General features: G+C 68.0%; 49 protein-coding genes and 1 tRNA gene. 18 read left to right on the forward strand and 32 right to left on the reverse strand.

Annotation, left to right across the window (positions count from 1 at the left end):
• Positions 1-244: hypothetical protein (locus tag EII35_RS15895; protein WP_185744237.1), on the forward strand; the 244-nt coding region annotated here is incomplete at its 5' end.
• Positions 241-1491 carry a hypothetical protein gene (locus EII35_RS08175; RefSeq protein ID WP_125227977.1) on the forward strand — a complete coding sequence of 417 codons (1251 nt, stop codon included), beginning with the start codon at positions 241-243 and terminating at the stop codon, positions 1489-1491. The genes EII35_RS15895 and EII35_RS08175, both read left to right, overlap by 4 nt.
• A 163-nt stretch (positions 1492-1654) precedes the next feature.
• Here the strand turns inward: EII35_RS08175 and EII35_RS08180 are convergent, their stop codons facing one another.
• Entirely contained in the window at positions 1655-2620 is a 966-nt protein-coding gene (locus EII35_RS08180) for a hypothetical protein (RefSeq protein WP_125227978.1), read from the reverse strand.
• A gap of 235 nt (positions 2621-2855) precedes the next feature.
• Positions 2856-4271, reverse strand: coding sequence for a mycothione reductase (locus EII35_RS08185; protein WP_125227979.1), 1416 nt, complete (start codon positions 4269-4271; stop codon positions 2856-2858).
• Positions 4272-4309: 38 nt separating this feature from the next.
• Here EII35_RS08185 and EII35_RS08190 point away from each other — a divergent pair, with 38 nt between their 5' ends.
• On the forward strand, positions 4310-5068 hold the full coding sequence (locus EII35_RS08190; protein ID WP_125227980.1) for an SDR family NAD(P)-dependent oxidoreductase: 759 nt from the start codon (positions 4310-4312) through the stop codon (positions 5066-5068).
• A gap of 12 nt (positions 5069-5080) precedes the next feature.
• On the opposite strand, the gene EII35_RS08195 is transcribed toward EII35_RS08190, so the two are convergent.
• From EII35_RS08195 to EII35_RS08230, 8 genes are all read right to left on the reverse strand, one after another.
• A complete protein-coding gene (locus EII35_RS08195; RefSeq protein WP_125227981.1) occupies positions 5081-6520 on the reverse strand; it encodes a GerMN domain-containing protein in 1440 nt (479 codons plus the stop codon).
• Between the two features lie 189 nt (positions 6521-6709).
• A complete protein-coding gene (locus EII35_RS08200) occupies positions 6710-7366 on the reverse strand; it encodes a histidine phosphatase family protein (RefSeq protein ID WP_125227982.1) in 657 nt (218 codons plus the stop codon).
• Positions 7366-8934, reverse strand: coding sequence for a bifunctional uroporphyrinogen-III C-methyltransferase/uroporphyrinogen-III synthase (locus EII35_RS08205; protein ID WP_125227983.1), 1569 nt, complete (start codon positions 8932-8934; stop codon positions 7366-7368). The genes EII35_RS08200 and EII35_RS08205 overlap by 1 nt, the downstream gene beginning before the upstream one ends.
• 48 nt (positions 8935-8982) lie before the next feature.
• Positions 8983-9084 (reverse strand): 30S ribosomal protein bS22, encoded by a 102-nt coding sequence (locus tag EII35_RS08210; RefSeq protein WP_042842924.1) that lies wholly within the window; start codon positions 9082-9084, stop codon positions 8983-8985.
• A gap of 107 nt (positions 9085-9191) precedes the next feature.
• Positions 9192-9899: a DUF1707 SHOCT-like domain-containing protein gene (locus tag EII35_RS08215; protein ID WP_185744238.1), complete on the reverse strand. Its 708-nt coding sequence runs from the start codon at positions 9897-9899 to the stop codon at positions 9192-9194.
• Between the two features lie 45 nt (positions 9900-9944).
• Positions 9945-10604 carry a DUF1707 SHOCT-like domain-containing protein gene (locus EII35_RS08220; RefSeq protein WP_125227985.1) on the reverse strand — a complete coding sequence of 220 codons (660 nt, stop codon included), beginning with the start codon at positions 10602-10604 and terminating at the stop codon, positions 9945-9947.
• Positions 10605-10622: 18 nt separating this feature from the next.
• Entirely contained in the window at positions 10623-11405 is a 783-nt protein-coding gene (proC, locus tag EII35_RS08225; RefSeq protein ID WP_125227986.1) for a pyrroline-5-carboxylate reductase, read from the reverse strand.
• Entirely contained in the window at positions 11402-12421 is a 1020-nt protein-coding gene (locus EII35_RS08230) for an aspartate-semialdehyde dehydrogenase (RefSeq protein ID WP_125227987.1), read from the reverse strand. Before EII35_RS08230 ends, proC begins: the two co-directional genes overlap by 4 nt.
• 75 nt (positions 12422-12496) lie before the next feature.
• Between EII35_RS08230 and EII35_RS08235 the strand changes: the two genes are divergently transcribed.
• On the forward strand, positions 12497-12898 hold the full coding sequence (locus EII35_RS08235) for a hypothetical protein (RefSeq protein ID WP_260465071.1): 402 nt from the start codon (positions 12497-12499) through the stop codon (positions 12896-12898).
• Here the strand turns inward: EII35_RS08235 and EII35_RS08240 are convergent.
• From EII35_RS08240 to EII35_RS08250, 3 genes are read right to left on the reverse strand one after another with little or no spacing between them, the layout of a single operon-like run.
• The gene (locus EII35_RS08240; protein WP_260465072.1) at positions 12880-13647 is read right to left on the reverse strand and encodes a CPBP family intramembrane glutamic endopeptidase; all 768 of its coding nucleotides are present in this window, start codon (positions 13645-13647) and stop codon (positions 12880-12882) included. The two genes, EII35_RS08235 and EII35_RS08240, sit on opposite strands and share 19 nt — an antisense overlap.
• Positions 13648-13655: 8 nt before the next feature.
• Positions 13656-14228, reverse strand: a complete 573-nt coding sequence (gene pth / locus EII35_RS08245) for an aminoacyl-tRNA hydrolase (RefSeq protein ID WP_125227988.1) — start codon at positions 14226-14228, stop codon at positions 13656-13658.
• A complete protein-coding gene (locus EII35_RS08250; RefSeq protein WP_125227989.1) occupies positions 14225-14833 on the reverse strand; it encodes a 50S ribosomal protein L25/general stress protein Ctc in 609 nt (202 codons plus the stop codon). The genes pth and EII35_RS08250 overlap by 4 nt, the downstream gene beginning before the upstream one ends.
• A 141-nt stretch (positions 14834-14974) precedes the next feature.
• Here EII35_RS08250 and EII35_RS08255 point away from each other — a divergent pair, with 141 nt between their 5' ends.
• Positions 14975-15601: a DNA-3-methyladenine glycosylase gene (locus tag EII35_RS08255; RefSeq protein ID WP_185744239.1), complete on the forward strand. Its 627-nt coding sequence runs from the start codon at positions 14975-14977 to the stop codon at positions 15599-15601.
• A gap of 4 nt (positions 15602-15605) precedes the next feature.
• On the opposite strand, the gene EII35_RS08260 is transcribed toward EII35_RS08255, so the two are convergent.
• From EII35_RS08260 to EII35_RS08295, 8 genes are all read right to left on the reverse strand, one after another.
• On the reverse strand, positions 15606-17432 hold the full coding sequence (locus EII35_RS08260; protein WP_185744240.1) for a GDSL-type esterase/lipase family protein: 1827 nt from the start codon (positions 17430-17432) through the stop codon (positions 15606-15608).
• 350 nt (positions 17433-17782) lie between these two features.
• Positions 17783-18412 carry a histidine phosphatase family protein gene (locus EII35_RS08265; RefSeq protein WP_125227991.1) on the reverse strand — a complete coding sequence of 210 codons (630 nt, stop codon included), beginning with the start codon at positions 18410-18412 and terminating at the stop codon, positions 17783-17785.
• 170 nt (positions 18413-18582) lie between these two features.
• Positions 18583-19230 carry a hypothetical protein gene (locus tag EII35_RS08270; RefSeq protein WP_125227992.1) on the reverse strand — a complete coding sequence of 216 codons (648 nt, stop codon included), beginning with the start codon at positions 19228-19230 and terminating at the stop codon, positions 18583-18585.
• Positions 19227-19847, reverse strand: coding sequence for a hypothetical protein (locus EII35_RS08275; RefSeq protein ID WP_125227993.1), 621 nt, complete (start codon positions 19845-19847; stop codon positions 19227-19229). Before EII35_RS08275 ends, EII35_RS08270 begins: the two co-directional genes overlap by 4 nt.
• On the reverse strand, positions 19840-20673 hold the full coding sequence (locus EII35_RS08280) for an ATP-binding cassette domain-containing protein (protein ID WP_125227994.1): 834 nt from the start codon (positions 20671-20673) through the stop codon (positions 19840-19842). Before EII35_RS08280 ends, EII35_RS08275 begins: the two co-directional genes overlap by 8 nt.
• The gene (locus tag EII35_RS08285; protein ID WP_221739714.1) at positions 20670-21053 is read right to left on the reverse strand and encodes a GntR family transcriptional regulator; all 384 of its coding nucleotides are present in this window, start codon (positions 21051-21053) and stop codon (positions 20670-20672) included. The genes EII35_RS08280 and EII35_RS08285 overlap by 4 nt, the downstream gene beginning before the upstream one ends.
• Positions 21054-21635: 582 nt before the next feature.
• Positions 21636-24053: an ABC transporter permease gene (locus EII35_RS08290; protein ID WP_125227996.1), complete on the reverse strand. Its 2418-nt coding sequence runs from the start codon at positions 24051-24053 to the stop codon at positions 21636-21638.
• Positions 24050-24802 (reverse strand): ABC transporter ATP-binding protein, encoded by a 753-nt coding sequence (locus tag EII35_RS08295; RefSeq protein WP_125227997.1) that lies wholly within the window; start codon positions 24800-24802, stop codon positions 24050-24052. Before EII35_RS08295 ends, EII35_RS08290 begins: the two co-directional genes overlap by 4 nt.
• A gap of 218 nt (positions 24803-25020) precedes the next feature.
• Between EII35_RS08295 and EII35_RS08300 the strand changes: the two genes are divergently transcribed.
• Positions 25021-25734: a Crp/Fnr family transcriptional regulator gene (locus EII35_RS08300; protein ID WP_125227998.1), complete on the forward strand. Its 714-nt coding sequence runs from the start codon at positions 25021-25023 to the stop codon at positions 25732-25734.
• 60 nt (positions 25735-25794) lie between these two features.
• Here EII35_RS08300 and EII35_RS08305 read toward each other — a convergent pair whose 3' ends face one another.
• From EII35_RS08305 to EII35_RS15900, 5 genes are all read right to left on the reverse strand, one after another.
• Entirely contained in the window at positions 25795-29685 is a 3891-nt protein-coding gene (locus EII35_RS08305) for an SdrD B-like domain-containing protein (RefSeq protein WP_125227999.1), read from the reverse strand.
• 187 nt (positions 29686-29872) lie between these two features.
• Positions 29873-30823, reverse strand: a complete 951-nt coding sequence (locus tag EII35_RS08310) for an L-lactate dehydrogenase (RefSeq protein ID WP_125228000.1) — start codon at positions 30821-30823, stop codon at positions 29873-29875.
• 1 nt (position 30824) lies between these two features.
• The gene (locus EII35_RS08315) at positions 30825-31799 is read right to left on the reverse strand and encodes a ribose-phosphate diphosphokinase (RefSeq protein ID WP_125228001.1); all 975 of its coding nucleotides are present in this window, start codon (positions 31797-31799) and stop codon (positions 30825-30827) included.
• A gap of 7 nt (positions 31800-31806) precedes the next feature.
• The gene (gene glmU, locus EII35_RS08320; protein WP_260465073.1) at positions 31807-33291 is read right to left on the reverse strand and encodes a bifunctional UDP-N-acetylglucosamine diphosphorylase/glucosamine-1-phosphate N-acetyltransferase GlmU; all 1485 of its coding nucleotides are present in this window, start codon (positions 33289-33291) and stop codon (positions 31807-31809) included.
• A 65-nt stretch (positions 33292-33356) separates the two neighbouring features.
• Positions 33357-33438 (reverse strand) — tRNA-Gln (locus EII35_RS15900).
• Between the two features lie 133 nt (positions 33439-33571).
• Between EII35_RS15900 and EII35_RS08325 the strand changes: the two genes are divergently transcribed.
• Together EII35_RS08325 and EII35_RS08330 are read left to right on the forward strand one after the other, a co-directional pair.
• Positions 33572-34225 (forward strand): DNA-3-methyladenine glycosylase I, encoded by a 654-nt coding sequence (locus EII35_RS08325; RefSeq protein ID WP_260465074.1) that lies wholly within the window; start codon positions 33572-33574, stop codon positions 34223-34225.
• Positions 34183-34875 (forward strand): TetR/AcrR family transcriptional regulator, encoded by a 693-nt coding sequence (locus tag EII35_RS08330; RefSeq protein WP_125228002.1) that lies wholly within the window; start codon positions 34183-34185, stop codon positions 34873-34875. The genes EII35_RS08325 and EII35_RS08330 overlap by 43 nt, the downstream gene beginning before the upstream one ends.
• A gap of 8 nt (positions 34876-34883) precedes the next feature.
• Here EII35_RS08330 and EII35_RS08335 read toward each other — a convergent pair whose 3' ends face one another.
• The 5 genes from EII35_RS08335 to rsmI all read right to left on the reverse strand — a co-directional run bounded on the left by EII35_RS08335 (position 34884) and on the right by rsmI (position 39040).
• Positions 34884-35369, reverse strand: a complete 486-nt coding sequence (locus EII35_RS08335; RefSeq protein WP_260465075.1) for a MarR family winged helix-turn-helix transcriptional regulator — start codon at positions 35367-35369, stop codon at positions 34884-34886.
• A 21-nt stretch (positions 35370-35390) separates the two neighbouring features.
• On the reverse strand, positions 35391-36278 hold the full coding sequence (locus EII35_RS08340; RefSeq protein ID WP_125228003.1) for a 4-(cytidine 5'-diphospho)-2-C-methyl-D-erythritol kinase: 888 nt from the start codon (positions 36276-36278) through the stop codon (positions 35391-35393).
• A 200-nt stretch (positions 36279-36478) separates the two neighbouring features.
• The gene (gene rsmA / locus EII35_RS08345) at positions 36479-37330 is read right to left on the reverse strand and encodes a 16S rRNA (adenine(1518)-N(6)/adenine(1519)-N(6))-dimethyltransferase RsmA (protein ID WP_125228004.1); all 852 of its coding nucleotides are present in this window, start codon (positions 37328-37330) and stop codon (positions 36479-36481) included.
• Complete coding sequence (locus EII35_RS08350) at positions 37323-38186, reverse strand: TatD family hydrolase (protein WP_125228005.1); 864 nt, start codon at positions 38184-38186, stop codon at positions 37323-37325. Before EII35_RS08350 ends, rsmA begins: the two co-directional genes overlap by 8 nt.
• Positions 38183-39040: a 16S rRNA (cytidine(1402)-2'-O)-methyltransferase gene (gene rsmI, locus EII35_RS08355; RefSeq protein ID WP_125228006.1), complete on the reverse strand. Its 858-nt coding sequence runs from the start codon at positions 39038-39040 to the stop codon at positions 38183-38185. Before rsmI ends, EII35_RS08350 begins: the two co-directional genes overlap by 4 nt.
• 270 nt (positions 39041-39310) lie before the next feature.
• Between rsmI and EII35_RS08360 the strand changes: the two genes are divergently transcribed.
• Positions 39311-41023: a dolichyl-phosphate-mannose--protein mannosyltransferase gene (locus EII35_RS08360; RefSeq protein WP_125228007.1), complete on the forward strand. Its 1713-nt coding sequence runs from the start codon at positions 39311-39313 to the stop codon at positions 41021-41023.
• A gap of 18 nt (positions 41024-41041) precedes the next feature.
• Here EII35_RS08360 and EII35_RS08365 read toward each other — a convergent pair whose 3' ends face one another.
• Positions 41042-42130, reverse strand: coding sequence for an FAD-dependent oxidoreductase (locus EII35_RS08365; RefSeq protein WP_125228008.1), 1089 nt, complete (start codon positions 42128-42130; stop codon positions 41042-41044).
• Between the two features lie 106 nt (positions 42131-42236).
• Between EII35_RS08365 and EII35_RS08370 the strand changes: the two genes are divergently transcribed.
• The 9 genes from EII35_RS08370 to EII35_RS08410 form a co-directional block, all read left to right on the forward strand.
• Complete coding sequence (locus tag EII35_RS08370) at positions 42237-43682, forward strand: uracil-xanthine permease family protein (RefSeq protein WP_125228009.1); 1446 nt, start codon at positions 42237-42239, stop codon at positions 43680-43682.
• A gap of 10 nt (positions 43683-43692) precedes the next feature.
• Positions 43693-44889 carry a tryptophan synthase subunit beta gene (trpB, locus tag EII35_RS08375; protein WP_125228010.1) on the forward strand — a complete coding sequence of 399 codons (1197 nt, stop codon included), beginning with the start codon at positions 43693-43695 and terminating at the stop codon, positions 44887-44889.
• Between the two features lie 2 nt (positions 44890-44891).
• Positions 44892-45959 carry an AAA family ATPase gene (locus EII35_RS08380; protein WP_125228011.1) on the forward strand — a complete coding sequence of 356 codons (1068 nt, stop codon included), beginning with the start codon at positions 44892-44894 and terminating at the stop codon, positions 45957-45959.
• On the forward strand, positions 45956-47767 hold the full coding sequence (locus EII35_RS08385) for a vWA domain-containing protein (RefSeq protein WP_125228012.1): 1812 nt from the start codon (positions 45956-45958) through the stop codon (positions 47765-47767). The genes EII35_RS08380 and EII35_RS08385 overlap by 4 nt, the downstream gene beginning before the upstream one ends.
• 1887 nt (positions 47768-49654) lie before the next feature.
• A complete protein-coding gene (locus EII35_RS15905) occupies positions 49655-49876 on the forward strand; it encodes a hypothetical protein (protein WP_125228013.1) in 222 nt (73 codons plus the stop codon).
• A 144-nt stretch (positions 49877-50020) separates the two neighbouring features.
• A complete protein-coding gene (locus EII35_RS08395) occupies positions 50021-51277 on the forward strand; it encodes a hypothetical protein (protein WP_125228014.1) in 1257 nt (418 codons plus the stop codon).
• Positions 51274-51492 carry a hypothetical protein gene (locus EII35_RS08400; RefSeq protein WP_125228015.1) on the forward strand — a complete coding sequence of 73 codons (219 nt, stop codon included), beginning with the start codon at positions 51274-51276 and terminating at the stop codon, positions 51490-51492. Before EII35_RS08395 ends, EII35_RS08400 begins: the two co-directional genes overlap by 4 nt.
• Before the next feature lie 231 nt (positions 51493-51723).
• Positions 51724-52587: a hypothetical protein gene (locus tag EII35_RS08405; protein WP_125228016.1), complete on the forward strand. Its 864-nt coding sequence runs from the start codon at positions 51724-51726 to the stop codon at positions 52585-52587.
• A 257-nt stretch (positions 52588-52844) separates the two neighbouring features.
• A partial coding sequence (locus tag EII35_RS08410) for a hypothetical protein (RefSeq protein ID WP_148098937.1) occupies positions 52845-53040 on the forward strand: 196 nt, incomplete at its 3' end.

The following is a 53040-nucleotide window of genomic DNA, read 5'->3' on the forward strand; positions in this document are numbered from 1 at the left end:
GAAGGCCGGTGTCCCACGCCACGACCCCCTCGCCATGGGCGCCTTCAAGGCCCTCCCGATCAGCGAACAGCGCCAGTTGGTGAGCTTCACCACCCGAGCCGAACATCAACCCCCACCCATCACCACGACCTCACCCACCACACAGATACCGATCACCGATGCCACCACGGCCACGGCCTCACTCACCGCCCTCCCCGGCCTCTCGGCCGGAATCACCGCAGGCCTGAACAAGGAACGCCCATGAGAATCCACGGCAACGCCTTCGAGTGCACGCTGCCGGAGCACTGGTCAGAACTGGCCGCCCCGGACCGTGTTCATGCAGCCAGCCCCTTCCCGGTCAAGGGGGTCGCCCCCCAGATGATCATGCGCGAGTTCCGGGTGACGCCCGGCCCCGAAATCATGGCGGCAGCCGCCCAGTCGGCGCTTCGCGTCGTCGACGATTCCCTGGTCATCCAGGTCGAACCGATCACCCGCCATGGGGCGGAGCGCCGCCGCATCTGGGCACTCACCCCCGTCGCCTCCGAGGAGGACGGTCACACCGTCACGGCCCTGACCGTCCGGGATCTCGCGGTGATGGAGGGACTGCTGGCCGACGTGACCCTCACCCTGCCCCTGGCTCACTGGAAACCACAGGACAGCCACCTCGCGATTCTTGACAGCCTTCGGCTCCGTCCCGTCGCGGAACGACTCACTCCCAACGGCACGGCCTCCTTCGCCACACCCACGCTCGACGACGTGGCGACGCGACGTGACGGCGTTCCCCGCGAGGACCTCTCGGTCGTGCCCCGGCCCGCCCCCGCGCTCCCTCATGGCCCCGCGGAACTCAGCTCCGCCGCCGCCGCGGTCCTCGTCAACAACATCCAGGTCCGGGGTGACCATGTCCCTGCCGGTGAGGTCGGTGACGAACTCGTCGCGGCCCACCTCCTGAGAGCCGACCGTCACCTTTCCGTCACCGGACACCACTACGCCCACCATGTGCTCAACGGGACGGACTGGCGCATCTCCATGCATCCGGGGGATCGTCAGATCCGCTTCTGGACCACCGAGGACACCACGGCCCTGCTCGTCCCCCATCCCGACGAGGAGGGCAGGAGTCTGCTGGGTTGGTGTACCACCGACGACCTGTTCCGGCTGCTGCTCACCTGGGTCGCTCCCGCACCCGCCTGGCCACGCGACCTCACTCTGAGACTGGGACGACGACGCCTCAGGGCCAAGGTCGAGCAGGGCCGCAACCCCGGCCGGAACCACGCCGGGGACACAGCCGAGTTCCTCCGACACGACTGGACGTCGCTGTCCCTCACCGACATGTGGGCAGCCCCCGTGCTGGAGTGGATCAACAGCACTGGGGGCGGCAGCGCCGTCGTCCACATCGATCGGCCGCTACGTCGCGTCAGTCTGCGGCAGGACCCCGAGGAGCCACTGTGGCAGCAGTTGCTCACGACCCTCCGCACCCACAAGCCAACCCATCTCCGGAGCAGGAGGGCGCGCTGATAGGAGAACCCGGTGGGGCAACCGACGTCTCGGTCGCCCCACCGGGCACTGGTGTCATGTCAGCCCTGCGCGGTCACTGCTCGAAGCCGTGTTCACCCTGATCCCAGGCCACGGGAACAGCAGGAACGCCTCTCAGCGCATCCGGCAGGTTCGTTGTGATGGATCAGAACGGCGGCGGATTCTTGCGGAACTCCTCAACGTTCAGGCTACCGCTCGGATCGATGCTGTTTCCGGGTTCCTGCACACCCACATTGAGCGTCGTGAAGCTCGTCAGGCGCTGCTCGCTGGTGACTTGCACCGCCCGGCTCAGGCCGATGCCGGGGAACCACTGGCCGCCTCCGGCCATCTGCAGATCGGGGTCAGTGACTCGCGAGTCTGCGTACGGGTAGTAGTCGCCACCCACTTGGAGGGTGTACTTGGCCAGGTGCCGATCATCAGGACCGTAAGGGTTGTCCTTGACCAGACGCGTGAAGACCCGGATGTGGACGGCCTTGATGTCCGCAGGGTCCTTCAACGTCATTGGCGTGCCCCAGCCGTGGTAGATCTGCCTGGAACTGGCGGACGGCGGCTTGATGAGCGCGTAGTCACCGTTGTGACGCTCATCGGGTCGCACGTTGTCCAGGTGGGCGTAGGACTCGTTGAAGATGCCACCGGTGATCCGCTGATCCTCGAACAGCTCCCACTTGTTGGTCTTCTTGCTGAGGATGTAGGCCCGGATCGAGCTGACCTCCACCCGGGTGTTGGTCGCTCTGTTGTCCGGCAGTGCGAACACGGCCATCCAGGGCTGGAGCGCCGTCCAGTAGGCGTCGCCCGTCCACCTGTTGCTCGTCACGGCATTGCGCCAGTAATCAGGGGCGTTCGACCCCTTCGGGATGGCTCCCATGACGACATGGGCACGCCTGGCCCAACCAGCACCACTACCGAAGTAGGGGTTGGCACCGTTGTTGGTGCCGTCGTTGTACAGACTCATGTCGTTGATCATGTTCTGCACGTGCCACGGGCTCACCGGCCTGTACGCGGGCGCTTCCGCCACACCGGCCGGGACCTCCGCCTGCGCGGGACTCACCGTCATCACCAGTGATGCGGCAGCCATGGCCGCAATCGCGGCCTTCACTCGAAACTTACCCATCTCAGCTCCTTTGTTGGTGGTTGTGAGATGCGAACCCAAAGCAGGGCATGGAAGCGCTCTCATGCTCCGTGCCACATTCCCCGGGACTGGCTTGGGGATCGCAACAACGACGTTAAGAGCGCTCTCACTTGACCTACAAGTAGGCCTTTCAGCCAATGGTAAAAGATTGAATAACTTTCGTCACTCAGCGGGTGCGACAAGGGGCTTTCTTCACCCCAAGGACGATGATCCTCCGTCAGGAACCGTCCTCGATCTCCTTGACGTCGTGGTTGGCGAGGAGTCCCAGCAACGCGTTCTCGACAACCTCCGTCAGAGCCGGATGGATCCAGTACTGTCCCCTCGCCATCTCGGGCACGGTCAACCCGAATGTCATCGCCTGGATGAGCGGCTGAATCAGCACTGACGCCTGCGGACCGATGATGTGGGCACCGAGCAGGTGCCAGGTCCTGGGATCGGCCATGAGCTTCACGAAGTGTTCGCCCTCGTCCTCCTGCGCCCACCCGTAGGCCACATCCGCATAACGCTGCCGGGAAACCACATAGGTCGCCCCCCAGTCGCGGAGCTGCTCCTCCGTCGCTCCAACGGTGGCGATCTGCGGGTCCGTGAACACCGCGTTCGGGACGTAACGGTGATCGGATGAGGCCAGTTCCCCCTCACCGCGCAACAGGTTCTCGGCCACCGTCCGGGCCTCCGCATTCGCGACGTGCTTGAGCAGATGGTTCGACGAGACATCCCCCAGCGCCCAGATGTGGGGCTGCGACGTCCGCTGATGGGCGTCCACCCGGATCTGGCCGCTGGCGTCGGCCTCAACCCCCGCCGCCTCGAGGTTGAGATCCGAGTTGCGGATCCGCCCCGTCGCCACGAGGACAGCATCGGCCGGGTACTCGTACTCGATGCCGTTGCGGTCCACGGTGACGACGATCACTCCCCCGCCCGGGCCCTCGACGATCTCCGAGACCCGCTGGTTCAGGATGAGGTTGACGCGGCGGGCATGCTCGACGGCGAAGGCCTGGGAGATCTCCCGGTCCTGTCCCCGCAGCAGCACCTCCGACCGATTGATCTGGGTGACCAGGGAGCCCAGCCCGGCGAAGATCTGCGCGAACTCACAGGCGACGAAGCCACCCCCCAGCACGACGAGCCGACGAGGCAGCTCCGGCAGTCGCATGACGTCATCGGAGGTGTGGATGAACTCCTGCAGCTCCGGGGCAACGTCGATGTCGAGCGGACGGGGACGCGAACCGGTCGCGATGACGATCCGGTCCGCACTGATCCGGACATCACCGATGCGCAGGGTGTGGGGGTCCTCGAACTCGGCCCGCCCCTCGAACAGGGTCACGCCGGGATCCCGGCGACGCCAGTCCTTCCCTCCTTCCGAGAAGGGATCGATCCGCCCGAAGATCCGGTCGCGGATCTGCGGCCACGACGCGCCCTTGAGCTCGAGGTCGACGCCGAGACGCTTGGCATGCCCGGGCGCGCCGGCGGCCTCCGAGGCCGCCACGAACATCTTGGTCGGGATGCAGCCACGGTTGAGGCAGGTCCCCCCGAACACGGGGTTCTGCTCGATGAGGGCCACCTCGAGATGGGCGAAACGCTCATCAATCATCATGTTGCCCGACCCGGAGCCGATCACGGCGATGTCGAAGTGCTGCATGACTCCATGATGTCATGGGCTCCCCTATGCTCCTGTCCATGACAGGTTGGGCAGTTGTGACAGGAGCCTCCGGTGGGCTCGGCGAGGGATACGCGACGGAGCTGGCGAGGCAGGGAGCGAACATCGTCCTCGTCGCCCGCAGCGCCGACCGACTGGAGGCCCTCGCCGAGAGGCTCCGCACGCTCCACCACGTGCAGGTCCGAGCGCTCCCCTGCGATCTCACCGACCGCGACAGCCGGGCCGGGCTCATCGACGAGCTGCGCGCAACGCAGGTCCACACGTTGGTCAACAACGCCGGCTTCGGCACCCTCGGCAACTTCGTCGACATCCCGGCCCAGCGGCTCAGCGACGAGGTCGAACTCAACGTCGTGGCCCTCACGGAATTGCTGCACACCTTCCTCCCCGGCATGCGGGACCGGGGGCGAGGCGCCGTGATCAACATCGCCAGCACCGCAGCCTTCCAGCCGATCCCGACCTTCGCCACCTACGCCGCGACAAAGGCCTACGTCCTGCGTCTGTCGGTGGCCCTGTGGGCCGAGCTGCGCGACACGGATGTCAGGGTGCTGGCGGTCTGCCCCGGCCCCACCGACACCTCCTTCTTCGACGCCGCCGGGAACGACGGGGTGATGTCGAGACGACGCAGCGTCGACCAGGTGGTGGCGACCTCCTTCCGCGCCCTACGTCGTCGACAGCCCTACGTCGTCGACGGGGTGGTCAACTCCGCCCTCGCCGAGGCGACGCGGTTCGTCCCGACCGGTCTCGCCACCCGGATGGCCTCCTGGGTCGCGGCGCACTGAGCCAGCCGTGCGTCAGCTGACGGTGATCGTGCGGTTCTGCTGCAACAGCTGGGGAACCGTCTCCCCGTAGGACCCCTCGGCCACGATCTGGTACTCGCCGGGCCCGAGGTCCAGGGTCACGCTCCACGCGCGCCAACCGTCTCCATCCGGATCGATGTCGATCTGCGCGAAGAGGCTGGTCAACAGCACGCCCTCGGAGTTCGACACGAGGATGCGCGGCGCCGTCGGCGACTCCTGGGTCAGCCCGGAGATGTTGATCTTCCCGGCGGGCAGCTTGGCCGTGTTCCCCGGGGAGTTGATCCACAGCTTCCCCAGGGGAGTGAGCCCATCCCGACGGTGCTCGCCCCGGAACGGGGCCGGCGGCTCCGCCCCGTCGGCGAGGAACCGCACCACCAGATCCGGCTCGCCGAGGATGTCCGAGGCGGTGTAGACCATCTGATCCACGGCCCGGCCGGCATCCGCCTCCGACCCGAACTCCAGGTAGGAGTCCGCGCTGAGATCGATGGTGAGCACCCCTGCCTCGACGGTGGCGGAGACGACGCGCCCCGGCGTCCACTCCGAGTCGTAGTCGGGGTCGAGGGGAGCCAGGGACAGGATGGCATTCGCCGCGGTCTGCACGAGGCTGCCGGAGACCGGCAGGTCGCGGAGTTCCCGGTAGAGGAGGCTGTCGGCACGACCCACGTAGTAGACCGGCACGGACTGCACCTGCGACGGCCGGGAGCGCGCCGCGGCCCCCGCCGGGTTCGTCGTCATGACCGGGGAGGGCGACGGGACCGGTTCCGAACGCCCCGTGGTGGCCCAGGCCAGGGTGCCGCCCACGGCAAGGGCCCCGGCGACGAACAGCGTCGACACCCACAGCGGGACGCCGTCCCGACGCGCACGCAGCGCCCTGAGCTCCAGCTCGAGGGTTTCCGTGCCGGGGGCCTGGACGAGCCTGGCCGCCGCCCGCAGCGCCGCGGTCAGTTCCTCCGACAGCGATTCGACCACACCCGGCTGGCTTCCCGGGACAGGGTCCCCGACGGTGGCGCGCACCTGCTCGACGGCCTCGGCGAGCCGCTGGTTGCTGCCCTTGACCGTCATGCGCATGACCCCGGCCAGGGCGGCACCGAAGATGGACAGATAGTGACTGACGAGGAGGATCTCCCCGAGCCGCACCGGCATCGCGGCGACGGCCTGGCAGATCTCGTTCTGCCTCGGGTCCGCCACCTCCTGCAGCTGCAGCTGACCCAGGGAGCCCCGCGCGGAACGGGCCTGGTGCACGACGTGCTCGATGAGGTACTCGACGCGCTCCGCCGGGTCGACGATGCGTCGTTCACGTCGGGACAGGCCCAACAGCGCGGTGCGGATGATGTGCCCCGACTGGGTCTCGGCGCCGAGCATCACGGCGAGACGGTGCAGCGTCGGCCCCTGTTCCTCGAACAGCTCGGCGAGCCAGGCCTCGTCCTCAACCATGCCGAACTCCACTTCGGCTCGTCGTTGAGCCAGGGAGGGTGGCTGGAAGGTTGGGGTTCTTCACCCGCCCTATTGTGCCCCCAAAAGTCATGTGACGAAAGTGAGTCGAGCCAACTCCCTCCCAGCCGTCCGAACGGACGAACCAGAGTTTGGCAGGACCGCCGTCGCCGACGGGTGGGGCGAGGAACATCAGGTGCCGACCCTGAACTTGATCCCCTTCTTGGGCGGAAGGAGATCGGCGGCGGGCTCGCACTGGTCGACGGCCGTCACCACCCCGTCGCGCAGGCGCAGGGAGGTGACGGAGACGAGGGTGCAGCGACGACGACGCGGGTCGTGGAAGAACCTCATCCCGAGCGCGTCACGACGTGCGATCTCAATGGGCAGCTGGTGACTGACCACGAGCACCTGACCGCCGGGACCGGCCGCGAGGGCGGCGTCGCGCACCGCGTCGCGCATCCTCGCGGCGATGTCGACGTAGGGTTCCCCCCAGCTGGGGCGGAACGGGTTGAGGACGTGACGCAGCATCCGGGGGTCACGCAGCGCCTTGTTGTCCGCGCCGAAGACCTTGCCCTCGAACGCGTTGGCCGCCTCGATGACCCGCTCGTCGGTGACGACCTCCAGGTGCGGAAACAGCGCCGCTGTCGGGGCGAGGGTCTCCCGGGCCCGCTGCAGCGGGGAGCACACCAGGTGCGTCAGCGGCACGTCCCGCCAGTGCTCCGCCATGCGCTGGGCCATGGCGTGGCCGAGCTCGGAGAGCCCGAAGCCGGGGAGCCTGCCATAGAGGACCCCGTCGGGGTTGTGGACCTGCCCGTGCCTCATGAGATGGACGATCGTCGGCTCAGTCATCACGCCTCCTTGCGGCGGGCGTCCTTGCGTCGACGCCGTCGCTGGGACGGTTTGGTGTCGGGGAGGCCCTGGGCCAGCCGGTCGGATCGACGGTGGTCGGCGAAGCGGGCGAGCCCGGCGGCCAGCGCCTCGAAGCTGGGGGCCTCGGCCAGGACGTCGACGCGCAGGCCGTGCATGCGGCAGGCCTCGGCGGTCGCCGGGCCGATCGCGGCGATGATGGAGGCGGTGTGCGGCTTGCCGGCGATGCCGATCATGTTGCGAACCGCCGACGAGGACGTGAACACCACCGCGTCGAACAGACCCGTCTTGATACTCTCCCGCACCTCCGCTGGCGGGGGCGAGGCCCGGACCGTCCGGTAGGCGGTGACCTCCTCGACCTCCCAGCCGAGGTTCCCGAGCCCCTCGACCAGTTCGGTCACGGCCACGTCGGCGGTGGGGACGAGCACCCGGTTCATGGGGTCGATGAGGTCGTCGAAGGCGGGAAACTCCAGCGCCAGGTCCCGGACGGTCGCCCCCTCCTGGGGCACGAGATCCGGTTTGATCCCCACCCGGCCGAGGGCCTCGACGGTGCCGCGACCGACCGCCGCCAGCTGGATCCCGGCGAGGGCGCGCGAGTCGAGTCCGTACTCGGCCAGCCGCTCGACGATGGCGACGACGGAGTGGGGTGAGGTGAAGACGAGCCACAGGAATCGTCCATCGACGAGTCCCCGCACGGCCTTCTCCATCCCCGCCTCCGTGCGTGGCGGCTCGATGGACATGGTCGCCACGATCTCGGTGGTGGCACCGTAGCGGGCGAGCTGGTCGGTGAGTTCCCGCAGCTCGTCCTTGGTGCGGGGCACCAGCACCCGCCAGTCGAACAGCGGCTTCGACTCGAACCAGTCCAGCCGGTCACAGGCCACGTCGCTCACCCCGGAGCCGACGAGCAGGAACCGGTCGCCGCCGACCGCAGCGACGTCGAGGCCCTGCCACGTGGTCAGTCGGCTCTGCTGGGAGGTGGTGCCCAGCGCCCGCAGCTCCAGGACCTCGGCATGCGGCCCGTACCGCAGGATGCCCTCGTCGACGACCCCGGCGATGCTCTCGTCGGAGACGCGGATCACCACGACCCGGGCCTCCGGCCAGTCCGCGGGGAGCCCCGCGGTGGCGTCGCACGAGGTCATGACCTCGACGGGGGTGATGCCGCCATAGCTGAGGGCCGCGGTCCACGGGCTGACACCCGGGATGATGTGGGTCCGCACCCGCTTGTCCGCGAGGATGCGACTGAGGGTGGCACGGTGCCGGGTGTCGCTGAAGAAGTCACCTCCGGCGAGCCTCACGACCCTGAGCCCACCCTCGGCGACGTCGAGCAGCTGCTGGACCTCGTCCTCGGCCACCTCGAGCACCTGGCCGGTGGGTTCAACCCCGACCAGGGCCAGTTCGTCGATCATGGTGAGGGAGTCGACGACCAGGACATCCGACGAGAGCAGTTCACGCGCCCCCGCGTGGCTGATGAGCCCCGGGTCACCCGGACCGTAGGCGACGAAGGTCACGGAACCGACAGCTGTGGTCGATTCCGGATCGAACTGGCTCACGGACAGGCTCCTGCGGGTTGGCCCCGCCGTTCACGGGCGGGGGTCAGCTCACTTGCCGGCGCGACGGCGCTGAATGCGGGTGCGCTTCAGCAGCTTGCGGTGCTTCTTCTTGGCCATGCGCTTGCGGCGCTTCTTGATGACGGAGCCCACTGTTTGCCTTTCACTATCCGTCCCCGCGTTTCGGAAACGGTGGAGTGCCGGGACGACCCCGGCGGAGTCCATATGCTAACTCGCATCCCCGTCGGGGTGCCAATTGCTCAGGAAGCGGGAAGCGCGGCCCTGCGTCGCTGGTGCTTGGCGAGTCTCCGCCGGTCCCACCAGTTCGGTTCCCGAGCGATGAGGCCCTGCTGGAAGGTGCCCCGCAGAAGAAGGAGCGGCTGCCCCGGTTCGGGTCGGGTGGGGACCCTCGAGCGAACGGTCATCCCCCACGACGTCCCCGTGGTCACCCGCCCGTTGTTGACCTGAGTCACCGGCTCAGGGGTCACCGTCGTGGCCCGGAGGTCGACCCCCCAGCCCCGGGGAACGACGAGGTAGGGCCGGATGGTCCCCGTGAAGACGATGTCGATGACCGGGGCGAGGGGGCGGGCCTCGACGAAGTTGAGGTACAGCCCACCGCCACCGGAGACGAACTCCATGAAGGGAGGCACGTCCCACGCGCCGATGAGTTCCAGCCCCTTGAAGGACACCCGATGGATGAGGGGATGCTCCCAGGTCATGCCGGGGGTGGTGGGATCCCCGTTCCCGCTCTGGAAGAGGGATTCGAACCCCTCCCCGGGGATGAGGTCCCGCAACACCCGGTGCAGGTCGCCCCGGGTCACGGCGTTCAGCGCGGCGGGGAGCCTGGCGTCGAACTCCTCCAGGGTCAGCCTGCCATCCGCCATCGCGTCACGCAGCTGGGCCGCCGCCTTCTCCCGTTCGGTGTGGGTGACGCGAAGATCAAGGTCCGACCACGTGGATTCCGACATGGCCTCCATTGTGCCCGGCGGATCAAGGGTGGACCCCCCGCTCCATCAGACCGAGGGCAGGGCGGCGTGCCTGCCCCGTATCTTCGCCAGTTTGCGCTCGTCGAACCAGTTGGGCTCCCGCACCTTCAATCCGTGCTTCGCGATGCCCCGGACCAGGACGCGGGGCTTCCCCTTCGCTGGCCGGGTCGGCACCTCGGAGTTGATGCTCTCCCCCAGGTCACTCATCGTCGAGCCCATCTGGTGCAGGTCGACCCCCCAGCCGGGCGGCACAATGATCTTGGCGGAGAGGCTTCCCGTCAGCACGATGTCGAGCACGGGGGCCAGCGGTGTCGCATCCACGAAGTTCAGGTAGAGGGTCCCCCAGTCCTTGCCGATGAACTCCATGAACGGCGGCACCCGCCAGGGGCCGACGAGGGAAAGACCCTGCCATCCGAATCGTTGCAGCCACGGGTTCTCCCACGACATCCCCAGCGCCTCGGTCTCGCCGCTGCTGATGCCGAAGAGTCGGCCCATCTCCTCACTCGGGACCAGGTCCCGGAGCACCTCGTGGATGTCGGCACGGGTCATCGCCCCCAGAGCCCTGGGCAGTCTGCTCTCCAGCTCGTCGAAACTGAGCCGTCCGTCCGCGGTGGCGTCCCTGAGGTGGGCCGCCGCGCTCTCCCGCTCGGCGGTGGTGACCCGGAGTTGCAGATCGGTGTCAGACATGACGTCCAGTATGACCGATCAGAGCTCAGCACTGCGACGGGCGCACGCCTCGACGGCCGCGAGGAAGGCGGCGCGCACGCCACGCTCGTCGAGGACCCTGAGGGCCGCGGCCGTGGTGCCGGCCGGTGAGGTGACCCGCTCCCGCAGCACCGTCGCCGATTCCCCGGAGCGTTCCAGCATGGCGGCGGCCCCCGCGAAGGTGCCGTTGACCAGGGTGGTGGCATCGGCGCGGCTCAGCCCCTGATGGACCCCCGCCTCAATCATCGCCTCGGCGACGGCGAACAGATAGGCCGGGCCGGAGCCCGACAGGGCGGTGAGCGCGTCGAGCTGCGACTCCGGCACGACGACGCTGATCCCGACGGCGTCCATGAGATCCGTGACCCTGTCGATGTCGGAGTCGGCCACCCCCGGCCCGGGCGCGATCCCCGCGACCCCCTTCCCGACGAGGGCAGGGGTGTTCGGCATGACCCGGACGACGGGCTGCCCCTTCGGCAGCGGGGCGGCGAGCCGTTCGAGACCAACCCCGGCCGCGATGGAGACCACGAGCGTGCCGGGGCGCAGATCGGGAGCGAGTTCCGTCAGCACTCCCTCGACATGGTGGGGTTTCACCGCCACCACCAGCACGTCGACCCGCGCGGCCTCTGCCAGGCTGGCGGACGCCACCCGGTGGACGTCGCAGAAGTGCTTCAGGCGCGTCTCATCACGGTCGACGACGACGATGTCCTCCGGCGCGGTACCCGCCGCGATCCATCCCGCGACGAGGGCCTCCCCCATCGCCCCGGCCCCCACGACGCCGATCATCGGACCAGCAGCTCCGCGATCTGGATGGCGTTGAGGGCGGCCCCCTTGCGGAGGTTGTCGTTGCTGAGGAACAGCACGAGGCCGGTGCCACCGGGCACCGACTGGTCCTGCCGGATCCGGCCGACCAGGCTCGGGTCCTTGCCCGCCGCATCCCGCGGCGTCGGCACGTCCGTCAGCGCGACCCCGGGGGCGTCGGCGAGGATCGTGCGCGCCTCGTCGGGGGTGATGGGGCGCGAGAATCGGGCGTGGATGCTCAGGCTGTGCCCGGTGAAGACGGGGATCCTGACACACGTCCCGGCGACGAGGAGGTCGGGAAGGTGGAGGATCTTGCGGGACTCGTTGCGGAGCTTCTTCTCCTCGTCCGTCTCCCCCTCACCGTCGTCGACGAGGGCTCCCGCGAGCGGCACCGCGTTGAAGGCGATGGGCGCGACATAGGGCCCGAGCTCAGCGGGGGCGGCGATGGTGCCGTCATGGGTGAGGCCCCTCGGGTCGCCGGTCTGCTCCACCTGGGAGGCGAGGGTCTCCACCCCGGCCAGCCCGGAGCCGGAGACCGCCTGGAACGTGGTGACCTGCAGCGCCTCGAGCCCGGCGGCATCGCTCAGGGGCTTCAGAACGGGCATCGCGGCCATCGTGGTGCAGTTCGGGTTGGCGATGATGCCGATCTCCGCCCTCGCCACGTCCTCCGGGTTGACCTCGGCGACGATGAGCGGCACGGAATCGTGCATGCGCCAGGCCGAGGAGTTGTCGATGACGGTGGCCCCCGCCTCGGCGACCCTCGGCGCCCACTGCTTGGAGGTGCCGCCGCCGGCGGAGAAGAGGGCGACGTCCAGGCCGGAGAAGTCGGCCGTGGCGAGGTCCTCGACGACGACGTCGTGGCCCTGCCAGTCGAGGGTGCGCCCCGCCGACCGCTCCGAGGCGAAGAACCGAATCCCGTCGACGGGGAAGTTCCGCTCCGCCAACAACCTCCGCATCACGCCACCGACCTGGCCGGTGGCACCAAACACTCCAACACGCATGCGGCAATCCTAGGGCCGCTCCCCGACCGGGGGGCCATGTCCCTCATAGACTGGAATGACCCGATGGAAGGATGGATGATGGCCTTCAATGAACCCCACCTCCTCAAGGCGGGGGCCAATCACATCGACGCCCCGGCCACCGGTCTCGAGAAGGTGCTCGCCTGGAACCCCCTCATGTTGCTGTCCGGGCAGTTCGGACGGATCGCCCGCGGCGGGTTCCTCTACGTCACCCGCACCCACCTGGTCTTCGACCCCCACAGCATGAACGACGCCGTCGAGAGGAGCCGGTTGCGGATCCCGTTGTGGGAGATCAGGAGCACCCGCACCCGACAGAAGGGGCTGTCAGCGATCCTCACCGTCTCGACGGTGCGGGGCGTGGAACTCGATTTCCTCTGCTGGAGCCGTGCCAAGGTCATCGCCGCGATCGAGCAGGCCCAGCAGCAGCTGGGCGGCCCGGGTCACAGCCAGCCGATGTGAGGCTTGAGGAGCGCGTATCCGACGAAGGCGGCGATGTCGAGCAGGGAGTGGACGATCACCAGCGGCATGACCCGACGGGTCCGCAGGTAGAGCCAGCCGAGCAGCAGCCCCATCACGAGATTGCCGATGAACCCGCCGAAGCCCTGGTACAGGTGGTAGCCGCCCCTGATCACGGCTGAGATGATGAGGATGGCGACGACACCTCCCCCGGCCTGGCGCCAACGGGTGAAGAGGTAGCCCACCATGACGACCTCCTCGAGGAGGCCGTTCATGATGGCGCGGAGGATGAGGATGGGGACGGTCCACCAGGCCGCAGCGAGGTCGGAGGCGACGATGGAGGTGTTGATGCCGAGCGCCCGGGCGGCGAAGTAGAACGCCAGCCCGGCGATCCCGATCGCAGCGAAGACCCCGAAGCCGACAGCGAGGTCGAAGCGGGGGCGACGCAGGTCCAGCCCCATCGCGAGGAAGGGGCCGCCCGTCGGCCGCACGTGCACCCACATCAGGTACAGCACCAACGCCACCGGCATGAGGGGGAGGATCACCCCGACCACCTGGTAGGCGAGGTCGAGCCATGGCCGCTCCGGGGTGGCGGAACTGTTGATGCTGGTGCGCTGCTGGGCGAGGGGGACGTCGCGGGTGAGTTTCTCGATGATCGACAGGACCGCGTAGACCATCGACTTGCCGAGGGACAGCCCCAGCACGATGAGCATCTCGACGCGGAGCTGTCGGGTCCTGAGGGTGTCGGTCACGGGAGTTCTCAGTTGTTGAAGGCGTTCTGGGTGGCGACGAGACCGTCGGTGACGAGCTTCAGGGCGGCATCGGCCGCGACGGCGGCGTCGAGTCGCATCGCGTCGAGGTCGGCGGGGCGCATCCTGGCCAGGACGTGGTCGGCGGCGGGCTGCCGACCGGGGGGCCGACCGATCCCGACCCTCACGCGCAGGAAGTCCCCGGTCCCGAGATGGGCGCGGATGGATTTCAACCCGTTGTGCCCGTTGTCGCCTCCGCCGAGTTTGATCCTCAACCGGCCGGGGTCGAGGTCCAGCTCGTCGTGGATGACGATGACCTCAGCGGGCGGGATCTTGTGGAATCGCGCGACGGCGGCGACGGCGACACCGGATTCGTTCATGTAGGTGGTGGGCTTGACGAGGATCACCTTGGTGTCGGCGGCGACGACACCGGAGGCGACCTCGGCACGTTGCCCCTTGGCGAGGGAGAACCTCGCCCCCAGGCGATCGGCGAGATCGTCGACCGCCCAGAACCCGACGTTGTGCCGGGTGGGGGCATAGGTCGGGCCCGGGTTTCCGAGCCCGACCACGAGGTGGGTGCTCACTCGGCCGCAGCGTCCTCGGCGGCTTCGCCCTCAGCGGCCTCGGCATCCTCGACCGGCTCGGCGTCGGCGATGTTGATGCTGACGACGAGGTGCTCGGGATCGACGTTGGCCTCGACGCCTTCGGGCAGGGTGAGGTCGCTGACGAGGATCTGGGCGCCGACCTCGAGGCCGTCGACGGAGACCTCGATCTCGCTCGGGATCTGGGTGGCGGGGGCCAGGACGGGCAGGGCCATGAGCTCGTGGTTGACGAGCGAGTCCTTGCCGGCGGGCTCACCGATGAAGTTGATCGGGACGTCGACGGCGACCTTCTCGCTGGCCTTCACCAGCAGCAGGTCGACGTGCTCGAGGAACCCGGTGATGGGGTCGCGCTGCACCTGCTTGGGGAGAGCGAGGACGGGCTTCTTGGCGTCGTCGATGGCGATCTCGAGCAGGACGTTGGCGTTGCGGAGCGCCAGGAAGGTCTCCTTGTTGGGCAGCGACACGTGGACGGGGTCGGTGCCGTGGCCGTAGATGACGGCGGGGATCTGCTCGGCGCGGCGGAGCTTGCGGGCAGCGCCCTTGCCGAACTCGGTGCGGGTGGCGGCAGCCAGCTTGACGTTGGCCATGTTTCCTCCTTCAGGGGTTGAGAGTGTGCACGCCTGAAGGGGTTGCTAGTCGATCACGGACGTCTCGTCCCTCGCCAGGCAGCCTGCTCAGGGTACCTCCCGCCGGGGAAGTGCCCCAAATTGCGGGGTACGCTCCAGGGCATGGAGGGGATGTCACGCGCCGGCCGCGACTGGTTCGACGGTGATGTGCTGGCGGTGGCACCGCGGCTGCTGGGCGGAGTGCTGCGCCGGAGCACGCCGGAGGGGACGGTGGCGATCCGGGTCACGGAGGTCGAGGCGTATGCCGGGTCCGGCGATCCCGGCTCCCACACCTTCCGCGGCCGCACTGAGCGCAACGCGACGATGTTCGGCCCTCCCGGTCGCCTGTACTGCTATCTCAGCTACGGGATGCACTTCAACCTCAACGTGGTGTGTGACGGCGAGGGGGTCGGGAGTGCGTGTCTGCTCAGGGCGGGTGAGGTCATCGAAGGGGCGGAGCTGGCGCGGCGGCGACGCTCCGCCCGACCCCGTCGCTCTCCCCTGCCGGAGCATCACCTGGCGCGCGGCCCCGGCAACCTGGGACAGGCGATCGGGTCGTCGCGGGAGTGCGACGGCGCGGACCTCATGGGCGAGGAGTGGTCGTGGTGGCTGCCCAAGGCCCCGCCCACCGTATGGCGGACGGGGCCCAGGGTCGGGGTCTCCGGCGAGGGAGGCGACGGGAACCGGTTCCCGTGGCGGTTCTGGCTACCGGCTGAACCGTCGGTCTCCCCCTACCGGCGATCGGGCTGACCGGTCACGTCCCCGTCCTCGGCAGCCCGGGGCGAGGCGACGGCGGCTGGGGCCGAGCCGGGGTGGATGCCGTGGGTGTCGGTTGCACCGGTCCACTGGTCCAGGTGGGCGTCGGACCGGGCCTCGGCGCCCCCGAGATCGTCCCTGACGGGGCCGGTTTCGAAGGCCCACTCGTCCACGTGGGCGTCGGCTGCGGGGCGGACGGCACCATGGATGGTGTCCCCGTTGGCTGAGGCGGCGCCGGGGACGTCGGCTCGGGATCGGTCGGCTCCACCGTCGGGATCACTGTGGGAAGCACGGTCGGGGTGGCTGTCGGCTCCACGGTTGGCGGCGCGGGAGGCTGGGACGGATTGAGTCGATCGTTGTCGAACACGCCTTCCATGTCGGTGGTGGGAACGCCCGACTCGGGGTCACACTCATCACCGATGCCGTCAGCATCCCAGTCACCTTGGCCATGGTTGTCGGCCTCAGGACAGTTGTCCTCGGCAGCCGGGATGCCATCACCGTCAACCGAGACATCCACTGGCGTGCTGAAGAAACTCGACTTGCCCTTGGCATCCGTGACCCGGACGGTCACGGAGCCGTTGAATTCCTGATTCCATGTGTGGGTCAGGACCGGCCCCGCGTCCTGGAAGTCGAAGTCCATGTCGCCGTTCAGGTCCCAGTCGTAACGGGTGATGGGCGCCGTCACCCCGTAGGAGCCGCGGGCGTCAAGACTCACCTCCTCGCCGATGGCCAGGACGTACGGGCCCTGGATCCAGGCCCTTGGACCGCCATGAGGATCAGGGGGATCGACATCATCGGAGCGCTCCTCGCCGCTGACGCTTCGCTTGTCGGCTGCCTTCGGAACACCCACTTCCTCCGCCAGTGCGGCAGCAATTTCTCGCTGGCCGATCAGATTGGGGTGATACCACTCCTCCTTCTGCCCCGTCGTGGGGTAGCCTTCCTCCGACATACCCGACTGGGTTTTTCCATCTGGCCCCACATCACCTTTCGTCTCGAGGAACTCGTTGAGCCAGCGGTGGTCATTGCGCCGATCTGCGCGGGGGTCCGGCTCATGCTTGGAGAACCTGCTCCGAATGGAGCCGATGAAGCGGACCTTCTTCCCAGCACCAAGGTTCCACGCCTTGACAACCTGCTCTTGCACCGTGGCCGCCTCATCGGCGAGGGAACGCACCTCAGTGGCAACCGGATAGTCGAAGGTTTCGAGGCATCGACCTCTACCGACTATCACGCACTGGCGCAGTAGATGATCAGGAAGATCCAGGCTGAGATGCGGATATCCCACGAGAACGATCTCCGCGTCCTTCTTCAGGAGTCGCTTGTCCAGCGCCGCGAGCACCTTCGCGGTCTGTTCGGCCAGGTTGCCTTCCCGCACGTAGCGACGCGACGCCTCGACCGTGTTGCGGCAGCCCTCCGGCCTCCTGACCCCGACCACGAAGCACTGGATGATGACATCAGCAAAGCCTCCGTCGTTACCACCCGCGATGAACATGGCCAGGTCCGCCTGAGGATCAAGCTCAGGCACCTGCTGCGCGATCACCTGCTCAGCGGTGTGACCGGACCAGGCCAGCACATTCAACCTCGTGGCAACCCCTTGCGAATTCAGCCACTCAACATACTTGTGCCCCCAGCTGTTACTGCTTCGGAACGACCCCTCCGGGCCGTAATAGTCCCCAGCCCCGTTACCAGCAGCAAAGGAGTCACCGAGCACCACGACGTGCAGGTTCTTCTCCGCCTGTACCTGATCCGCCTGAGCTGCCGGGACAACTCCCAGCAACACCGTCAACGCGATCCACAGGGCCAGTATGGCACTTCGCCGACGAAACATGTTCACCATCCCCTCCAGAGCTCATGTCAATTCTTGAGAAGTGATGAACTTGGGACCTCCTCGAAACGGAGCGGAGACCCAAGCTCACACCGCCTCGACTCAGAGGGCGTGCGGTGAAGAGTCAACCCCTGCGGTTGCCTCGACGCCACTTACTCCACACCTTGGACAAAGTCGAGGACAGTGGCCATGCTGCAACACATCCACCGTCGACTCAAGAGGGTCCGGGCCCGTCACCCCCGCGGAGCGCCACGCAACTGCGGGATGGTCAGGAGTAACACCCACGGCGTCATCCCTTTGGCCGAAATCAACGACGAGGGCGATTCAGAGGGTGCGCCTGTCCGCGCGCCCTCTCAGTGCACGGTCTGCCGGACCCCGATGTCGTTGACGAACTCGACCAGCGGCCCCTGCCAGCTGTTGACGAACGAGGTCATGGAGGTTGCCGCGAGGTTGATCCGACGGGCAGGGAGCAGATCGATTCCGAGGATTGCCTGGAGGCAGCTCATGATCGGACCCCAGTGCGCGACGACGACCGTCGTACCGCCCTCGTCGAGCAGACGGTCGAAGGCCATGCGGGCCCTGGCGTGCAGTTCGATGTGCGACTCACCGCCCGGCGGGCGATAGGTCTCGTCGGACCAGAACCGCAGCATCTCGTCGGGGAACTCCGCGCGCAGGTCCGTCCCCAGACGCCCGTCCCACTCCCCGAAGGCCAGCTCATCCCAGGCCGGGTCGGTCTCCGCCTCGACCCCGTAGCGGGCAGCGATGATGGCAGCCGTTTGTTGGGCACGCGCCAGGGAGGAGGAGATGATCCGCACCGGGGTGTCACCGAGGAAGGACCACACCCGCTCGGCGAGGTCCTCGGCCTGGGCCCGTCCCTGGTCGTTGAGCGGCGGGTTCGCACCGCCTCGCCCATCCCAGACCCCGGTGAGGGTGAAGTCGGTGACGCCATGGCGGCACAGGACGAGGCGGCTGTCAGAGCTCATGGCAGCCCAGCATAGAGGGTCCCCCACTCGGGTTCGCCTGTCCTGGGATCGGTTCGCCTGCCATTCTCGCGGCTCGCCTGTCTTGTTGGGCAGGCGAATTGCGAGAAGGCAGGCGTTTCCACATCAAGGCAGGCGAATCCGGGGGTGGGGGGAGGAGGGGCGACGGGCGGTCAGCGGTCCCTGCGTTCGGCCGCCCGGGCCATGAGCGGGAGGACGGCCAGGTAGACCAGGACCCCGACGGCCAGGGCCGTCCAACCCGTCGCGATGCCCGCTGGCACCAACTGCTCGGGACGCAGCCGACTGACGGCCCACTCCGCTCCCCGGACCGCGCAGAGGAAGAGGACGATCACCCCGAGGAGTCGAGGCATGACCCACCGGCTGGGGCCGAAACCGGTGAGCAGCCACCATCCGAGCGCCGCGATGAGGAGGAAGGCCCCCGTGAGGCCCGCGACCTTGGCGGGCCAGTGCTCGGGCGGCACCTCCCCGGTCACCGTCGCCACCCCCACGGCCTCCCACAGGAACACACCCAGCAGCATCAGGACGAACAGGAGGAGCATGACCACCAACGCACTGAGCCCACGCACCAGCACCACGTGACGACGCGGGACCGGCAGCAGATCCAGGTGGAGTTCACCGAACGGGGTGAGAATGGCCACGAACACCGGGATGAGGCTGCCGATCGCCAGGAACGGGATCAGGCTGCCTCCCAGCTGGCTGGCCACGAGGCCCCAGAGCACGCCCAGCACCGGCAGGGCGACCAGGAGCCGCCGCGCCCACCACAGTTCCAGCCGGACCAGGGACGGGATGTACCCCTTCATCGGGCCTCCTTCTCGACGAAGGGCAGGGAGAAGAGGAATGAGACGATGATCCCCAGCACCCCGGCGACCAGCGGGCCCCACATGCCCGACGTACCCCACACCATCCGCAGGAAGACGCTCCCGACGAGCAGAATCAGCGAGATGGCCCCCACGGGCAACCAGAGCTCCCACGTGGCGCGGCCCGAGGAGACGGAACAGTGGAACGCCAGTGCCACCCCCAGAAAGAGCAGACCGATTCCCGACAACAACATCGCCCTCTCCACCCAGTGCTCCGGCAGGGCATGGCCGAGCCTCTCCAAGACCAGCAGGAGGCCGACATGCATGACCATGGCGAGAATCAGGAGGGTGACGGCGACGGTGTAGTGGGCGAGCAGGACCGTCCTGGGCCGCACCGGGAGCAGCTCGAAGACGCCGAGGGGGTAGCCCGGACGACGGGCGGTGAAGATCGCATGGACGAAGAGGATGGCAAAGACCGCCGCCCCGGTTGGCGTCAAGACGACCTCCCAGGCCCCGAAGTGTCCCAGGACCCCGAGGACGAGCAGCACCACGACCAGGGCCCCCAGGTACCAACTGATCCCCTGGAGGTCGACGCGGAGAACTTTCTTGAACTCACGCATGGACCGGCTCCTTGACGAGATGCAGCAGCAGCTGCTCGATGGTGGGGGACTCGGCGACGATGTCAGGGCCGCAGAGCGCCAGGTCCCGGGCCGCAACGAGGGCCTCCCAGCCCATCGCGTGCCGCCGGATCCCGTGGAGGAACACCGCGAGATCGGGGGTGAGGCTCTGGACCCCGCCACGCACCAGCGCCCACTGCTCCCGCAGGTCGTCGAGCTGCCCGGCGAGGGTGACCCGCCCGGACTCCAGGACGACGAGGCGATCCGCGATGCGCTCGAGGTCGCTCGTGATGTGGCTGGAGAACAGCACGGCATGCCGTTCGTCGGTCATGAACTCCGCGACCTGGTCGAGGAGTTGGGTGCGGGCCAGCGGGTCGAGACCGCTGGTGGGCTCGTCGAGGATGAGGAGTTCGGCGCCGAGAGCGAGGGCAAAGGCCAGTTGCAGCTTCATGCCCGCGCCGCGGGACAGCTCGCCGATCTTCTTCCTCATCTCCGCCCCGGCCCACTGGGCGAGCCGCTCGAAGCGGGCCTGATCCCAGTTCGGGTAGAAGGGGCCGAGCAACTTGCCCAGCTCCCCCACCTTCCAGTGCTTCGGCCACGGCGGGGTGTCGAGGACCACACCGACGCGGGTCTTGTCGATGAGATGGATCCGACCGCTCGCCGGCAGGCAGACCCCGAGCCCGAGTTTGATGGCGGTGGTCTTCCCGGCCCCGTTGGGCCCGACGAGCGCGGTGACGTAGCCACGCGGGACCTCGAGGTCGAGTGGCCCGAGGCTGAAGCCGTCGTAGTGCTTCGTCACGGCCGAGAGGACGAAGGGCGAGGGGGTCATGAGTTCTCCTGGGTGTCGAGGGCGATGTCGAGGATCTGCCGGAGGTCGTCGTCGGGGATGTCGGCGAGCCGGGCCCGGGCGACTGCGTCGTCCATGAGCCCCTCGATCTCCCGGAGCACCTGCTCACGGACGAGCTCCGTGTCGCGGGGCTGGACGTAGTAGCCCTTGCCGGGGACGTTGATGAGGAATCCCTCGGCGACGAGGTCGGCGTAGGCACGGGTGGTGGTGATGACGCTGACCCGCAGGTCCCGGGCGAGAACCCGGATCGACGGGAGCGCCTCCCCCTCCGCAGCCTCACCACGCAGGATCGCCGCCTTGATCTGGTCCTTGATCTGACCGTAGATCGGCGTCCCGCTCGTGTTGGACAGGATGATGTCCACATCCACCTCCTTTCTGTATATGTACAGCATATACAGTATGGACGGTATGGACAACCCTGGAGGCGGTTCAGGCAGGCGGCCAACGTGGGCTCCGGACAGGCGCCTCCACCACCAAGGCCACGAATCGCCGTCCTGCTTCCCTGGCACCGTTGACATCGCGGGCTCACCGAAGCAAAGCGGCGATTCATGACCACCCCGACACCGCCCCTCTCACCCCCCGTCGATCTCCCCAGCGCGCTGGTTCGCCTGCCTTGGATCGGAAACGCCTGTCTTCTTTCACTTCGCCTGCCGAACAAGACAGGCGAGCCGCCGACAAGGCAGGCGAGCCCCAACCAAGACAGGCGAACCCGGGACAAGGCAGGCGAAACCAACCCGGTCACGAAGCGACGTCCTGGCGGGGTGGGCGGGGAGGGCGGACCTCGTGCCAGGGCAACCTTGATGCCTCCACTGAACCACTCCTGCTACCGACACCGCGGATGGCAAAGGTCCGGGGCGGGACTCCACGAAGGGAATCCCGCCCCGGACCCGGAGGGCCAGTAATGGGGGGGTCAGACTGGCCCGGTTCAGGGGTGGCGCACCCGCTCACTCAGCGGCGAGCGCCTCGGTGGGTGTGGCGTTGGCGGCCTTGCGACCAGGCAGAACCGACGCGAGAGCGGCCGCGAGCAGGCAGACGAGGATGAGACCACCGGTGTAGAGGAGGTCGACCGAGAACACCGCGTCGACCCGGGAGCCCTCCGGCATCATGCCGAGGGTCGTCGTGACCCCGAGCCAGCTGAAGAAGGCGCCCGCGAGGATGCCGACCCCCACGCCGACGACCCCGAGCAGCAGGGCCTCCACCAGCAGCATGACCCGCAACGACGACCGCTGCATGCCGAGGGCCCGCAACAGCGCCGACTCGCGCTGCCGTTCCAGCACCGACAGCCCCAGGGTGTTGCCGACACCCACGAGGGCGATGACGACCGCAACCCCCAGCAGCGCCGTCAACACGATGAGCAGCACCTCCACGATCTTGATCAGGATGCCTGCCGGGAAGGCCCCGCCGCCCACCGTGATCTCCCGCTCTGAGTCCATGAGGCTCACGATGTCGTTGAGGATCGACCCGAGATCGGAGCGGTCCTTCAGCTTGACCCAGGCCTCCCGGTCCTCAGCGGTCCCGGGGAGCTTCTCGAAGACCGCCTCCGACACCGCAGCCAGACCGGATTCGACCTTCGCGGACTGCACCACGCGCAGCTGACCGACACCCGGGAGCTCGACGACATCAGGGAGGTTCAGTCCATCGTTGACGACGATCGCATCCTCCGGAGCGATCATCTTGTCCGGCAATTCCCACTGCGTCACCACGGGGTTGACGCTGCGAACGGACAGGTCGGAGCCGAATCCCTCCCCGACCTGCACCTCCTTGGAGGGGATGAACTCGACGGATTCGACATTGTCGAAGCCGGTCACCCTGTCGATGAGACGCTGCTCCAAAGGCTCCTGGCTGCGCAGGGTCAGGTCGACCGGGAACTGCTCGTTGATGGCCTCCAGTGCGGAACTGCGCATCGTCGCCACCGCCACCTGCAGGGTGACGATCAGCCCGACCGCCAGCATGAGGGCGACGGCGGTGGCGGAGGCCCGACGAGGGTTGCGGACCGCGTTGCCGACAGCGAGCCGCACCGTCGGGCCACCGAAGGAGAACACCCCACCCAGCACCCGCAGCAGGAAGGGCACGTAGAAGGGGGCCGCCAACAGGATGGCGATGGACAGCAGACCGCCACCGGGAAGTGCCCAGAGCAGCCCCTGCTCCGGCGCCTGGAAGGCCATGAGGATGAGCACGGCGGCGCCGGCGAAGAGCACCAGACAGATCACGCCTCGGGCGATGCTGAGCCGTTTGGCCTTCGTCACCGTCGGGACCACCTGCAGCGCCTCGAGGGGACTCACCCGGGTGGCCGCGAGGGACGGACCCACCACGGACAGCACCGTCGCCAGCACCCCGACGCCGACGGCGATCGCGAGTTCCGTCCACGGGAGGACCAACCCCCAGTGGATGGCCCCGGTGAACAGGGCGGCGACGAGGGCGACGCCGGCACCCAGGAGCACACCGATGAGGGAACCGACGAGCCCCAGCAGCACGGCCTCGGCGACGAGACGTCCCACCACCTGGCCGGAGGACGCACCAACGGCCCGGAGCAGACCGATCTGGCGGCGCCGCTGCGTCAACAGGATGGTGAAGGTGTTGCCGATGATGATCATGCCGACGATGAGCGCCACGGCAGCGAACCCGAGCAGGAGGTTGCGGAACACGTCGAAATCACCCGTGAGCTTCTTCAACGATTCCGTCCGGTAGTTCTCCGCCGTCGCGACGATCGTGTCGTTGTAGAAGGAACCTGTGCCCTGGAGTTCGGCCAGGAGACGAGCGGCGGTGCCCTCCGGGTCGGAGGAGCGGATGAGCCAGAAGTTCGCGCTGTCCGCCTCGGCACCGAACTCTGCGGGGAGGTATCCGGTTCCGGGCGAGAGCCCAGCCGGGTCATCGGTCAGCCCGACGACCTTCACCTCGCCCTCCACACCGCCGACCTCGACGCTGTCACCGAGCTTCACGTCGATCTTGGCGGCATCCTTGGCCGCCAGCGCGATCTCGGTCAGGCCGCTGGGCCACTGCCCCTCCACGAGGGAGGCCCACCGGAACTCCTCCTCGGGCAACGGGAGGACCCGGAAGAGGTTCGCCTTGCCGCTCTTGCTGCTGACGAGGACAGGGCTCTCCAGGACGGGAGCGAAGGCATCGACCCCCTCGACGCCACCGATGACCTCCTCCGCCTTGTCGAGCTCAAGGAAGTAGTCACTCACGACCACGTCAGCCTTGGCGGCAGGCAGCGCGTTGGTGCGGGCGAGGGAGTTCTCCTCCGTGCGCACCGCCACGAGGATCGCGGCGATGAAGCCGACGCTGATGGCCACGGCCACCAGGGTGGCGACGAAACGACCCGGGCGAAGCCGGATCTCGTTGATGGCGTCGCGCAGCATCATGCCCCCAGACGGCCGAGGCTGGTCAGCATCATCTCAGCGGTCGGTGCGGCGACATCGTCGACGATGCGGCCATCGGACAGGACCAGGGCGCGGTCGGCGTAGGCCGCGGCCTTCGGGTCGTGGGTGACCATGATGATGGTCTGGCCCCGGTCACGGGAGCAGCTCTGCAGGTATGCCAGCAGCGCGGTCCCGGCACGGGAGTCGAGGGCCCCGGTCGGCTCGTCGGCGAAGATGACCTGCGGTCGGGTGACCAGGGCACGGGCGATCGCGACGCGCTGCTGCTGGCCGCCGGAGAGCTGACTGGGGCGGTGGGTGAGCCGGTCGCCGATGCCGAGAGAGCCGACGATCTCGTCGAACAGCTGCCGATCCGGCTTCTTCCCCGCCAGTTCCAGCGGTAGCAGGATGTTCTGCTCAGCGGTCAGGGTGGGCAGCAGGTTGAAGGACTGGAACACGAACCCCACCTGGTCACGTCTGATGCGGGTCACCTGCTTCTCCGACAGCGTCGACAGGTTCGACTCCCCGATGAATGCGCCCCCCGAGGTGGCTCGGTCGAGTCCGGCCATGCAGTGCATGAGGGTCGACTTCCCTGATCCCGACGGGCCCATGATGGCCGTGAACGAACCGTCGGCGATCGCCAGGTTGACGTTGTCGACCGCGACGACGGGGCGTGGACCGTCGGCCCCGAACACCTTCGTCAGGTTCTGGGTGCCGCATGCGGCTCGCACGGCCGCTGGGGGATGAACGGTCATGGTGGGGCCTCTCCTTCGCTCAGAAATCACCTCCACGTTATCGACGCAGTCGTTCGCTGCCATCAGTCCACCGGCCCCGAAAGTCGCGGGTGGGGCAAGACCTTGGCACGACCCGCCCCTGAGACCTTCAGCCGATGTCACCGCCACGTGATCACTCGACGGGACCTGACCTGAGACCTTTCGGCCTGGCGACGGGCAAGCGGGCCTACACTACGACCATGCGTGCTGTGAAACCCCTCGTCGGGAGCCCTTTCGAGAGCCGACTCATGAGACAGCTCGAGACCATGGTCGGAGGGGCGCTGCCCAACGCTGGGGCCCTGGCCTCCATGTCGGTGGTCGCGACGATCGACCGGGGGGACCCGCTGCCCGGCGGCCATCAGCCCATGATGTGGTGGGTGATGGATGGTTCCCTCAGCGTGCAGTTCGAGCTCAACGGCAGGACGCAGATCGCCGGGTACGTGGAGACGAGGGACATCTTCATCGGGAGTTACCCGAAGGAGGTGGCCGAACTGCTCGGACTCACGTCCATGCATCCGCTCTTCGACTCCCCCCTGGTGCGGACCCGCAAACGAGGGGTCGCGCTGGAGCGGTCCCAGCTGGTGGGCGTGGCTCTTGGGGTCATCACCGATCTCGCGCTGCGGTACGCCAAGTGGCAGGCCCTGCTCAACATCTGCCTGCTCAACTTCGTGACCTACCACATGAACCGCGAGTACCAGTTCCTCACCATGAACGCGGAGCAGCGGTACCTCGCCTTCCTCCGGGACTCGCCCCGCGCCGCCTCCCTGGTCTCACAGCGGCAGGCCGCGAACTACCTGGGTCTGACCCCGGTGGGCCTCAACCGGGTCGTGGCCCGGCTGCGTCGCGACGGCCGGCTCCCCTGCGCCCAGGAGAAGGAGGCCAAGGGCAAGGAGGCCACGACCGACAAGGCGTGAGCACCCGGCGACGAAAGCCCGAGGGCCCCGCAGGTCAGTTCCTGCGGGGCCCTCGGTGCGTCAGTGACCGGTCCTGGGCAGACCCGGCTTCGGGCTCGGCGGCTGCGGCCTGTCCGGCAGCGGCGTCACCAGTCCGGCATCCAGGCTCGGATCGTCGGCCTTGTTCGGGCCGATCTCGTTGCCGCCCTTGAGCGGTGCGGTGAACCGCACCACGCCGTCGGCATCGACATCGGAGTCCAGTGCGTCGTCACCGCCGAGGTTCTGGCCGGTCCACGAGGTGCCCGCGGGGGCGGTGAACACCAGCTCGTACGCCGCACCCGGGACCAGGTCCTTGAACCCGTAGTACCCGGCGGCATCCGTGACGGTCTCGGCCACCACGACGCCGGCCCCGTCCCGCAGGACGACGCGGACACCGGAGACCGGGGTCTCGCCCTTGGTCTGCTGACCGTCGCGGTTCGCATCGACCCACACGAAGTCGCCGATGGAGACCCGGCCGAGCTTCAGCGGCTCGTCGTCGTCGTTGTCGGTCGGCGTCTCGGCGGGCGGGTTCGCGCCCGGGTTCTCACCCAGCGGCACGACCTCGACGACCTCCGACGGGGCCGGGACCACGTAGGCGATGTTGACGAAACCGGAGTCGATGGCCGCGGCCGGAACCTGATCGGCGACCTTGGCGGTCACCTTCACCACGGCGCCGTCGGCACCGGCGGGCAGGGCCACCGACGAGACGCACACGGGGCGCGAGGCGTCCGTGGTGATGTCGCAGGTGTAGTTCTCACCCTCCATGCGCACCACGCTCAGCCCTGCGGGCAGGACATCGACCACGCTCCACCCGGGAAGGGCGTCGACCGGACCGTCGTTGTGCGGCACCAGGTTGAACACCACCTCGTCGCCGGGGAGGACCACCTCCTTGGAGGACTCGTCCAGCGTCTTGGTCAGCCTCAGGTTGAGCTTCACGAGACCCGCGTCCAGGCTCGGATCGTCCGTGACCTCCGGCCCGGCGGCGTTGACACCCTTGGCGGGGGCCGTGAACCTCACCACACCGACGGCATCGACGTCGGAATCCTTGGCGTCGTCCCCACCCTGGACGTCCTGACCGGTCCAGCCGTAGGACTCGGGTGCGGTGAACACCAGTTCGTGGGCGGCGCCGGGTACCAGGTTGTTGAACCAGTAGTAGCCCTTGTCATTGGTGACCGTCTCCGCAACGACCTCGCCGGAGGCGTCCTTGAGCGCCACGGCGACCCCGGCCACCGGGGCCTCGCCCTCGCTCTGGAGACCGTCGCGGTTGACGTCGAGCCACACGAAGTCACCGATGGACACCCGCGACTCGGTGGTCACGTCGGCGTGGGCGTCGTTGTCGGTGCCGGTCGTGGCGGTGTTGACGTCCACGTTGTTGGGGTCCTTGGGCTCGGGCTTGACCAGCGGGTTCGACTCGGGCAGGGCGTCCTTGGCGTCAGGGGCGACGTGGGCGAGGTTCCGCACCGACCCGTTGAAGTCCTTCACGACCTCGGCCTTCACGACGACCGGAGCGGCCGTCTCACCCGCCCCGAGGGGCGCCTCGTGGGTGCAGGTCAGGGCGGCGACGTCACAGGTGTACCCGGTGCCGGACATCTCGACGACCCGCAGCACCGACGGCGGCATCTCCGTCACGGTCCAGGAGCCCATGGAGGCGGAGGGCCCCTCGTTGCGGGGGGTCAGCTCGAAGGTGACGATGTCACCGACGTGGACGGTGCCCTTCGAGGTGAGGGTCTTGGTGAGCACGAGGTTGTAACCCACCACACCGGCGTCGAGCGACGGATCATCGGCCTTGTTCGGGCCGACCGCGTTGGCACCCTCGGTCGGTGCGACGAACCGCACCACACCAGCGGCGTCGACATCGGAGTCCCTGGCATCGTCACCGAGGTCCTGACCAGTCCACGACAGCCCCTCGGGGAGGGAGAACACCAACTGGTAGGGGGTGCCGGAGATGAGGTCGCTGAACCAGTAGTAACCCTCGGCGTTGGTCGTGGCGGAGCGCAGCTCGGTGCCGTCGGCCTCGCGGAGGGAGACGGTCACATCGGCAACGGGCGGTTCGTTCTCGTCCTGGAGACCGTTGCGGTTGACGTCGTACCAGACGAAGTCGCCGACGGAAACGGGCACCGTGTTGGGGCGGTAGGTGTTGGTCACGGTGACCTTGTTCTCGGAGCCCTTGGCGATGACGACGGGGGTGCCTAGGTCCTTCGACTCGAGGGTGAAGTCGGCGATGGCGACGTCGTCCTCGCCGGTGATGCGGCAGGTGGTGCCGAGCGGGAACTCACCGACGGTGGTCTCGACGGCGGCGCGGAGGTTCAGCCGGCCGGTGGCGGGGGTGTTGCGGTTGCCCATCGAGTCACACTCGTAGGTGACGGGGAAGTCGAGGTCCGCGCCGATCCCCTGGGGGACGACGGCCTTGGTGACCTTGAAGGGGGCGAACTCCTTCGGCAGCCAGGTGTTGGTGAGTTCCACCGCCAGGGCCTTCTGGTCGACGATGACGAAGTCGGCCCGCTGGCCGTCCTCGGACACCGTCACCGCAGGATCCTCGGAGGAGAACTCGTAGTCACCCCAGAGACCGGTCTCAGGAGCGGGATTGGCGGAGATGACCTTCTCGGTGAGGGAGACCTTCGTGCCCTCGGGGAAGCTGGCCTCGTAGACGGTGCCGGCACCGACGGTCACGGTGTAGGTCGTCGGGTTCGACGGCGCGGTCCAGTCCGGGTAGTCGGCTGCGGTCCTGCCCTCGGGGAGTTCGTAGTGGATGGTCACGTCGAACTTCTGGTCCGCAGGGAATCCGGCCCCGGAGACCAGCTTGAGCACCTTGAACGAGCCGAATCCCTTGCGGTAGTGGATGGTCGCAGCGAAGGTCTGCACGTAGTGGGTCTTCACCGAGAACGAGCGGGCCTTGCCCACGAACTCACCGGAGTTGGAGTAGGTCTGACCCGGGATGACCGTTCCACCACCGGGGAAGGATGTGGCGTAGGCGTAGTTGTAGTTGCACTCCTGCTTGAAGGGACCCGAGTACTCGACCTGCATCTCGGTCTTCTCGGCGTTGATGACCACGTTGAGGTTGAAGCCCTTGCCGAGGTCCTTGCCCTGGCGTGCGACCTCGACGGACTTGTAGCCGTGGGGGACGCTCCGGTCGGCACAGACCTCGTTCAGGGTCGCGAGCTCGCCGGCGGCGGCATCAGTGATGAACTGGTGTCCGGGGCGCACCCTGTCGATGATGCGGACGGACTCACCGGGCTGGTAGTTCTTGGCCAACCAGGGGCCGCCGGCGTAGATGGTCCACCGGACATTCCTCGCACCTGCCACGGGCGGGCTGGCCCACTTGCTGGCGCCGCCGCTGGCCTTGAACTCGTCGGGGCCGACGGGCTTGTCGTAGGGCAGAGGAACCCGCTTGGTTGACCCGTTGGCGATGACGTCGAGTTCGGCGCTGTCGCTGATGTCGACGACGCTGAGCATCACCTCGAGGCTGCCCGCGACGTCGCGCATCCCGCGGATGACCTCCCCGAAGGTGCAGGTCACCTCAGGGACGTTCTTGTACCAGGGCTGCCCGCTCGCGGGATGGATGTTCTTCAGCACACAGGAACCGGCCTCGGTCCCGTCGGCCGCCTTCATCGGGAAGGTGCCCTCTTCGCGGATCGACATCTGCCGCGGCAGCGTGACCTTGAACGAGTCACCCGGCTTGGCGTCGGCGCGGGAAGCGTCGTAGTTCATGCTGAACTTGACGCGGCTGCCCACCTTCAGGGTGCCGTCGTCGAGGACGACGCCCTCGGCGTTCGTCTCGTCGAAACGGAGGTCGGTGAAGGTGATTCTGCTGTTCTCCTCGGCATGGGCCTCCTGGCTGTGACCTGCGATGACGAGCATCGACGAGGCCAGCAGGAATCCCGTGACCGCAGCCAGCGCGCGGCGGGGGGCGCTGCGCAGCGATGACGACTGCATCTTTTCTCCTTGTGGCTTCCTTCGGAAGTGATCTGGGCACCAACGGCGGCCCAATGAACGAAGGGAGCTTACTGAAAGTTAGCATTGGCCGAAAGTTTGACTTTCAACCGTGCATTCACCTTTGTCCAGTTCGGAGGGTGGATGTCAGCCGGGCGAGGCGGCGCCGACGCCGACGGCGCCCGCCTTCTCAGTATCCGAGGGTGGAGAGGGTGTGGCGGATCGCCTGGGCGGACTCGTGCATGCAGCCCAGCTCGCCGTCGGTCAGGGGCAGCAGCAGCTGCCGCCCCGCGCCGGAACGATCGACGATCGTCGGCACCGACAGGCACACGTCCTTGATCCCGTACCAGTCCTCGACGAGGCTGGACACGGGCAGCACCCGGTGCTCGTTGCGGAGGATGGACTCGATGATCCGGGTGCCCGCCAACCCGATGGCGTGGTTCGTCGCGCCCTTGCCTGCGATCACCTCGTAGGCGGCGTTCACCACGCGGTCGGCGATGTCGTCGCGCATCGACTCGTCGAGAACCCCCGTCTGCCTGGACCAGTCCAGCAGCGGCACCCCACCGATCGTCGCGGAACTCCACAACGGGATCTCGGAGTCGCCGTGCTCACCGGCGATGTAGGCGTGCACGTTGCCGACCGCCACCTCACAGGCCTCCGCAACCAGGTAGCGCAACCGCGACGAGTCCAGCACCGTGCCCGAACCGAACAGCTGGTTCCGGGGCAGGCCACTGATCTTCAGCGCGGCGTAGGTCGTCACGTCGACGGGGTTGGTCACCATGAGGAAGATCGCCTCGGGCGAACGCTCCACCAGCGGCGGGATCACCTTCTCCATGAGACCCACCGTGGATGCGGCGAGGTCCATCCGGGTCTCCCCCGGCTTCTGTTTCGCGCCCGCCGTGATGACCACGACATCGCTGCCGCGGGTGACCTCCGGGTCATCGGACCCGGTGATCCGCACCTGCGGCATGAACTGGCTGCCGTGGGCCATGTCGAGGGCCTCGGCCCGGACCTTCGCCCCGTTGACGTCGTACAGCACGACCTCCCGGGCCACGCCCTTGATGAGGCTGGCGTAGGCGAGCGACGAACCGACCGCCCCCGCGCCGACGATGCACAGCTTGTTGACTCCCTTGACGCTCATGTCAGGCCTGCCCTCCGAACAGCGAGGTCACCGACCCGTCCATGAACACGGCGTTGATCGCCTTCGCGATGAGCGGGGCGATGGACAGCACCGTCAGGTTCTGGATGGGCTCGGCGGTCCGGATCGGCAGGGTGTTCGTGACGATGATCTCCGACATGCCGCAGGCGTTGAGGCGCTCCGCCGCCGGGCCGGAGAACACCGCGTGGGTGGCGGCGCAGATGACCTGCTTCGCCCCGCGCTCGTGGAGGGCGTGGGCGGCCTGGGTGATGGTTCCGGCCGTGTCGATCATGTCGTCGACGAGCAGGCACACCTTGCCCTTGACGTCGCCCACCACCTCGTGGACCGCGACGGTGTTCGCCTTCTCGTGGTCACGTCGCTTGTGGATGATCGCCAAGGGGCAGCCGAGCTTGTCGGTCCAGAGATCCGCCAGCCGCACCCGGCCCGCGTCGGGCGAGACCACCGTCATGTCCGAGGTGTCGTAACGGGACGTCACGTGATCGGCGAGGACCGGCAGCCCCCACAGGTGGTCGACGGGACCGTCGAAGAAGCCCTGGATCTGGGAGGCGTGGAGGTCGACGCTCATGATCCGGTCGGCCCCGGCCGCCTTGAACAGGTCCGCGACGAGCCGGGCCGAGATGGGTTCCCGCCCGAGGTGCTTCTTGTCCTGGCGGGCGTAGGGATAGAACGGGGCCACGACGGTGATCCGCTTGGCCGAGGCCCGCTTGAGGGCGTCGACCATGATGAGCTGCTCCATGATCCACTCGTTGACCGGGGCCGTGTGGCTCTGGATCACGAAGGCGTCACAGCCCCGCACCGACTCCTCGAACCGGACGTAGATCTCCGAGTTGGCGTAGGCCAGCGCCCGCGTGGGCACCAGCGAGGCCCCCAGGGTCTCGGCCACCTCCTCCGCCAGCTCCGGGTAGGCGCGCCCACTGAACAGCATGAGGTGCTTGTTGTTCGCCGTGCGATTCGTCATCGGTGGTTCAGCCCTTCCGCTTGGCCCGGGATTCGGTGACGGCGGCGTGGACGCTGCCGTCGTTGGTCTCCGCCGCCTGGGCGGCCTTGGAGCCCGGGCGTCGTTTGGGCACCCAGTCCTCGGCGACGTACTGCCTGCCGCGCGCCACGGCGAGACCACCGGCCGGGACGTCGTCGGTGACGGTGGAGCCCGCCGCGACGAAGGCTCCGTCGGCGACGTCCACGGGGGCGACGAGCACGGAGTTGGAACCGATGAACACGGACCGGCCGATGTGGGTCATGGACTTGTTGATCCCGTCGTAGTTGGCGAAGATCGTTCCCGCACCGATGTTGGCGCCCTCGTCGATGACGGCATCGCCCACATAGGCCAGGTGCGGCACCTTCGACCCCTCGCCGATCACGGCGTTCTTCGTCTCGACGAAGGCGCCGATCTTGCCGCGCGCCGCCAGTTGGGTGCCGGGCCGGAGGTAGGAGTAGGGGCCGACGACGGCGCCCTCCCCGATGATCGCGAGGGAGCCGTGGGTGCGGATCACCTCCGCGTCCGCGCCGACCTCGACATCCGCGAGGGTGGTGTCCGGACCGATCGTGGCGCCGACGCCGACGGTGGTGGCCCCCTGGAGGGTCGTGCCGGGCAGGAGGGTGACGTCCTGCGCGAGGTCCACGTCGATGTCCACCCAGGTGGTGGCCGGGTCGACGACGGTGACGCCCTCGAGCATCCAACGTTCGAGGATGCGTCGGTTGAGCTCCTGGTTCATCCGGGCCAGCTGGAGGCGGTCGTTGACGCCCTCGGTCTGCCAGATGTCGTCGGTGACCATGGCGCCGACCGATTGGCCACGGTCGTGGGCGAACCGGAGCACGTCGGTGAGGTACTGCTCGCCCTGGGCGTTGTCGGTGGTGAGCTGTCCGAGCCCGGCCCGCAGGGTGGCCGCGTCGAAGACGTAGATGCCGGAGTTGATCTCCCGGATGCGCCGCTGGTCGTCGGTGGCGTCGCGGTGCTCGACGATCCCGGTCACCCGACCCTCGGTCCGCACGATGCGGCCGTAGCCGGTGGGGTCGTCGACCTCCGCGGTGAGCACCGTGACGGCGTTGTGGTCGGCGCGGTGGAGGGTGACCAGCCGCTGGAGGGTCTCGCCGGTGAGCAGCGGGACGTCGCCGTAGGTGACCACGACCTCCCCGTCGAACTCGGGAAGCCCGGCCAGCGCGCAGGAGACCGCGTGCCCGGTGCCCAGCTGCTGCTCCTGGACCGCGGTGGTGACGGTTTCGTTGAGGGATTCGAGGTGCTCGGCGACCTGGACCCGCTGATGCCCGACGACGACGACGAGGTGGGCCGGGTTGAGGGCCGCGGCGGCGGAGACCGCATAGCTGAGCATGGAACGCCCACACACCTCGTGGAGGAGCTTGGAGCGTCGGGATTTCATCCTGGTGCCGCCGCCGGCGGCCAGGACCACCACTGCCTGGACTGAATCGGCTGGGGTCTCGAGATGGTCGCTCAACTGGGGCTCCTCCCTGGCAGGCGGGCCCGAGTCGGCCCGTCGGGCCCAACAATACCGGGGCGATGTGGCTCCCCGGGTAGGAGTCGAACCTACTTCGCTTGTCCTGATTCAAAGTCAGGCGGGCCCTGCCGAAAGACCAACCGGGGAATGGCCTGCGCGCAGGCCTGGTGGCAATTCTACCCTCACGACGCGGGTGGTCGGGTTCTCCACAGGTGGCGACGATTTCCGTCCGTCGTGACCAATACGCCCCGGAACTGCCCATGATGGGGGTGAGGAGGTCATGATGACACGCTGTTTCGGGACAGGGGACCCGCTCTACGAGAGGTATCACGACGAGGAGTGGGGGCGGCCGCCACAGGACGTGCCGGACGAGGCGCCGCTGTTCGAGAGGATCGCCCTGGAGGGGTTCCAGGCGGGCCTGAGCTGGTTGACGGTGCTGCGGAAACGGGAGGCGTTCCGCGTCGCGTTCGGCGGGTTCCGGCCTGACCTCGTCGCGGGCTACGGCGACGAGGAGGTGACCCGGTTGTCTCGGGATCCGACCATCATCAGGAATCCACTCAAGATCAGGGCCACCATCCGCAACGCCCGCGCCGTCGTCTCACTGCACGAACAGGGCCTGCGGCTGTGGGACGTCCTGCGCGGCTTCGCGCCCGAGCCCCGGGCGGCCCCCGGGTCGATGGCGGAGCTGCCGTCGAGCACGGCGGAGTCGGAGGCGCTGAGTCGACGGATGAAGGAGCTGGGCTTCACGTTCGTCGGGCCCGTCACCATGTACGCCACGCTGCAGGCCCTGGGGCTGGTGAACGATCATCTGGCGGACTGTCCCCAGCGCGGACCGGCCGGTGAGGCGTCCAGAGCTTGGGATTCGGCCTCGGGATCGGCAAGATGGGGGCCATGCCCACACCGACCCGAGCCCGAGCCCCTCGCCCCCGGGTGAGGTTGTCGGCGGCGGAGCGTCACGAGCAGTTGCTGCTGATCGCCCGCTCGGTGTTCGCCGAGCGAGGATTCGAGGGTGCGTCGGTGGAGGAGATCGCCGCGCGTGCCGGCGTGTCGAAACCGGTGGTCTACGAGCACTTCGGCGGGAAGGACGGCGCCTACAAGGAGGTGGTGGAGCGCGAGACCACCACGCTGCACTCGGCCATCCGCACCGCGTTGACCACCCCCGGGGCGAGGGCACGGGAGACCCTGGAGCGCGGCGCGCTGGCCCTGCTGGACTACATCGACGGCTGCCCCGACGGGTTCCGCATCCTGTCCAGGGACTCGTCGCTGGCGAACCCGAACGGTTCCTTCGCCTCGATCCTCAGCGACATCGCGATGCAGGTGGAGGACATCCTCGTCGCGGACTTCGATCGGCTGGGGCTCGAGTCGGCCTTCGCGCCGCTGTACGCCCAGGCCCTGGTGGGGCTGGTGACCATGACGGGCCAGCAGTGGTTGGAGACGCGCGAGCCGGACCGGCTCGTCGTGGCCCGGCACCTCATCAACCTGGCGTGGAACGGCATGGCCCATCTGAGACCGGATCCGCAGCTGCTCGTGGAGCGGCTGGATCGGGAACGTCCGCGGAACTCAGGCGACGATTCCGCGGCCTGACGCCTTGGTCACTGGGTGGAGTCGGCGAGGAGTCTCCGCAGGAGGGCCGTGAGGGCCTCGCGGTCGTCGCTGGACCAGCCCGTGAGGAGGGTCTCCTCCATGGCGACGAGGGCCTCCAGCGCGCGGTCCACCACCTGGCGTCCCTGCGGGGTGAGCTCCACCACGACGCCCCGGCCGTCGTTCGGGTCGGACTCCCGCAGCACGAGGCCGCGGGAGCGCAGCCGTTCCACCCGGTTCGTCATGGTGCCGGAGGTGACGTGCGTGAGCTGGAGCAGCTGCCCCGGCGACAGCCGATACGGCTCCCCCGCCCGGCGCAGCGCCGACAGGACGTCGAACTCCCAGATCTCCAGGCCGTGCTCGGCGAAGCAGCGCTTGCGTTCGACGTCGAGCACCGCGGCCAGACGGGTGACGCGGGACCACACCCCCATGGGCGACGTCGCCACGTCGGGGAGTTCCCTCCCCCAGGCGGAGAGGACCTCGTCCACCTCGTCCACGAGGCACCTCCAAAAGCGAGACTAGATGACCCGGGCCCCGGGGACGGGGCCGACCGCGCGACGAACCGCACGGACCCTCGAGGATACCCGCAACGCGTCCGCCACCCGCAGGGCCAATTCCTCGCCGTCGCAGAGGAAGGCGATGGTCGGGCCGGAACCCGAGACCACCGTCCCGAGCGCCCCGGCCTGGTCGCCGATCCGGATCACCTCGGCCAGGTCGGGCTGGAGGCTCAGGGCCGCCTCGGCGAGGTCGTTGGTGAGCAGGGCACCGACCCGGGCGACGTCCCCCGACGCCAGGGCCGCGAGGAGTTCCGGCGCGACCTCGGTGGGGCGGGGCGGGCTCAGCCGATCGAACTCACGGAACACGGCGGGGGTGGACAGGCCGCTGTGGCTGAGCGCCAGCACCCAGTGGTAGGAACCGGCCGTCGGGATGGGCTCGAGACGGTCCCCACGGTGGGCGCCGATCGCCGTGCCGCCGTTGAGGAGGAACGGGACGTCCGAGCCGAGCCGTGCGGCCAGCGGGTGCAGCTCCGCGACGGTGAGGCCGAGCCCCCAGAGCTCGTTGCAGGCCACCAGCGTCGCCGCGGCATCGGCCGACCCCCCGGCCATGCCGCCCGCGACGGGAATGTGCTTGCGGACCAGCACCTCGACGCCCGCGTCGACGTCGTACGTGGCGGCGAGGAGGCGCGCGGCCCGGGTGACGAGGTTGGTGTCGTCGGTGGGCAGGAAGGCCGAACCCTCGCCCCGGAAGGCGAGACGGAAGACCCCCGGCTCGGTCGCGCGGACCGTCACCTCGTCGTGGAGGGAGACGGCCTGGAAGACGGTTCCGAGCCGGTGATAGCCCTGCGCGTCGGTCTCCCCCACCAGCAGGGCGAGATTCACCTTGGAGGGCACCAGCACTTCAACCACGGTGTCAACCTAGCAGCCGGGCGGGGCCGCCTCGGGACCGGACCGGCCACCCCCTCCCACCGGCCTCCTCACCCCGCTGATTCGCCTGCCTTGGTTCGGAAACGCCTGCCTTCTTTCAAAACGCCTGCCAAACAAGACAGGCGAGCCGCCGTTCAGGCAGGCGAGCCACACCCAACACAGGCGAAACCAAGCACGGTCACTCAGGGCAGCTGGGCGGCGATGGCGGCGAACTGCGCGACGTCCAGGACCTCGCCCCGCACCTCGGGCGCGATCCCGGCCTCGGCGATCGCCTCCGCCGCCGCCGTCGAGGAGCCGAAGGCCCCCGCCAGGCAGGCCCGCAGCATCTTGCGGCGGGAGGCGAAGGCCTGGTCGATCACGTCGAAGACCTGTTGCCTGGACGCCGTCGTCGCCGGTGGGTCGCGGCGTTCCAGCCGCACCAGCCCGGAATCAACGTTCGGGACCGGCCAGAACACCTTCGGCGGCACCGTCCCGACCCGCTCCGCGCTCGCCCACCAGGCCAGCTTCGCGCTCGGCACCCCGTAGACCTTGGAGCCGGGCGCCGCCGACAACCGATCCGCGACCTCCAGCTGCACCATCACCAGGCCGCGCTGCCAGGTCGGGAAGGTCTCCAGCAGGTGGAGCAGCACCGGCACCGACACGTTGTAGGGCAGGTTCGCCACGACGGCACTCGGCGGTTCGCCGGGCAGCTCGGTGACGGTCATGGCGTCGGCGGTGACGATGTGAAGCCGCGACGCGGCCTCCTCCCCCATCCGCTCGGCGACGGTGCGGGCCAGCCGTCCCGCCAGTCTCTCGTCGATCTCAACGACGGTGACGGCGCGCGCCACCTCGAGCAGTCCCAGGGTGAGCGATCCCAGCCCGGGGCCGATCTCCAGCACCACGTCGTCCTCGCCGATCCCGGACAGGGCGACGATGCGGCGGACAGTGTTGGCGTCGATGACGAAGTTCTGCCCCCGCTGCTTGGTGGGTCGCAGGTCCAGTTCCGCGGCGATGCTGCGGATGGAGTGGGGGTCCAGCAGACCGGTCTCAGGCATCGCTGCCCCAGGTGGTGGCGTAGGCGGCCTCGGTGTTGGCGGTGACCCGCTGGCAGAGGGCCGTCAGGTCGTGGTCGAGCAGCTCGGCGAGGAACCGCACCGTGTGGGGCAGCAGGTAGGGAGCGTTCGGGCGTCCCCGGTGCGGTTTCGGGGTGAGATAGGGGGCGTCGGTCTCGACGAGGATGCGTTCGACGGGGGTGACCCTCGCCGCCTGGCGCAGGGACTCGGCGGAGCCGAAGGTCACCACGCCGGGGAAGGACAGCCAGAATCCCCGCTCCACGCACTGCTCGGCGAACCGGGCGTCGCCGGAGAAGCAGTGCATGACCACCCGCTCGGGACGCTCGACGGCATCCAGCACGGCCAGGACCTCGTCGTGGGCGTCGCGATCGTGGATGACCAGCGTCAGGTCGTGCTCCCTGGCCAGGGCGATGTGGGCGCGGAAGGAGTGGACCTGCGCCCGCTGCAGTTCGGGGTCCCTCGTGCGGTAGTGGTCGATCCCCGTCTCCCCCACCGCGACGACCCCGGGCCGGTCGATGAGCTCAGCGATCCGGGCGATGTCGGCGTCGAGCTGCTCGTAGCCGCCGCGTTCGACGGCGCGGGCGGCGTCGTTGGGGTGGACGGCGACGGCGGCGCGGACCCTCGGGTCGGCCCCGGCCAGTTCGGCGGCGACCACGGAGGACTCGACGTCGTAGCCGACGTCGACGACCCCGATGACCCCCACCGCGGCGGCCGCGTCGAGGCTGGCCGCGGCCTCCAGCCCGGAGAACCGGGTGGTGCTGAGCAGGTGGGTGTGGTTGTCAACAACGGGTGCGGGCAGTCGCTCGGGCGCAGCGGGCAGGGTGTCGGGCAGGGTCATCTCTCCCCCATCGTGGTCTTGGCGGCCAGGGCTGCCTCGTACAGTTCCTTGCGGGCGACGCCCAGCAGGTCGGCGACGGCGCGCACCGCCCCGGACAGTTTCTCACCCGCGGCGACCCGTTCCCGGACCATCTCGAGCGCCTCCCCGGTCCCGGCGCGGGTCGGGGTGGCCCCGGCCACGACGACGGTGACCTCGCCGCGCACGCCGTCGGCCGCCCAGGCCGCCAGGTCGGCGAGCCCGCCCCGGCGGATCTCCTCGTGGGGTTTCGCGAGTTCCCGGCACACGACGGCCCGCCGTTCGTCGCCCCAGCTGGCGGCCGCGTCGGCGAGCCACTCGGCGAGGCGGTGGGGGGCCTCGAAGAACACCATCGTGCGGGTCTCGGCGGCCAGGTCCCGCATCCTGGCCAGCCGTTCGCCCCGTTTCCGGGGCAGGAACCCCTCGAAGCAGAAGCGGTCCGACGGCAACCCGGACACGGCGAGGGCGGTCGGGACGGCGGAGGGACCGGGGACAGCGGTCACCCTGAGACCGCGCTCGACGCAGGCGGCGACGAGCCGGTAGCCGGGGTCGCTCACCGAGGGCATGCCGGCGTCGGTGACCAGCACCACCCGCTGTCCGGCCGCGACGGCGTCGACGAGTTCCCCGGTGCGTGACGCCTCGTTGCCCTCGAAGTAGGACACGACGCGGGCGCCGGTGACGACGTCGATGCGGCGCAGCAGCGTCGCGAATCGCCGGGTGTCCTCGGCGGCGATGACATCGGCGGCGACGAGGGTCTCACGCAGCGCCCGGCTGGCGTGGGTGTGCGAACCGATGGGCGTCCCCGCCAGCACCAGCACCCCGCCCCCTGTTGCTTCCATGACCAAAAGCCTACGAGGTCGCCACGAAGGCTGCCATGACGATCCTCACCACGATCCAGTGCGATCCTCGTCACGATCCCCTCATCCGCGCACCCTCTAAGAGGGCGCGCGGACAGGCGAATCTACTACGGTCGCCCCGGTGACCCCCTGGCAGCGTTGTCCTCCTCGAACGCACGATCCAGTGCGCTCTTCGTCGTCCGCCTTGCCATGAGGTCACCGTGTCGGTCCTCGTTACGATCCTCCTATCCGCGCACCCTCTAAACTGTCCGCGTGGTGACCACGGTGGAGGCCCTTGAAGACGGCAGACTGCGCCATCCCCTCAGGGGTTGGCTCCTGGCTGGTGTCCTCGCGTTGCTGGCCTTCGGGTTGCGGATCGTGAATCTCGGTTTCCCGAACAAGATCGTCTTCGACGAGACCTATTACGCCAAGGAGGCGTGGGGGCTAATCCATTCGGGTTATGAACGCAAATGGGCCGACAACGAGCAGTTCCACACCAATGACCGGATCGCGGAGGGAGACCTGAGCGGTTTCCTCCCGGACCCGCAGTACGTGGTCCACCCGCCGTTGGGGAAGTGGCTCATCGGTCTGGGGGAGCACTGGTTCGGCATGAACGCCTTCGGTTGGCGGTTCATGGCCTGCGTCTTCGGTGCGCTGCTGGTGTTCTTCACCGTGCTGCTGGCCCGGCGGTTGTCCCGTTCCCTTCTCGTCGGCGGCATCGCGGGGGTGCTGCTGACCGTCGACGGGTTGGCCTTCACGATGAGCCGGATCGCGTTGCTCGACATCTTCCAGGCGGTGTTCTGCCTGATGGCGGTGCTGGCCCTCGTCGTGGACCGGGACTGGTTCCGGGTGCGACTCGCCGCGCATCTGCGCGCCCGCGACCTCCCGGATCTCGACGGCAGCTTCGGCCCACTCATGCTGTTCCGCCCGTGGCGGATCGCGGCGGGGCTGCTGTTCGGGGCCGCCTGTGCCGTGAAATGGAACTCCCTGTACCTCATCGCCGTGTTCGGGATCGTGACGGTGGCGTGGGATCTCGGCGCCCGATCCCTGGCCGGGGCCGGGAAGCTGCGGGTGCTGACGTGGAAGGCGTGGGTCCCCGCCGCCGTCGCGCTGGCCGGGGGCGTCGGCCTGTTCGGCCCGAAGGTGGGCCACGTGCAGGCGGCGTTGCTCATCGGCGCGGTCGTCGGGCTGCTGCTCTACGCCTGGTCGGTGGGGATGGAACGTTCCCTGCTCATCGACGCCCCGATGGCCTTCATCTCGACGGTGGTGCTGGCGGTCCCGGTGTACCTGGCCAGCTGGGCGGGCTGGCTCGTCACCTCGGGCGGCTACTACCGCAACTGGGGGGCGCAGAATCCGGACCATCCGCTGGTGAAGGCGATCGGGGCGCCGCTCGCATCGCTGTGGGAGTACCACTCCGCGGCGTACAACTTCCACGTCGGCGACTCGATGATGGTCAACGCCACCCACGTCTACGAGGCCCACCCGGCGGGGTGGCTCGTCATGGCCCGCCCCATCGGCATCGACGCGCAGAACGAGATCCAGCCGGGCGAGCAGGGCTGCGAGGCCGTCGGGACGACGTGCCTGCGGGTGATCTCCGGACTTGGCACCCCGCTGCTGTGGTGGCTGGCCTGTGCGGCACTGGTCGCCGGGCTGTGGTGGTGGCTCGGGCGCCGGGACTGGCGTTTCGCCGTGCCGGTGCTGGGTGTGCTGGCGGTGTGGCTGCCGTGGTTCCAGTACGCGGGTCGTCCGCTGTTCTTCTTCTACGCCATCGTGCTGCTGCCGTTCTACGTCACGGGGTTGGCGATGGCGATGGGGAAGCTGCTCGGCCCCGCCGACGGCCCGCACCGACAACGCAACGCGATGTTCATCGGCGTGGCGATCGGCTTGGTGATCCTCAACTTCGCCTTCATCCACCCGATCCTCACCGACGAGCTGCTGACCCGGCCACAGTGGCTGGCGCGGATGTGGTTCGGCACCTGGATCTGACCACCGACCCCCGAGGGATCAGTCCCGACGGAACAGCTTCCGCGTGGCGACCGCGCGGAGCCGGGAACCCCACGGCAGCCCGACGTGCCTGGCCGCGTCGACGCCGAGCAGCAGCGTCGCCAGATAGCACCCGGACGCGGTGCCGTTCATGAGTTCGCCGCGCCCGTTGCCCCGGGTGTAGAAGCCGCCGGGTATGGCCGAGGCCCCGACGATGGGGCGGCCGTGATCGCTCGGGTCGATGACCAGTTGTCCCGCCTGCTCCCCCTCGACCCCGAACTCGGCCCCGGCCCACGTGGCCAGCGCCTCGGCGGCCGACGGCAGCTGTGAGCGCGTGCACTTCGGGCCGAGCAGCAGCGTCGCCTCCCCCGACGGGCGACGCATCCACACCGGCGGTCCCGCGTGGAGTTCCACCTTCTCGGAGACCACCGGGATCCGCAGCGTCGGGACGTACTGCGGCTGCCCCGCCCCGGCCAGCGACCCCCACGGACTCACCCCCAGCGTGTCGACGACGGCGTGGGCGGAGATCACCTCGAAGTCCCGTTCCCACGCCATGTTGCGACGCACCGTGATGTCGGTGTGGCCGTCGAATCGGCGGATGTGCGTGACCGTCACGTCGTGGGTGACCCTCGCCCCAGCCCGGCAGGCCTGGGTGTGCAGCGCGGCGGCGTACTCGTAGGGATCGACCAGCAGGGCCCGGGAGGTGAGCCCCGGCCCGCCCGGCCCCTCGGCGACCCGCACCTCAGCGCCCGCATCCCGGAGCACCCGACACACCCGGTCGAGCTCCCGCGCCAGGGCGACCCCCAGCGAATGGTCCTCCAGCAGCGTCGTCACGGGCGCGATCCCGGCCGTCGCCATGACCTTGCGGATCTCCTCCAGCCCGGCGAGGTTGCGGCGGACGTGCTCCGTGACGGCGGCGTCCCCGTAGGCGCCGGCCATGTTGGCGCAGGTGCTGGCGTGCGCGGCCGCAGCCACCCCGTGCCCGATCGCGGCGGAGGCCCGTTCCGGGTTCGGATCGAGAACCACGACGGCGAATCCGTCCGCGGCGAGCCGCCGGGCAGCCGTCAGCCCGGCGATGGTCGCCCCCAGCACCACGACGTCGCGCACCATGCACCCACCCTAGCGCCGACGCGCCGGGGGCACGGGGGAAACGGGACCCTTGCACCTTGTCGCGGCCCGGTGTCGTAGCATTCCCGCGGAAGGCGAAAGGACTGCAATGTTCGGGTGGAAGCTGCACAACGACGGGAAACTGGAACCGGGCGCGGTCGTCGCCCCGACGGAGCGCCTCGGCTGGGGCCGCACCATCGGGCTCGGCGCCCAGCACGTCGTCGCGATGTTCGGCGCGACGTTCGTGTTCCCGCTGCTCATGGGTCTCAACCCACAGCTCGCGGTGATGATGTCCGGGATCGCGACGCTGATCTTCCTCGTCGTCATCAACCACAAGGTGCCGAGCTACCTCGGGTCGTCGGCGTCCTTCGTCGGCGTCGCGACCGCCATCTACGCGGGGGGCGGGAACCCCGCCACCCTGTCCGGGGCGCTGTTCGTGGTGGGACTGACGCTGTTCATGGTCGGCCTCATCATCCACTTCGCCGGGGCCAGGGTCATCCATCGGGCGCTGCCGCCGGTGGTGACCGGCGCCGTCGTGATGCTCATCGGCTTCAACCTCGCCCCGGTCGTCGCGGGCGTGTACTGGCCGCAGGATCCGTGGCTGGCTTTCATCGTCATGGTCATCGTCATCGCGCTGAGCGTCGGCCTGCGCGGCTTCCTCGGCCGCATCGCGATCTTCCTGTCCCTGGTCATCGGCTACGTGCTGTCCTGGGTCTTCGACCTCGCCTTCGGCCCGATGCGCTCCACCGGGACCGACGGGTCGGTCGTCGAGAAGCTCCGCGTCGACTGGTCGGCCGTGCAGAACGCCGACTGGTTCGGCCTGCCCCCAGTGACGGATCTCAGCACCTGGGTGCACGAGGGCACCGACAACGTCGTCGGCTTCCACCTGCCGCAGTTCAGCCTCGCCGCCATCGTCATCGCGCTGCCCGTCGTCATCGCCCTCATCGCCGAGAACACCGGGCACGTGAAGGCCGTCGCGGAGATGACGGGCGAGAACCTCGATCCGATGATGGGACGCGCCATCGCGGCCGACGGTGGGGGCTCCATGCTCGCCACCCTCGTCGGCGCCGGGCCGACCACCACCTACGCCGAGAACATCGGGGTGATGGCCGCCACCCGCGTCTACTCGACGGCCGCCTACGTCGTCGCGTCGATCGTCGCCATCGGTTTCGGTCTGTCGCCGAAGTTCGGGGCCATCATCTCCGCCACCCCCGGCGCGGTGCTGGGCGGCATCTGCGTGGTGCTCTACGGCATGATCGGCCTGCTCGGCGCGAAGATCTGGAAGGAGAACCGCGTCGACTTCGGCAACCCGATCAACCTCATCCCCGCCGCCGCGGGCATCATCATCGGCATCGGGGACGTGAAGCTGCCCATCGGCGAGTTCACCCTCGGCGGCATCGCGTTGGGGACGCTCGTGACCATCGTCGTGTTCCACATCGCCCGACTCATCGCGCCGCGGGAACTCCGTGAGGCAGCCGACGGGGCCTCCCTCATCTACGACGCCCCCGGCATCTACGACACGGACGAGGAGAACGGCGACGACACCACGCGGTAGCATGCCGCGCATGACTTCGCTGATCGACGCCGACGAGGCCGGGTTCTTCGGGGACCACGGCGGCCGCTTCGTCCCCCCGCACCTCGAGACCCCGATCGCCGAGGTCGCGGCGGCCTACGCGGAGGCCCGCCAGGACCCGCAGTTCCAGGCCGAGTACGAGGCCCTGCTCGCGGACTACGTCGGTCGGCCGTCGCCGCTGTTCCTGGCCGAGGGGCTGACCCGGCACCTCGGCGGCGCGAGGATCTATCTCAAGCGTGAGGACCTCAACCACACCGGCGCCCACAAGATCAACCACTGCCTCGGCGAGGGGCTGTTGGCGAAGCGGATGGGCAAGAAGAAGCTCATCGCGGAGACCGGCGCAGGGCAGCACGGGGTGGCCCTGGCGACGGCGGCCGCCCTGCTCGGGCTGGAGTGCGAGATCCACATGGGATCGATCGACATCGCCAAACAGCGGCCGAACGTGGTGCGGATGGAGTTGCTGGGCGCGAAGGTGGTTTCGGTGGAGTCCGGCGGGCGTTGCCTCAAGGATGCCGTCGATTCGGCCTTCTCGGTGTTCGCCTCCGACTACCACGACACGTTCTTCGCCATCGGGTCCGTGGTGGGCCCGCACCCCTACCCGTCGATGATCCGCGACTTCCAGTCGATCGTCGGTCGGGAGGCCCGGGGTCAGATCCTCGCCAAGGAGGGGCGGCTGCCCGATGTGCTCGTCGCCTCGGTCGGCGGCGGGTCGAACGCACTCGGGTTGTTCACCGCCTTCCTGGAGGACGAGTCGGTGCGGATCTTCGGGGTGGAGCCCGGTGGCAAGGACCTCGACGTCGTCGGCGAACATGCCGCCACGATGACCTTGGGCACCCCGGGAACCCTCCACGGCATGCGGACCCTGGTGCTGCAGGACACTGACGGGGAGACCTGGCCGGTGCACTCCATCGCCTCGGGCCTGGACTATCCGGCGGTCGGACCGCAGCACGCCTTCCTCAAGGATGTCGGACGGGCCGAGTACGTCTCGGTCAGTGATGCCGAGACCCTGGAGGCGTTCCAGCTGCTGTGCCGCACGGAGGGGATCATTCCGGCGCTGGAGTCGTCGCACGCGCTGGCCCACGCGGCCCGTCTCGCGCCGACGATGGGCGCGGACGAGATCATCGTCGTCAACCTGTCGGGTCGCGGCGACAAGGACATCGACTACGTGGCCGAGAAGCTGGGACGCTGAGGATGCAGGCCGCAGCGACGCTGACCCCCAACGAGTTGAGCGAGTTCCTCCTCAACGTCGCCACCGTGCGGCCCGTGTTCATCTGGGGGCCGCCCGGGATCGGCAAGTCGGCGCTGGTGGAGAGGTTCGCCGAGTCGGTGGGGTTGGCGTGCGTGTCGCTGCTCGGCAGCCAGCTGGCACCGGAGGACCTCATCGGGGTGCCTCAGATCACCGATGGCGTCACCCGCTTCTGCCCGCCGGCACTCATCGCCCGTGACGAGCCGTACTGTCTGTTCCTCGACGAGCTCAACGCCTGCTCGCAGGACGTCCAGAAGGCGTTCTACAGCCTCATCCACGACCGTCGGATCGGCGAGTACGAGCTGCCGGAGGGCTCCGTCGTGATCGGGGCGGGCAACCGCGCCCAGGACTCGGCGATCGTCAAACCGATGTCGTCGGCGCTGATGAACCGCATGGTGCACGTCCACATGCGGGTCTCGGCCAGCCAGTGGCTGGAGTGGGCGGCCGGGGCGGGCATTCACCCGATGGTGATCGAGTACCTGACCCAGCGTCCCGATCACCTCTGGAGCCAGCCGCCGCGCCACGAGGAGCCGTTCTCCACCCCGCGGTCGTGGCACATCCTGAGCGACGCCCTGCACGGCTTCAGCGACGACGCCCCCGCGCACATGGTGGAGGCCATCTCGTCGGGTTGTCTCACCCCGCAGCACGCCGCCCAGTTCCGGGCCTTCGCGAAGCTCGCCGACGACCGGCACCTGCTGGACGCCATCCTCAAGGGCGACGCGTCGTGGCCGTCGGATCCGAAGGACCGCGACATCCTGTACTTCCTGGCGCAGGCGTTCCGGGCCCGGCTGCTGAAGACGCTGCCTGCCGCCAAGAACCAGGCGAGCGGCGACGTGCAGGCCCTGGTCCACACGTCGAAGGGGCTGTTGAAGCAGTTGGCCCAGATCAGCCTGGAGCTGGCGCAGATCGTCGTGGCCGAGGAGGGCGGCGAGATGCTGCCGTCGTGGTACATGGTCGAGGTGGTGCGGGACCTGCCGCGGCTCATCGAGAAACGTCCCGACCCGAAGCAGTGAGCCGCACCAAGTCGCGGATCACCCCCGCCCAGCAGGCCTGGGAGGACGGGGTTCGCCTGGCGGGCCAGCACCCGGTGTTCGGTCACCTGCTGGATCGCATCTCGCTGCACCGACGCGAGGGGGGTTACCATCCGGAACGCGGTCACCTCAAGGTGGCGCGTGAACACGCCCTCCACATCCACCCGAAGCGCCTGGCAACCCCGGAGGAATGGGCGTTCGTGCTCGCCAGGGCCAGCCTCTACTACGCCATGGAGCTGTGGCGGCCCGATCGTGGTGACTGGGTGGCGTGGTCGGCCGCCTGCGACGTCGTGACCACCCGGTTCGTCACGGGGCTGAAGTTCGGCCGCACCCCTGAGGGGATGCAGCTGCCAGCGGACCTGCCGCAGTGGGACGAGCAACGCTGGTACCGGGAGTTCACCACGCAGGGCATTCCGGGGTGGGCGGCGACGTTGTCCCTGGCCGGGCCGGATGTCCCCAGTATGGAGTCCCCGTCGGGGTGGATCCGCTGGTGGCAGGAGCCGACGTGGCTGTCGTGGCCGAAGGTGTTCGCCGAGGGCATCGCCGAATCGGTGACCCAGGCCGTCGAGATGGCCGCCGGGCTGCGTGAAACCTTCGGCCACGGGGGGTTGCGGGAGCGGCCGGACAAGCTGTCGGCGACCACACTGCGGGCGCGCGACTGGTTCACCTCGTCGTTCCCGCTGCTGGCGAGCATGGTGGCCTCCTTCACCTTCGTCGAGAACGTGGAGATCTGCCAGCGGGAGAAGGTGATGATCGCCGCCGTCGACGAGGAGCTCGGCACCATCTACCTCAACCCCGCGGCGGGGCTGGGGGTGGAGCAGACGAAGTTCGTCATCGCCCACGAGGTGCTGCACGTGGCGCTGCGGCACCATTCCAGGCGGGCGGGCCGGGACCCGTTCCTGTGGAATGCTGCCTGCGACTACGTCATCAACGACTGGCTGATCCAGATGCAGGTCGGTGAGGCCCCCGACCACGGGTTGTTGTTCGACGAGGAGCTGCGGGGGCTCTCGGCGGAGGAGGTCTACGACCGGATCGTCACCGACATCCGACTGAAGCGCAAACTCATGACGTTGGCCGGGAAGCAGGGCGACATGCTGGAGCGGCCGCTGATGGAGGGGACCCCGTGGTTCACCGACCTCGACGCGTTCTGCCGCGACCAGTTGGGCAAGGGCCTGATGCTGCACCAGCAGCAGGAGCGTGGCTTCCTGCCGCTGGGGCTGGTGGAGGAGATCAAGGCGCTGCTGCAGCCGCCGATCCCGTGGGAGGTGAAGCTGGCGCAGTGGTTCGACCGCCACTTCCCCGCCGTCGAGACGCACCGGACGTGGAAGCGGCTGAGTCGTCGTCAGTCGAGCAGCCCTGACATCCCGCGCCCGCACCGGGAGCCGGATTTCGTCGACGGCCGGACCTTCGGGGTGGTGCTGGACACCTCCGGCTCGATGGAACGCAACACCCTGGCCAAGGCCCTGGGGTCGATCGCGAGCTATGCGGAGGCGAAGGAGGTGCCCTACGTCCGGGTGATCTGCTGCGACGCGGCCGCCTACGACCTCGGCTGGCTGGCGCCGGGCGACATCGCGGGCCGGGTACAGATCAAGGGCCGGGGCGGCACGGTGCTGGCGCCGGGGGTGCGGAAGCTCGTCGAGGACCCGGACTTCCCGAAGAACGGCCCCATCCTCATCATCACCGACGGCGACTGCGACGTCTTCACCGTCCCCCGCGACCACGCCTTCCTGGTCCCGAAGGGCTGCCAGCTGCCGTTCCGCCCCAAGGGAGACCTCTTCGAGATGAGCTGATCATCAGAGTTCAGACCCTGTCTGCCCCCCAGGGCATGAGGATGCGCTAGAGTGGAGTACCTGAGAGGGCATGTGGAGAGGGGGACCGCCACCGCAGCCTCCTGAATTGGCGGGCAACCAAGAGCTCACCAGATCGCCCGTTGCCGAAAGACAACATCAGCAGGATGACCGTCGCGGATTCACCCATCCACACACCGTCTTGCCCCCCTCACCGTCGAGGACCTTCTCGGAGGTAATCATGCCCAGCATTTCAAGGCGCAACTTAGAGGGTGCGAGGATAGGGGGATCGTGACGAGGATCGTCACGGTGGCTGCCTGGCAAGGCGGACGACGAAGAGCGCACTGGATCGTGCGTTCAAGGAGGACAACACAGCCAGGGGGTCACCGGGGCGACCGCAGTAGATTCACCTATCCTCGCACCCTCTTACTCCGCACTGCCACGGCAGGCTCCTTTCTCTCCATCGCAGGGACAGCCCCGGCAAACGCAGAGACCACGCCTGCCGATTGGCGAACAGAAATGGTCAGAATTCACTTACCTGAATCCGCCGGAACTTCTTTCCACATCAAAGAGCTGCTCTCTGGCCCCAGTTCCCACTTGGAATTGTGGGAGTTGGAGCCAAGCGGGTACATGCTCGCCGACGCGAGGCATCGCATAATGCTGGAATGCTCTTCCACAGCCCCCAGCCCACTCCGCAACTTCGCGTCAAATAACGCAGCCTACCTAGGATTGGGAGAATATGTGGTCGAGACCCGAGGGTCCCGGTTCATCAATGCCCTGAGCGGAGCCCCTCGCACCCCCTTGAGCAACTCTCGAACAGGTGAGGCAGTTGACGAGATCGTAACGCAGGCGCAATCCGAAAGCCCACTGTCTTCATCACCCCCAAACCACTCCAAATCCTTGGAAGTACCTCCACCAGTCGGAAGCAATGCAAGATTTCGCATCCCCAAGTATGGCTACATCACAGGATGCACAGTCCTGCACAACACTCCCTCCGAAGGGCGATGCGGCTGGATTGCTGCAACAATCGTCATGCGATACTGGCACGCCCGATCAAGGGTTACGTTAATCCCGGCAGCACATCGAACTGGAAACAACATCAAACCAGTTTCAGGCGCAGATTTCGCAGACCTGATTCGAAGCGGAAAATCAATGGCATCGTGGGGCAAACCGGTCGCAGAAGCCCTGGCAGCGCACGCCACTCACAGGATGGGCGTCGCATCCCAGGCATGGTACAACTGGCTGAGCACGAACGTCGACTCCGCCCTCAATCAAGGAAGGCCAGTCATACTTTTTGGCAGACTTCCCGATGCCTACAAGGACGGCAGAACCATAGATCACGCAGTCGTCGCATACGGCAAATCAAAGGACGGCCACAACATAGTTCACTACACCTACAATGGTCGACAATCCGTGATTCTAAACTCTGGCCTGGTTGGCTCAAATACCCATTTCCTTCTAAGGTGACACCCGTGCATAAAAGAACATTTTTAATTCTTGCCCTTCTTTCGATTTCTACCTCCATTATATTGATGTCTTTACCTACATACGCGATGGTTTTTGGAGCCGAAGGTGGAGCCGAAGTCCTGAGGCCAACTCCTTGGTTCGACATCATACTTGTCGGCCATCTTGACCCCCTTCCCCTATTCAGCCTCCTTTCCAGTATTGCGCTTTGCCTTAGCCTACTGGCCTCACTTCGCTCTGGGCGCATCCATTGGTGGGCGCCAACTCTAACCCTCTTGGCGTCCCTTCTACTAATATTCTTCGGATATAGAGGGAATTCAGCTGGCCGCCTGATCGGCTTCGGGCAATGGGTTCCTCCACTGCTGTGCTCAGCAGGACTACTCGCTCTCTTGGCACGATTCACGGGACAAAGTTCAACCAAGTGACTTGCAAAAACCCGGGGACTGTTCAAAGTCGGGCGGCACGGTGCTGGCGCCGGGGGTGCGGAAGCTCGTCGAGGACCCGGACTTCCCGACGAACGGCCCCATCCTCATCATCACCGACGGCGACTGCGACGTCTTCACCGTCCCCCGCGACCACGCCTTCCTGGTCCCAAAGGGCTGCCAGCTGCCGTTCCGCCCCAAGGGAGACCTCTTCGAGATGAGCTGACCGGCCAGACCGGTGAACGATCCCGAGACCTCGTCAGGTGCACCTCACGGTTGGACCATCGGATGACGGGGATGGGAACGAACCGACAACGGAACCTCATCTAGACTCGGGCCGACCTCACGGTTCTCATGAAAGGGCTCGACGATGATCCTTGCCGGTTCCGCCTTCTGTTGTGACCTGCCTGAGGACTGGTCGGTGGCCCGGGAGCCCGGCTGTTCGATCGGCACCGCCCCGGAGACGCTCATGGGGTTCCGCCCGAACGTGGTGCTGCGGGAGTCGCAGGTCGATGAGGGTCCCGACACCCTGGCCGCGATCAGCCAGGCGAATCTGCGTGGGGTCGGCGACGGAATCCCCGGCACGTTGGTGCTGCAGGTCGATCCGTTGCAGCAGCACGGCGTGGAGCAGCGTCGCATCACCATGCTGTCCCCGGTCCGGCCCGAGGATGTCCACGGGAACACCATCTGCGTCATCAGCATCCAGCATCTCGCCGTCGCCCATGGTGTGGTGGCGGAGCTGACCCTGTCGTTGCCGTTGTTCGACTTCCAGCCAGGGGATCCCCACCATCAGATCCTCGAGACGTTGCGTCCGCTCCCTGATGGGCAACGTGGTCTTCCCCCGACCCGCTCGCAGGTTCCCGAACCGACGCTGGACGTGTGGGCCTCGAGCCACGACGGCGCGCCGCGCGAGAGTCTCTCGGTGGTGGCACTGCCCCGGCTGGTGCTCCCCGACGAGCCGATCACCATCGGCTCCGTGACGGCGGCTGCCCTCGTGAAAGGGGCACAACGGGGATTGATCCCTCGGCTCAAGGGCGAGGCGCGTGACGAGTTGGCTGAGGCTGGTCTGGTGGACCGCAAGGGCAGGTTGGCCGGGAACGGGTTCTGGTACGGCAGCCATTTCCACCAGGGGCTGCCGTGGCTGCTGAACACCACCGCACCGGCCAACACGGACTTCCGGTTCTGGATGACCGACTCCACCACGGTGTTCCTCTGCCCCCATCCGGAACTGGCGGGGAAGTTCCTGCTGGGTTGGGACACGACCTATGACTTCTTCCGCATCCTGTTGACCTGGGTCAGGCACCGCCCCTCCTGGCCGTTGGAGTTGAACCTGTCGCTGACCACAGAGCAGGTGCAGGCCAAGGTCGAGTCCGGGGCCGCCCCTCCCACCACCACGCCGGAGGCCGCGGAGTTCAGTGCCCAGCGCTGGAGCACATGGTCCCTCGACTGCCTGGCCGCCGACCGCACCGTCACCTGGTTCCACACCCCGTCCCGGGGTGACGTCCTCGCCTTCGCCGCTCCACCTCCGGATGAGCGCAGGCGGGTCATCCTGGAACAGGACCCGATGGACCCGCTCTGGGCTGCCCTGATCCGTGCCGTCATCACCGCATCGGAGGAACTCCTGTGACCACCCACCGGGTCCATGCCCCTTCCTGTTTCGAGATCTTCACCAAGGTGGAGGCCGAGGGTCGCAACGCTGCGCTCACCCACAAGTCCCTCTCCGGAGACATCGACGCCCTCGGCGCACTGTGCACCGGTGAGAGCAGCATCCTCGCCGCCAAACTCAACGGGCTCCAAAAGGAGGCCCGGAAAGGGGAGTCGTGCCGAGAAGCGACGCGGTGACCTCACCGGGGACGCTGCCATCTTCAGCGCAAAGCAGCTCGATCCAGACGCCGAGGACTACTCAGAGGGTGCGCGGTTAGGGGGATCGTGACGAGGATCGGCACGGTGGCTGCCTGGCAAGGCGGACGACGAAGAGCGCACTGGATTGTGCGTTCGAGGAGGACAACGCGGCCAGGGGGTCCCCGGGGCGACCGCAGTAGATGCGCCTATCCGCGCACCCTCTCAGACAAGGTGCAGGAGGGGGTCACACTCCAGGGACGCATCGACGCCCTCGTCGGCGAGTACAAGGCAGCCATCGACGAGTGCTACGGCCAGCTGAGCGCGATCAGCAACGACGGACTCCCAGGGGATCCTTCGATCTTGGACGTCATCGCACACGACAGCGCACTCACCGCTGGCACCACCGTGGCGGAGAGCCGCAAGGTCCGTATCCACCGTGCTGTCAGACGCTTCGTGGTCCGGATCGGGAAACGAGAGATCCGGCTCCCACCACACCGGGTGCAATGGAGGACAGGAGGTCGGTTCTGGGACAAGGCATGGTCCAAACCACCGGCTGCGCCCGGGGACTTCGGGACGAAGGCTCGTTCCGGCTTCCTCGAGACACTGGTCGGTCCGAAGCCGGGCCAGTACACCCGGCCGCATGTCTTCCGATCGGAGTTCAAGAATCTGCCCTTCGGGAAGGTCGGTGTCGGGGTCGAGAGCACAGTCACCACCAAGATCGGCACCTCCGGTTGGGGCCGCGCAGCGGGCCGAGGCCTCTTCGTCGCAGGAATCGTGCTCACCGTCGCCGAAGAGCACGACAAGGCGGACAAACGCTACCGGGAACAGAACCCCGAACTCACCGAGAGCCAACGACAGCTGAAGACCGTCGAGACCACCACCGTCCGCTCCACCGCGAAGATCGGAGCAGCAGTAACTACTGGCTTGGCAATCGGCGCAGCCATTCCGGTCGGCGGCCCCCTGATCGGCCTCGGCGTCGGACTTGTAGTTGGCCTTGGTATGAGCATCCCGGTTGGCAAGGACAAGACACTCGGAGATGCCATCGCTGACGTCGGAGAAGGAGCGTGGAACTTCATGAAAGGACTTTTCAGTTGATCGGCGCTCAGATGGTTCCACTGGTGATCGAGACGTTGACTCCTGGACATGTCTTTGCGAGTATTTTCCTCATCCTCCTCGGACTGTTTTCTTGGCGTCAAGGTTGGAAGGTCTACACCGAACCTGTGCCACGGTTCGTCACCAGCTACCGCGGCTGGTCCAGCCCTCTTCTGACCCTGCCCTACTCAGGAACCTGGTCATTCTGCATGGGAACCATCGCTTGGGCACCTGTTGCCCCACTGGCTCTCATGCGAATCATGAGTGTCATCTGGTTCCTCTGTGGTATCATCATGCTCCTCGGCTTCATCATCTGGTTCCCCCGGTTCCTGCTCCCACCCTGGTACCGCCGCGCACTCAAGGCGGGCATCCCCCGCCATGACCCCTACGCCATGGGAGCCTTCAAAGCCCTCCCCGTGGAGAAACAGAAGGCAGCAGCCCAAGGCCGCACACCAG

Source organism: Arachnia propionica (genome assembly GCF_003932785.1).
Taxonomy (GTDB): Bacteria; Actinomycetota; Actinomycetes; order Propionibacteriales; family Propionibacteriaceae; genus Arachnia; species Arachnia propionica_B.

Bases quoted from the DNA above. Each gene is read 5' to 3' on its own strand.
- EII35_RS08175 (WP_125227977.1), top strand. From the start codon at position 241: ATGAGAATCCACGGCAACGCCTTCGAGTGCACGCTGCCGGAGCACTGG.
- EII35_RS08180 (WP_125227978.1), bottom strand. From the start codon at position 2,620: ATGGGTAAGTTTCGAGTGAAGGCCGCGATTGCGGCCATGGCTGCCGCA.
- EII35_RS08185 (WP_125227979.1), bottom strand. From the start codon at position 4,271: ATGCAGCACTTCGACATCGCCGTGATCGGCTCCGGGTCGGGCAACATG.
- EII35_RS08190 (WP_125227980.1), top strand. From the start codon at position 4,310: ATGACAGGTTGGGCAGTTGTGACAGGAGCCTCCGGTGGGCTCGGCGAG.
- EII35_RS08195 (WP_125227981.1), bottom strand. From the start codon at position 6,520: ATGGTTGAGGACGAGGCCTGGCTCGCCGAGCTGTTCGAGGAACAGGGG.
- EII35_RS08200 (WP_125227982.1), bottom strand. From the start codon at position 7,366: ATGACTGAGCCGACGATCGTCCATCTCATGAGGCACGGGCAGGTCCAC.
- EII35_RS08215 (WP_185744238.1), bottom strand. From the start codon at position 9,899: ATGTCGGAATCCACGTGGTCGGACCTTGATCTTCGCGTCACCCACACC.
- EII35_RS08220 (WP_125227985.1), bottom strand. From the start codon at position 10,604: ATGTCTGACACCGATCTGCAACTCCGGGTCACCACCGCCGAGCGGGAG.
- proC (WP_125227986.1), bottom strand. From the start codon at position 11,405: ATGATCGGCGTCGTGGGGGCCGGGGCGATGGGGGAGGCCCTCGTCGCG.
- EII35_RS08230 (WP_125227987.1), bottom strand. From the start codon at position 12,421: ATGCGTGTTGGAGTGTTTGGTGCCACCGGCCAGGTCGGTGGCGTGATG.
- EII35_RS08235 (WP_260465071.1), top strand. From the start codon at position 12,497: ATGATGGCCTTCAATGAACCCCACCTCCTCAAGGCGGGGGCCAATCAC.
- EII35_RS08250 (WP_125227989.1), bottom strand. From the start codon at position 14,833: ATGGCCAACGTCAAGCTGGCTGCCGCCACCCGCACCGAGTTCGGCAAG.
- EII35_RS08255 (WP_185744239.1), top strand. From the start codon at position 14,975: ATGGAGGGGATGTCACGCGCCGGCCGCGACTGGTTCGACGGTGATGTG.
- EII35_RS08260 (WP_185744240.1), bottom strand. From the start codon at position 17,432: ATGTTTCGTCGGCGAAGTGCCATACTGGCCCTGTGGATCGCGTTGACG.
- EII35_RS08265 (WP_125227991.1), bottom strand. From the start codon at position 18,412: ATGAGCTCTGACAGCCGCCTCGTCCTGTGCCGCCATGGCGTCACCGAC.
- EII35_RS08270 (WP_125227992.1), bottom strand. From the start codon at position 19,230: ATGAAGGGGTACATCCCGTCCCTGGTCCGGCTGGAACTGTGGTGGGCG.
- EII35_RS08275 (WP_125227993.1), bottom strand. From the start codon at position 19,847: ATGCGTGAGTTCAAGAAAGTTCTCCGCGTCGACCTCCAGGGGATCAGT.
- EII35_RS08280 (WP_125227994.1), bottom strand. From the start codon at position 20,673: ATGACCCCCTCGCCCTTCGTCCTCTCGGCCGTGACGAAGCACTACGAC.
- EII35_RS08290 (WP_125227996.1), bottom strand. From the start codon at position 24,053: ATGATGCTGCGCGACGCCATCAACGAGATCCGGCTTCGCCCGGGTCGT.
- EII35_RS08295 (WP_125227997.1), bottom strand. From the start codon at position 24,802: ATGACCGTTCATCCCCCAGCGGCCGTGCGAGCCGCATGCGGCACCCAG.
- EII35_RS08300 (WP_125227998.1), top strand. From the start codon at position 25,021: ATGCGTGCTGTGAAACCCCTCGTCGGGAGCCCTTTCGAGAGCCGACTC.
- EII35_RS08305 (WP_125227999.1), bottom strand. From the start codon at position 29,685: ATGCAGTCGTCATCGCTGCGCAGCGCCCCCCGCCGCGCGCTGGCTGCG.
- EII35_RS08310 (WP_125228000.1), bottom strand. From the start codon at position 30,823: ATGAGCGTCAAGGGAGTCAACAAGCTGTGCATCGTCGGCGCGGGGGCG.
- EII35_RS08315 (WP_125228001.1), bottom strand. From the start codon at position 31,799: ATGACGAATCGCACGGCGAACAACAAGCACCTCATGCTGTTCAGTGGG.
- EII35_RS08325 (WP_260465074.1), top strand. From the start codon at position 33,572: ATGATGACACGCTGTTTCGGGACAGGGGACCCGCTCTACGAGAGGTAT.
- EII35_RS08330 (WP_125228002.1), top strand. From the start codon at position 34,183: ATGCCCACACCGACCCGAGCCCGAGCCCCTCGCCCCCGGGTGAGGTTG.
- rsmA (WP_125228004.1), bottom strand. From the start codon at position 37,330: ATGCCTGAGACCGGTCTGCTGGACCCCCACTCCATCCGCAGCATCGCC.
- EII35_RS08350 (WP_125228005.1), bottom strand. From the start codon at position 38,186: ATGACCCTGCCCGACACCCTGCCCGCTGCGCCCGAGCGACTGCCCGCA.
- rsmI (WP_125228006.1), bottom strand. From the start codon at position 39,040: ATGGAAGCAACAGGGGGCGGGGTGCTGGTGCTGGCGGGGACGCCCATC.
- EII35_RS08365 (WP_125228008.1), bottom strand. From the start codon at position 42,130: ATGGTGCGCGACGTCGTGGTGCTGGGGGCGACCATCGCCGGGCTGACG.
- EII35_RS08370 (WP_125228009.1), top strand. From the start codon at position 42,237: ATGTTCGGGTGGAAGCTGCACAACGACGGGAAACTGGAACCGGGCGCG.
- trpB (WP_125228010.1), top strand. From the start codon at position 43,693: ATGACTTCGCTGATCGACGCCGACGAGGCCGGGTTCTTCGGGGACCAC.
- EII35_RS08380 (WP_125228011.1), top strand. From the start codon at position 44,892: ATGCAGGCCGCAGCGACGCTGACCCCCAACGAGTTGAGCGAGTTCCTC.
- EII35_RS08395 (WP_125228014.1), top strand. From the start codon at position 50,021: ATGATCCTTGCCGGTTCCGCCTTCTGTTGTGACCTGCCTGAGGACTGG.